This is a genomic window from Acinetobacter bohemicus ANC 3994 (assembly GCF_000367925.1).
Taxonomy (GTDB): Bacteria; Pseudomonadota; Gammaproteobacteria; order Pseudomonadales; family Moraxellaceae; genus Acinetobacter; species Acinetobacter bohemicus.
Map to the genome: position 1 here is coordinate 173,015 of NZ_KB849176.1, position 57,671 is coordinate 230,685.

At 40.4% G+C, this 57,671-nt stretch carries 50 protein-coding genes, 1 tRNA gene and 1 pseudogene (2 of these 52 running past the window's edge); 29 read left to right on the plus strand and 23 right to left on the minus strand.

The annotated features are described in order from the left end of the window. From F994_RS13610 to F994_RS13640, 7 genes are all read right to left on the minus strand, one after another. Window positions 1-30 carry the 5' end (the start) of a tannase/feruloyl esterase family alpha/beta hydrolase gene (locus F994_RS13610; RefSeq protein WP_004651123.1) on the minus strand. The gene continues 1,716 nt to the left of window position 1, outside the view, so only the first 30 of its 1,746 coding nucleotides appear in the window; it begins with the start codon at window positions 28-30; its stop codon lies beyond the left edge, outside the window. A gap of 250 nt (window positions 31-280) precedes the next feature. Next, complete coding sequence (locus F994_RS13615; protein ID WP_004651124.1) at window positions 281-661, minus strand: PaaI family thioesterase; 381 nt, start codon at window positions 659-661, stop codon at window positions 281-283. 58 nt (window positions 662-719) lie between these two features. After that, window positions 720-1,970, minus strand: coding sequence for an OprD family porin (locus tag F994_RS13620; RefSeq protein WP_004651125.1), 1,251 nt, complete (start codon window positions 1,968-1,970; stop codon window positions 720-722). A 79-nt stretch (window positions 1,971-2,049) separates the two neighbouring features. Next, the gene (locus tag F994_RS13625; RefSeq protein ID WP_004651126.1) at window positions 2,050-3,189 is read right to left on the minus strand and encodes an acyl-CoA dehydrogenase family protein; all 1,140 of its coding nucleotides are present in this window, start codon (window positions 3,187-3,189) and stop codon (window positions 2,050-2,052) included. An 83-nt stretch (window positions 3,190-3,272) separates the two neighbouring features. Continuing rightward, entirely contained in the window at window positions 3,273-5,156 is a 1,884-nt protein-coding gene (locus F994_RS13630) for a feruloyl-CoA synthase (protein WP_004651128.1), read from the minus strand. Window positions 5,157-5,245: 89 nt separating this feature from the next. Next, a complete protein-coding gene (locus F994_RS13635; RefSeq protein ID WP_004651129.1) occupies window positions 5,246-6,697 on the minus strand; it encodes an aldehyde dehydrogenase in 1,452 nt (483 codons plus the stop codon). Between the two features lie 39 nt (window positions 6,698-6,736). After that, window positions 6,737-7,570, minus strand: coding sequence for a p-hydroxycinnamoyl CoA hydratase/lyase (locus tag F994_RS13640; RefSeq protein WP_004651130.1), 834 nt, complete (start codon window positions 7,568-7,570; stop codon window positions 6,737-6,739). 266 nt (window positions 7,571-7,836) lie between these two features. Here F994_RS13640 and mhpT point away from each other — a divergent pair, with 266 nt between their 5' ends. The 3 genes from mhpT (at window position 7,837) to F994_RS13655 (ending at window position 10,447) form a co-directional block, all read left to right on the plus strand. Then, entirely contained in the window at window positions 7,837-9,057 is a 1,221-nt protein-coding gene (gene mhpT / locus F994_RS13645) for a 3-(3-hydroxy-phenyl)propionate transporter MhpT (RefSeq protein ID WP_004651131.1), read from the plus strand. 61 nt (window positions 9,058-9,118) lie between these two features. Beyond that, window positions 9,119-9,565 carry a MarR family winged helix-turn-helix transcriptional regulator gene (locus F994_RS13650; protein WP_004651132.1) on the plus strand — a complete coding sequence of 149 codons (447 nt, stop codon included), beginning with the start codon at window positions 9,119-9,121 and terminating at the stop codon, window positions 9,563-9,565. 204 nt (window positions 9,566-9,769) lie between these two features. Next, window positions 9,770-10,447 carry a GntR family transcriptional regulator gene (locus F994_RS13655; RefSeq protein ID WP_034697230.1) on the plus strand — a complete coding sequence of 226 codons (678 nt, stop codon included), beginning with the start codon at window positions 9,770-9,772 and terminating at the stop codon, window positions 10,445-10,447. Window positions 10,448-10,558: 111 nt separating this feature from the next. Here the strand turns inward: F994_RS13655 and F994_RS13660 are convergent, their stop codons facing one another. Next, complete coding sequence (locus tag F994_RS13660; RefSeq protein WP_004651135.1) at window positions 10,559-11,503, minus strand: PDR/VanB family oxidoreductase; 945 nt, start codon at window positions 11,501-11,503, stop codon at window positions 10,559-10,561. 11 nt (window positions 11,504-11,514) lie between these two features. Continuing rightward, window positions 11,515-12,573: an aromatic ring-hydroxylating oxygenase subunit alpha gene (locus F994_RS13665; RefSeq protein ID WP_004651136.1), complete on the minus strand. Its 1,059-nt coding sequence runs from the start codon at window positions 12,571-12,573 to the stop codon at window positions 11,515-11,517. A 204-nt stretch (window positions 12,574-12,777) separates the two neighbouring features. On the opposite strand from F994_RS13665, the pseudogene F994_RS18040 reads away from it, so the two are divergent. The 9 genes and pseudogenes from F994_RS18040 to F994_RS13705 form a co-directional block, all read left to right on the plus strand. Further along, a pseudogene (locus F994_RS18040) lies at window positions 12,778-12,891 on the plus strand (malic enzyme-like NAD(P)-binding protein); the annotation flags it as partial. A 116-nt stretch (window positions 12,892-13,007) separates the two neighbouring features. Continuing rightward, window positions 13,008-13,919, plus strand: coding sequence for a LysR family transcriptional regulator MumR (mumR, locus tag F994_RS13670; RefSeq protein ID WP_004651137.1), 912 nt, complete (start codon window positions 13,008-13,010; stop codon window positions 13,917-13,919). Between the two features lie 331 nt (window positions 13,920-14,250). Beyond that, the gene (locus tag F994_RS13675) at window positions 14,251-15,504 is read left to right on the plus strand and encodes an NRAMP family divalent metal transporter (protein WP_099049329.1); all 1,254 of its coding nucleotides are present in this window, start codon (window positions 14,251-14,253) and stop codon (window positions 15,502-15,504) included. Window positions 15,505-15,524: 20 nt separating this feature from the next. Beyond that, window positions 15,525-16,283, plus strand: coding sequence for a LamB/YcsF family protein (locus F994_RS13680; RefSeq protein WP_004651139.1), 759 nt, complete (start codon window positions 15,525-15,527; stop codon window positions 16,281-16,283). 18 nt (window positions 16,284-16,301) lie between these two features. Further along, on the plus strand, window positions 16,302-17,108 hold the full coding sequence (locus tag F994_RS13685) for a putative hydro-lyase (protein WP_004651140.1): 807 nt from the start codon (window positions 16,302-16,304) through the stop codon (window positions 17,106-17,108). Window positions 17,109-17,127: 19 nt separating this feature from the next. After that, entirely contained in the window at window positions 17,128-18,717 is a 1,590-nt protein-coding gene (locus tag F994_RS13690; protein WP_004651142.1) for a 5-oxoprolinase subunit B/C family protein, read from the plus strand. Continuing rightward, window positions 18,707-20,446 carry an acetyl/propionyl/methylcrotonyl-CoA carboxylase subunit alpha gene (locus F994_RS13695; RefSeq protein ID WP_004651143.1) on the plus strand — a complete coding sequence of 580 codons (1,740 nt, stop codon included), beginning with the start codon at window positions 18,707-18,709 and terminating at the stop codon, window positions 20,444-20,446. The genes F994_RS13690 and F994_RS13695 overlap by 11 nt, the downstream gene beginning before the upstream one ends. A gap of 664 nt (window positions 20,447-21,110) precedes the next feature. Continuing rightward, window positions 21,111-21,698, plus strand: a complete 588-nt coding sequence (locus tag F994_RS13700) for a hypothetical protein (protein ID WP_228128056.1) — start codon at window positions 21,111-21,113, stop codon at window positions 21,696-21,698. Between the two features lie 527 nt (window positions 21,699-22,225). Next, a complete protein-coding gene (locus tag F994_RS13705) occupies window positions 22,226-23,449 on the plus strand; it encodes a CaiB/BaiF CoA transferase family protein (protein ID WP_004651145.1) in 1,224 nt (407 codons plus the stop codon). A gap of 139 nt (window positions 23,450-23,588) precedes the next feature. On the opposite strand, the gene F994_RS13710 is transcribed toward F994_RS13705, so the two are convergent. The 3 genes from F994_RS13710 to F994_RS13725 all read right to left on the minus strand — a co-directional run bounded on the left by F994_RS13710 (window position 23,589) and on the right by F994_RS13725 (window position 26,020). After that, window positions 23,589-24,293, minus strand: coding sequence for a nitroreductase (locus tag F994_RS13710; protein WP_004651146.1), 705 nt, complete (start codon window positions 24,291-24,293; stop codon window positions 23,589-23,591). Between the two features lie 241 nt (window positions 24,294-24,534). Further along, a complete protein-coding gene (locus F994_RS13715) occupies window positions 24,535-25,023 on the minus strand; it encodes a MarR family winged helix-turn-helix transcriptional regulator (RefSeq protein WP_004651147.1) in 489 nt (162 codons plus the stop codon). 226 nt (window positions 25,024-25,249) lie between these two features. After that, window positions 25,250-26,020, minus strand: a complete 771-nt coding sequence (locus F994_RS13725) for an enoyl-CoA hydratase/isomerase family protein (protein WP_004651149.1) — start codon at window positions 26,018-26,020, stop codon at window positions 25,250-25,252. Between the two features lie 335 nt (window positions 26,021-26,355). On the opposite strand from F994_RS13725, the gene F994_RS13730 reads away from it, so the two are divergent. The 3 genes from F994_RS13730 to F994_RS13740 all read left to right on the plus strand — a co-directional run bounded on the left by F994_RS13730 (window position 26,356) and on the right by F994_RS13740 (window position 28,390). Next, complete coding sequence (locus F994_RS13730) at window positions 26,356-26,592, plus strand: hypothetical protein (RefSeq protein ID WP_004651150.1); 237 nt, start codon at window positions 26,356-26,358, stop codon at window positions 26,590-26,592. Window positions 26,593-26,690: 98 nt separating this feature from the next. Further along, window positions 26,691-27,440, plus strand: a complete 750-nt coding sequence (locus F994_RS13735) for an electron transfer flavoprotein subunit beta/FixA family protein (protein WP_004651151.1) — start codon at window positions 26,691-26,693, stop codon at window positions 27,438-27,440. Between the two features lie 17 nt (window positions 27,441-27,457). Continuing rightward, the gene (locus F994_RS13740; RefSeq protein ID WP_004651152.1) at window positions 27,458-28,390 is read left to right on the plus strand and encodes an FAD-binding protein; all 933 of its coding nucleotides are present in this window, start codon (window positions 27,458-27,460) and stop codon (window positions 28,388-28,390) included. A gap of 213 nt (window positions 28,391-28,603) precedes the next feature. On the opposite strand, the gene F994_RS13745 is transcribed toward F994_RS13740, so the two are convergent. The 4 genes from F994_RS13745 to F994_RS13760 all read right to left on the minus strand — a co-directional run bounded on the left by F994_RS13745 (window position 28,604) and on the right by F994_RS13760 (window position 33,204). After that, window positions 28,604-29,458: an IclR family transcriptional regulator gene (locus F994_RS13745; RefSeq protein WP_004651154.1), complete on the minus strand. Its 855-nt coding sequence runs from the start codon at window positions 29,456-29,458 to the stop codon at window positions 28,604-28,606. Window positions 29,459-29,597: 139 nt separating this feature from the next. Further along, window positions 29,598-30,806, minus strand: coding sequence for a 3-oxoadipyl-CoA thiolase (locus F994_RS13750; protein WP_004651155.1), 1,209 nt, complete (start codon window positions 30,804-30,806; stop codon window positions 29,598-29,600). 43 nt (window positions 30,807-30,849) lie between these two features. Then, window positions 30,850-32,370, minus strand: coding sequence for a 3-hydroxyacyl-CoA dehydrogenase (locus F994_RS13755; RefSeq protein WP_004651156.1), 1,521 nt, complete (start codon window positions 32,368-32,370; stop codon window positions 30,850-30,852). Window positions 32,371-32,424: 54 nt separating this feature from the next. Then, window positions 32,425-33,204: an enoyl-CoA hydratase gene (locus F994_RS13760; RefSeq protein ID WP_004651157.1), complete on the minus strand. Its 780-nt coding sequence runs from the start codon at window positions 33,202-33,204 to the stop codon at window positions 32,425-32,427. A gap of 257 nt (window positions 33,205-33,461) precedes the next feature. Between F994_RS13760 and F994_RS13765 the strand changes: the two genes are divergently transcribed. The 9 genes from F994_RS13765 (at window position 33,462) to F994_RS17020 (ending at window position 44,778) form a co-directional block, all read left to right on the plus strand. Continuing rightward, the gene (locus F994_RS13765; protein ID WP_004651158.1) at window positions 33,462-34,616 is read left to right on the plus strand and encodes an acyl-CoA dehydrogenase family protein; all 1,155 of its coding nucleotides are present in this window, start codon (window positions 33,462-33,464) and stop codon (window positions 34,614-34,616) included. Between the two features lie 36 nt (window positions 34,617-34,652). Continuing rightward, window positions 34,653-35,849, plus strand: a complete 1,197-nt coding sequence (locus F994_RS13770) for an acyl-CoA dehydrogenase (protein WP_004651159.1) — start codon at window positions 34,653-34,655, stop codon at window positions 35,847-35,849. 483 nt (window positions 35,850-36,332) lie between these two features. Next, the gene (gene badH / locus F994_RS13775) at window positions 36,333-37,100 is read left to right on the plus strand and encodes a 2-hydroxycyclohexanecarboxyl-CoA dehydrogenase (RefSeq protein WP_004651160.1); all 768 of its coding nucleotides are present in this window, start codon (window positions 36,333-36,335) and stop codon (window positions 37,098-37,100) included. A 76-nt stretch (window positions 37,101-37,176) separates the two neighbouring features. Continuing rightward, a complete protein-coding gene (gene badI / locus F994_RS13780; RefSeq protein ID WP_004651162.1) occupies window positions 37,177-37,959 on the plus strand; it encodes a 2-ketocyclohexanecarboxyl-CoA hydrolase in 783 nt (260 codons plus the stop codon). 11 nt (window positions 37,960-37,970) lie between these two features. Then, entirely contained in the window at window positions 37,971-39,128 is a 1,158-nt protein-coding gene (gene aliB / locus F994_RS13785) for a cyclohexanecarboxyl-CoA dehydrogenase (protein ID WP_004651163.1), read from the plus strand. 95 nt (window positions 39,129-39,223) lie between these two features. Next, a complete protein-coding gene (gene aliA, locus F994_RS13790) occupies window positions 39,224-40,873 on the plus strand; it encodes a cyclohexanecarboxylate-CoA ligase (RefSeq protein WP_004651164.1) in 1,650 nt (549 codons plus the stop codon). A gap of 137 nt (window positions 40,874-41,010) precedes the next feature. Continuing rightward, window positions 41,011-42,330, plus strand: coding sequence for a DcaP family trimeric outer membrane transporter (locus tag F994_RS13795; RefSeq protein WP_004651165.1), 1,320 nt, complete (start codon window positions 41,011-41,013; stop codon window positions 42,328-42,330). Between the two features lie 765 nt (window positions 42,331-43,095). Further along, entirely contained in the window at window positions 43,096-43,308 is a 213-nt protein-coding gene (locus tag F994_RS13805; RefSeq protein WP_034697237.1) for a hypothetical protein, read from the plus strand. Window positions 43,309-44,220: 912 nt separating this feature from the next. Further along, complete coding sequence (locus F994_RS17020) at window positions 44,221-44,778, plus strand: hypothetical protein (RefSeq protein WP_004651167.1); 558 nt, start codon at window positions 44,221-44,223, stop codon at window positions 44,776-44,778. 490 nt (window positions 44,779-45,268) lie between these two features. Here the strand turns inward: F994_RS17020 and F994_RS13815 are convergent. Both F994_RS13815 and F994_RS13820 read right to left on the minus strand, forming a co-directional pair. Continuing rightward, a tRNA-Arg gene (locus tag F994_RS13815) sits at window positions 45,269-45,344 on the minus strand. Window positions 45,345-45,435: 91 nt separating this feature from the next. Then, window positions 45,436-46,791, minus strand: coding sequence for an amino acid permease (locus tag F994_RS13820; protein WP_034697239.1), 1,356 nt, complete (start codon window positions 46,789-46,791; stop codon window positions 45,436-45,438). A 332-nt stretch (window positions 46,792-47,123) separates the two neighbouring features. Here F994_RS13820 and prpF point away from each other — a divergent pair, with 332 nt between their 5' ends. Together prpF and F994_RS13830 are read left to right on the plus strand one after the other, a co-directional pair. Further along, entirely contained in the window at window positions 47,124-48,314 is a 1,191-nt protein-coding gene (gene prpF / locus F994_RS13825; RefSeq protein ID WP_004651169.1) for a 2-methylaconitate cis-trans isomerase PrpF, read from the plus strand. Window positions 48,315-48,543: 229 nt separating this feature from the next. Continuing rightward, a complete protein-coding gene (locus F994_RS13830) occupies window positions 48,544-49,452 on the plus strand; it encodes a polyprenyl synthetase family protein (RefSeq protein WP_004651170.1) in 909 nt (302 codons plus the stop codon). 81 nt (window positions 49,453-49,533) lie between these two features. Here F994_RS13830 and putP read toward each other — a convergent pair whose 3' ends face one another. From putP to F994_RS13855, 5 genes are all read right to left on the minus strand, one after another. Beyond that, window positions 49,534-51,024, minus strand: a complete 1,491-nt coding sequence (putP, locus tag F994_RS13835; RefSeq protein ID WP_004651172.1) for a sodium/proline symporter PutP — start codon at window positions 51,022-51,024, stop codon at window positions 49,534-49,536. Between the two features lie 182 nt (window positions 51,025-51,206). Continuing rightward, on the minus strand, window positions 51,207-52,061 hold the full coding sequence (locus F994_RS13840) for an SPFH domain-containing protein (RefSeq protein ID WP_004651173.1): 855 nt from the start codon (window positions 52,059-52,061) through the stop codon (window positions 51,207-51,209). A 14-nt stretch (window positions 52,062-52,075) separates the two neighbouring features. Continuing rightward, the gene (locus tag F994_RS13845) at window positions 52,076-52,549 is read right to left on the minus strand and encodes an NfeD family protein (RefSeq protein WP_004651174.1); all 474 of its coding nucleotides are present in this window, start codon (window positions 52,547-52,549) and stop codon (window positions 52,076-52,078) included. A gap of 98 nt (window positions 52,550-52,647) precedes the next feature. Then, window positions 52,648-53,565: a patatin-like phospholipase family protein gene (locus F994_RS13850; RefSeq protein ID WP_004651175.1), complete on the minus strand. Its 918-nt coding sequence runs from the start codon at window positions 53,563-53,565 to the stop codon at window positions 52,648-52,650. A gap of 69 nt (window positions 53,566-53,634) precedes the next feature. Continuing rightward, a complete protein-coding gene (locus tag F994_RS13855; protein WP_004651176.1) occupies window positions 53,635-54,258 on the minus strand; it encodes a lysophospholipid acyltransferase family protein in 624 nt (207 codons plus the stop codon). Window positions 54,259-54,403: 145 nt separating this feature from the next. Here F994_RS13855 and F994_RS13860 point away from each other — a divergent pair, with 145 nt between their 5' ends. The 3 genes from F994_RS13860 to F994_RS13870 all read left to right on the plus strand — a co-directional run. After that, complete coding sequence (locus tag F994_RS13860) at window positions 54,404-55,651, plus strand: MFS transporter (RefSeq protein WP_004651177.1); 1,248 nt, start codon at window positions 54,404-54,406, stop codon at window positions 55,649-55,651. A gap of 270 nt (window positions 55,652-55,921) precedes the next feature. Continuing rightward, the gene (locus tag F994_RS13865) at window positions 55,922-57,028 is read left to right on the plus strand and encodes a porin (RefSeq protein ID WP_004651179.1); all 1,107 of its coding nucleotides are present in this window, start codon (window positions 55,922-55,924) and stop codon (window positions 57,026-57,028) included. Window positions 57,029-57,156: 128 nt separating this feature from the next. Next, window positions 57,157-57,671 carry the beginning of a phosphoethanolamine transferase gene (locus F994_RS13870; protein WP_004651180.1) on the plus strand. 1,156 nt of this gene lie beyond the right edge of the window, so only the first 515 of its 1,671 coding nucleotides appear in the window; the start codon lies at window positions 57,157-57,159; its stop codon lies beyond the right edge, outside the window.

Consider the following 57,671-nt stretch of genomic DNA (forward strand, 5'->3'; position numbering starts at 1 on the left):
GGTAAAAATGGAGCGCAATTTTTTTTGCATACATATTCCTTATGTTGGTTATTTCCGTTTACGCCATCGTTTGTGTCGAATAAAAATTGATGTGGCATAAATTAATGACTAAATCATGCAAGGTGTTTCAAAGGTCTAAATGACTGGCTTGGAATTTGCAGCTTTAAATATTTTGAATGAAGTACTGAATAAAATAAGGGTGCTATTTCCTATGGATTAGGCTGCTGCAATTATTTTGGTTTTTTAAAGTGCTTGAGCATTCGCCAAATGAATACTGTATTTATAGAACCATAAATGCAGCTGAGCTTTTCGCGACCAATTTTTTATTTTGCCAAGCTTCACTTTCAATATTTAAGATTTTATTGCCTTGTTTTATAAAGTATGCTTTTACTTCGATGACCCCAATGTCACATGGTCTAAAGAAATCCATGGTGAGATTAATTGTTGCCGCTGGCTTATGGGATGTATTCATTGTTGCTAAAAGTCCCATTGCATCATCTAACATTGCACAAATCATACCGCCCTCAACCTTACCTCTTGGATTGGTAAAGCTTTCTAAGGCTGTATATTTCACATGAATTTGAGCTAATTTTTCATCCCAACTCAAGTCATGGCCATTTAATAAATGATGAATAGGCGGTAAGTTTTTTGAATTTATCATTATGATTTTCCTTTAAAAATTAACCCTAGTCACAAAGAACTAGGGTTAATAAAAATAGTTATTTAAACTTCCATGTGTAATCAATATTAATTCTTGCTTCATTGACTGGTTTAATGTTGGCTGTAGGTAGCATGTTGTTGTCGTAGATGGCATAACGTGCGCGTAAGCCTAAATTTTTAAGCAAGCCACTTTGAACGGTATAGCCCAGATCGAAATCGAGTTCATCTTCCTTTAAGTTTGTGCCGCCTAAATTCGGTGCATAAACATTATGACCCGTTGTATAACGTGTCATAAAACGCAGACCGGGTATGATGTTTTTAAAGTCATATTCATAGCGAAAGCTATATACTTTTTCTTTTGGATTTAAGAATTCACCCGGCCATGTGTCAATCAGTAAACCCGTTTCACCACCTGACAAATAAGGAAATGCGGTTTCACCCTGATGTTGGAATGTGCCAAAAATAAATTTATGCTGATCATGCTTTAATTCAAAATGTGCATGCAATAAGTCATTATCGACCAATCCAGCTTTGGCTTGGCCTTCATCACGGCTTCGGTAGTAGCGTAATTGCGAGGTCAGCTGGGCGTGTTCATTGATTGCATATTTATGCTGTATTCCAGCCATGGTCTGATTATATAAATCCGCCACATCGAGATAAAATGAAGTCAGTTTAAAGGCTTTATTAAAATCATAATGCCCGCCTAGATAATATAGACCATCTGTTTCGGCAGCTTTAAAACGGCCATTGACCCCTGAAATTTTAATCTTTTCATAATTGGTCGAATCACGATGATTAACCTGATCAATATAAGCAGCCTGTAAGTCAAGATTTTGAATATCTTTAGATTGAAGCGAAACACCTCGATAGGTCTGAGGCAATAAGCGAGCAGGGGAAGCCACTAAAACTGGATTCATTGGCATGAGTGTACCGACTTTTACTTCGGTCTGACTGATCTTGGCTTTCGCTGTTACCCCAATTTCACCATAGCTGCTAGCGGGTTCATTGGTGCGGGTATCACGCGGTAAATTTCCAGTGCCAGCATGTTCGGCATCCGCATCGAGCTTAAATCCTGCCGTTGCTAAAATATCTAAACCAAAACCTACTTTTCCTTCGGTATAGCCAGAATTTGCTTTCAAAATTAATCCCTGCGACCAGTCTTTTGCAGCGGGATAAGCAGATTGTTCTTGATAATCTCGATCAAAATAAAAATTTCGAGTGGTTAATTCTACACTGCTGTTATCCATGAAATGACCGGCAAAGACTTGTGTAGATAAAAGCATTGATGAGGTAAGCCAAATTTTGTACATAGCATTTCTTCCTGAAACGACTTTCTTGTTTTAAAAGTAATACGACCCCCGTATTACCCGAATTTGATTATCTTTAAGCCTATTTCCCTAATAGCTCGCGAGCCACGATTTCTTTCATAATTTCATTGGTTCCGCCGTAAATTTTTTGCACACGTGCATCGACAAAAAAGCGTGAAATTGGGTATTCCTGCATATAGCCGTAGCCACCAAACAACTGGAGTAGTTGATCCATAATTTCGCACTGGGTATCGGTAATAAAACATTTCAGTGCCGCGACCTCAGAGACGGTAAGTTGCTCTTGGCTATATAAATCGGCACATTGCTGCACAAAAGCTTGCGCAGCCTTTGCTTTAATTTGAGCCTGTGCAAGGACAAATCGGGTATTTTGAAATTGACTTAGTGCTTGACCAAAGGCTTTACGTTCTTGTACATAGGTTTTGGTCAACTCAATTGCGCCTAACATGGAACCAAGTGCCATCATGGAAATACTGAGTCTCTCACGAGGTAATTCTTGCATCAGGTAGCTAAAACCTTTGCCCGCTTCCCCTAAAAGTTGGTTGTTAGGAACATGAACTTGATCAAAAAAAAGCTCGGCAGTATCTTGAGCATGTAACCCAATTTTTTTAAGACAGCGACCTTTTTTCACACCTTCAAGCTGTGCATCGACCAATAAAATTGAAATGCCTTTTGCTCGTGCTTGAGGATCCGTTTTTGCCACCAATACAATTAGATCTGCATGATGACCATTCGATATAAAGGTTTTAGAACCATCGACCAGATAATATTGATTGTGCAAAATCGCTTGGGTTCGAATCGCCTGTAAGTCTGAGCCAGCATTGGCTTCTGTCATGGCAATCGCGCTAACGACTTCCCCTGTTACCATTTTGGGTAGCCAAAAGTTCTTTTGTTGTTCTGACCCTATATTTTGAATATAAGGGGAAACCAGTTCGCTTTGTCCACCGATGGCTACAGCCAGTGAAGTAAAACCAGCCTGAGCCGTTTCTTGAACCAACATCAGTGAATAGTGGACTGGTGCGCCATATCCACCATACTGTTCTGGGACATCTACACAAAGAAAACCATTTTCACCAAGTCTGTTCCAAATCTCACGCGGAATTAATCCTTGTTCTTCCCATTGCTCATAATATGGGGCAACGTATTCATTTAAAAACCGTCGGAAATTATCTCTAAACAGTTCAAATTCGCTATCTATTTGCATAGTTTTACCTATTGGGTAAAAAGTTAAAGACAAAAAGGGATCAACAACTCTATAAAATAGAGTTGTTTTTCTTGTAGTTAAGGCTAATTATTCAGGGTGGGAATTCTAATGATCAGCGCATGATCAGCAACTTTGCTATATAGGGCATCTACGAGATTGCTACGTTTTTTTAAAATATTGCTTTGATTCAGATTACCTTTATCTGTCACTTCGCCCAGATCTAACTGTGGTGCTTCGGTCATCAAATACAACATGGCGACCCGATTAGAACTGCCCGTTGCATCTTTATTAAATGCAATCAGAAATTGTTTAAACCAATGTTGGATTTTGGGGTGTTGTAAAATTTCTTCAGCTGAATGTTCTGTTAATTTCAAACCTGCATAAGTCGCGCACGCTTGTAATTTCGGGAAGATTAAAAAACCAATGGCATTTAAATTAGAACCCGTGACACAGACATCATGAATGAGTTGGTTGCCTTGGATCAGAACTTTATTGCGTAATGTTCCGACATTAACAAAAGTACCTGTATTTAACTTGAAGTCTTCGGCAATTCTGCCATCGTACATGAGGCCTTGACTTGGGTCAGATTCATCGACCAAACGGACTGCATCGCCAGTACGGTAGAAACCTTCTTCATCAAAAACTTGATTCTGTTGATGCTCCGTTAAACGCCAGTAGCCCCGCATGACATTTTGACCACGCACACAAAACTCTAATTTGTCATGGCTGGGAACAAGTTTAATTTCACAGCCAGGTGCAGGGTAGCCAATAAAACCGGCTTTTACATGAGGGCCTGTAGAAAATGTGCAGGATGGTGCGGTCTCGGTCATCCCCAAACCACACATAATCCGGATGCGTTCACCGCAATGTTCTTGGGCAATTCGATCTAGACGATTCCATCCAGCTTCTGAGAGTGCTGCACCTGCAAAAAACAAAATTTTAACTTTAGCAAAAAAGGTATTTCTTAATGCTTTATCTTTTTCTAAAGCTTCAGTCAGTTCTTCCCAACCTTTTGGCACATTTAAATATACGGTTGGAGAAATCTCTTTTAAATTTTTGATGGTTTCATCAAATTTGCCTGCAACAGGTTTACCATCATCAATATAAATGGTTCCGCCGTTGTAGAGTGCAATGCCGACATTATGGCTTCCGCCAAAGGTATGATGCCAAGACAGCCAGTCCAATAATATAGGTGGTGTATCTTCAAATTCAGGAAATGTTTGTAAAAGCATTTGTTGATTCGCACACAACATTAGATGTGTCGTCGGAACCGCTTTGGGTAATTTTGTGGAGCCTGAAGTAAATAAGAATTTGGCAATTTGATGCTCATCTAGATGTGCATAATGATCTTGAACATTATGCACTGGCGTATCAAGTAACCTTTGAAATGCTGTGCATGCCGTATTGCCTAAAATTCCAGAGTTTGTAATAACTTCTACATCCGGCTTGGCACAGCATTGAATTGCATTTGCGAATGCTTGCCCATCATTTGCAAAAACCAATCCTGGCGTTAAAACATCAAAAACATGTTTAAGTTTGTCAAAATCTTGAGAAATTAAGGAATAAGCAGGAGAAATAGCAGAGAAGGGTACACCTGCTAGCATGGCACCCATCGACAGTAATAGATGCTCTAAATCATTCCCAGACAAAATCAGCAGCGGACGTTCGGCCGATAAATCACTGCGGTTATGTAAAGCTTGTGCAATATGCCATGCTTTTTGTACAGTATCTGAATAACTGAGTTTCGTCCATTCACCTTGAGCATTTCGTTTTGCAGCAAAGGTTCGATCTGGATGCGATTTAGCATATTGGAGTAAGCGATCCGTCAGTTTTTGCGGATAATCTTTCAATTGTTCTTTTGGAGATATATAGAGCGTTTCATTATCATAATGAAAATTAATTTCATGCCCACCAAGTTTGACTAAACGCTCTGGATAGTTTTGTGGGGCAGCATTCATTTGCGCCATTGTCTTACTCCATATCAATTTTTTTATAACTATTTTTAGTCCATTTGAATAAAGAGTTTGTTTTTCTTACTCTCGATCCCTGTCTGTATTTAAATTGGATAGTGTCTTGGGGTTGTTTGAATGGTAATCCAACGCAGTTCAGTAAATTCGGCAACAGATGCTTTACTACCAAAGCGACCATAACCACTTTGTTTTACACCACCAAATGGCATTTGCGCTTCATCATGAACCGTTGCACCATTGATATGACAAATCCCTGATTCGATTTGTTTTGCTACTGCCAAAGCTTGAACAATATCTTGACTAAATACTGCGGAAGACAAACCAAATTCACTGTCATTTGCAAGTTGAATGGCTTCTTCATCCGTTTTAAAGCGTTGAATCGTGCATACTGGTGCAAATGATTCTTCACGATAGAGCTTCATTTCTTGCGTAATATTCACAATAATAGTTGGCTGCATCATAGCACCCTGAATATTAATTCCGAGTGGCAAATCCGCCCCTTTTGTTTGAGCATCTTCTAATAAGTGATGTAATCGGTTAGCCGCTTTTTCGCTCTCTAATACCCCCAAAGGATAATTTCCTTGAAGTGGATTAGCAGCCTGAATAGTTTTGGTTTTTTCAATTAATTTTTCAATAAATTGGTCGGCAATTTGTTCATCAACTAAAACACGTTCCGTCGACATACAAATTTGCCCTTGGTTAAAAAAGGCACCAAATGCAACTGCATTCACCGCATCTTCAAGATTGGCTTTATCTAAGACTACAACAGGTGCCTTACCGCCAAGTTCAAGTAATACGGGTTTTAAATATTTTGCCGCAGTCTCTGCAATAATCTTTCCGACATGGGTTGAACCTGTAAAGTTAATCCGTTTTGTCAGAGGGTGTGAAATTAATCGCTCTACAATTTGCGGCGCATCTGTAGCAGAGTGAGTAATCACATTGACCACACCTTCGCCTAATCCAGCCTCAAGTAATACTTCAGCAATTAAGCGATGTGTTGCAGGGCAGGCTTCTGAAGCTTTTAATACCACAGTGTTGCCACAAGCCAAAGGCATTGCAAGTGCCCGTGTGGCCAAAATAACAGGGGCATTCCAAGGTGCCATACCGACAATGACGCCACAGGGTACACGAATACCCATTGCTAAGTTACCTGGCACATCAGATGGAATAATACTGCCATCAATCTGTGTGGTCATCGCTGCTGCTTCTCTAAGCATATTGGCTGCAAGGTGAACATTAAACCCATACCATGTGGCAGTTGAACCTGTTTCACGCATACCAATCTGGATAAATTGTTCAGTCTTTTGATCCATCAGATCAGCAGCTTTTAATAATCTTAAGCGACGTTCAGTCGGTGACAATTTAGACCAGATATTAAATGCCCGATGTGCCGATTCAATTGCTTGATCGACATCTTCAAGCGTTGCTGCTGAAGCAACGGATGCCACCGTGCCATCAATTGGGCTAATTCGCTCAAAGGTTTGTGCTGAACTTGAATTTACAGATTGTCCGTGAATTAATAACTGTACATTTTGCATGGGTAATGTTTCCTTACATGTCCATTAATAAGTGTGGAATTAGCCAGTACGTTTATAGCTTTGTAAGCCTGGTTTAATGGTTTTCTCATCCAAGAACTGTTTTAAACCTTCTTCGCGGCCACCTTCCGTATCACGGTGAATACACTGATCAAGTTTTGCGTATAAATAATCTTCATTTTGATCCCAAGTGAGTTCACGACAGCGCTTGAAGCCATTTTTAGCAGTACGCAGTACAACAGGGTTTTTTTCCAGCAGAATATTGGCCAGTTCTGTAACTTCTGCTTTTAACTGTTCGAGTGGAACACTTTTATTTACCAAGCCCATTTTTTCGGCTTCTTGTCCACTAAATGTTTTGCCGGTCATGATGTAATAAAGTGCAGTACGATGGCCTACAGTGTCTGCCATAGCTTTACTGACCAAATTCCCCGGTGGAATTCCCCAGTTAATTTCAGACAGACCAAATGTGGCTTCATCAGCTGCAATCGCTAAGTCACAGGCCACTAAAGGTGAAAAACCGCCGCCAAAACACCAGCCATTGACCATCGCAATGGTTGGTTTAGAGTACATACGCAGTAATTGCCACTGCCAGCGACATGAATCACGACGAATACGTTCGTTATAGATTTCAGGTTGTGAATCTACCTCACGGAAATATTCTTTTAAATCCATTCCTGCTGTCCAAGAATCGCCTGCACCTGTAAGTACAACGACACCGGCTTCTTGATCTAATTCTAATGTTTCTAAAACATCAATCATTTCTTTATTGAGGGTAGGACTCATTGCATTTTTCTTTTCTGGGCGGTTTAACGTCACCCAAGCAATACCAGCTTCTACTTTAACATCCACTGTTTTCCAACGATTTTCATAAGTCATTATTGTTTCTCCATGATGACTGAGGGTTGCTTTATGTTTTTTAATTTAATATCAGTTAAACTTACATTCAAGTGTTTTTTAACTTATTTTGCATTTATTTTATAATTCATTGTATTTATTAATATTAATAATTATTTATTAATATTAATAAAAATAATGATTGTTTTTTATATAAGTTTGGGTGATATTTTTAACGTTATTTTTTGCAAAGAAAAATAGCTATACAGGATGTGTATTAATTAAAATTGAAGACAAGGATAATGCGAATGGAAAAAAGTGTAAGCCATTCAGGGAAAGCCACATTAACGCTGGCTCTGTGTTTTGCTATCGCAATTTTTGAAGGTTTTGACCTGCAATCAATGGGCGTAGCAGCACCGCGTATGCGAGCAGAATTTGGTTTGGATAATGCTCAAATGGCATGGGCATTTAGTGCAGCAACTTTGGGAACATTGCCCGGAGCTTTATTAGGTGGTCGTTTTGCAGATAAAATTGGACGAAAAAAAGTATTAATGTTCAGTATCTTACTTTTTGGAATTATGTCGATTTTAACTGCTTTTGCAAGTCAATATAGCGTATTGATTCTAATTCGTTTCTTAACAGGATTAGGCATGGGCGGAGCCTTACCCATGATGATTACTTTGGCTTCGGAAGCAGTCTCAGATAAATACAAAGGAACCGCTGTTAGTATTATGTACAGTGGTATTCCTTTTGGCGGTATGCTGACATCATTTGTGGCAATGGCTTTAGCGGGTGACAGTGAATGGCGTCATATTTTTTACATTGGGGGATTGGCTCCAGTATTAATGATTCCATTATTACTGAAGTTTTTACCCGAATCGAATGCCTATTTGGTCAAAGGCCATCAAGCGACAGTACCATTTATGCAAGTACTTTTTGCCAAAGAACGCCGTTTCTCTACGGTACAAATTTGGATTAGTTTTTTCTGTACCTTGGTGGTTTTATATTTCTTATTAAATTGGTTACCGTTATTGATGGGTGCTCAAGGTCTATCAAAAAACGAGGCCAACTATGTGCAAATTGGTTACAACATCGGTGGAATATTTGGTTCAATACTCATGGGATTCTTGTTAGATAAGCTACGCATGAGTTTTGTGATTAAGCTGATTTACGCTGGGATTTTGGTTGCATTATGCTGTCTTGCTATTTCTCCAACAGTTGCATTGCTTTCATTATCAGCAATTGGTTGTGGATTATTTATTGTCGGTGGGCAATCGGCACTTTATGGTTTAGCTGCCAGATTTTATCCAACAGAAATGCGCGGGACTGGCGTAGGGGCTGCTGTTGCAGTGGGTCGCATCGGTTCATTTGCAGGGCCATTATTGGCAGGAATGCTATTGTCCTTTGGTTCAAGTGCTGGAATGGTGATCGGGGCGAGTATTCCAATGATTTTACTTGCTGCAATAGCGGCGTTAATGCTGGTGAGCAAACCTAAGCAACAAACGCAATTATTAAGCAGTTCCACTTAATTATTTGATTTGAAGTATGATCTAATAGGTCATACTTCATCATATTTAACCCAGAGTAGATATGCCCAACAACTTAATGAAATCAAATGAAAATCAGTCACCTAAACTCAGCTATATGATTGCTCGAGTGGATCGGATTATTAGTAAATTATTAACAGAACAACTTAAACAGCTCAATATAACCTTACCTCAGTACACTGCGTTATCTGTCCTTGCAGCCAGAGGAAGTCTGTCAAATGCTAAACTGGCAGAGCGTTCATTTATAAAACCTCAGTCAGCCAATAAAATTTTGCAAGATTTATTAAGTTTGGGCTGGATTGAAAAGCATTCTGATCCAACGCATGGTCGAAGAATCTTAATTCAGCTTACTACAAGTGGTCAGAATAAAATTGCTGAATGTAATCTGATTGTGGAAGCTTTAGAGCAAAAAATGCTGAAAGATGTCGATATTAATTTAGCATTACTGATTCGAAATAATTTAGAAATTATGGTCAATAACCTCAAGTAAGAGCGATTAAAAAGAGTCTGTGACTTTATTGGGGTAAATCTTTTTCAATAAAAAAATCACTAAAATCTGTGATTTTCACCTTCACGACTTTCATGAGATGTTCTTATCGTTGCCTATAAAAGGCATATTGTATTCAGATTGCTTAGATTCAATGAAACCTGTAGCATCACCTTAAGAAAGCTTGATGAATAAAGTGTGCATACTATGTCTTCAGGACAACAGGTGTTAATTGAACTCAGAAAAATGATTATTTCCGGTGAATTCGAAGGCGGTGCGCGCATTGCAGAAATTCCAACCGCAGAATTATTGGGCGTATCACGTCAACCTGTTCGTATGGCTTTTCGCTTATTGGAACAAGAAGGATTATTAATAAAAAATCCGACGCGTGGTTATACCGTCCGAGAAATTTCAGCAAAATTGATTCATGAAGCACTTGAAGTCCGTGGTGTATTGGAAGGTCTTGCCGCAAAAAATCTGGCTGAAAAAGGGCTTTCTGAAGAACAGAAAAAGACCTTACTCAAGTGTATTCAAGAAACAGAAAAACTATTTCAGCATGGAAGTTTCGATGATGATGGTCTTGAAATTTATCATCATTACAATGTTATTTTTCATGACACGATTATTCAGGGAGCACATCATGTTGCTCTGATGCAGGCGCTTGCAAAAAATAATCAGTTACCTATGGCTTCTGCTCAAGCAATTACCTACGATAAAGACAATGGCTTTAGTGAATACCGTCGTCTTCACTATGCACATTTGCAGCATTGTGCAATTTACGATGCTCTTGTTCATGGCAAATCAGGAACTGCTGAAAGCTTAATGCGTGAACATAGTAATGTTGTTATTTTAGGTGAAAAAATAAAGGCGATTTTAGCCGAATAAAAATGAGGGGCAGTTCAGAATTGTTATATGTTTTATCTATAACGCTTCCAAGCCCACTTTAATGTAATACAAAAGCCCGTAATAGCCAAAGTTATGGGCAGTTTTTTCTCATTATAAATCAAGCACCAATATTTTAGATTTAGAGCGGGAACAACAAGGTGTAAACTGATTATTCATTGCTTGCTCTTCTTCGGTCAGGAACATATCGCGATGGTCTGGTTCGCCCTCAATGACATGGGTTAAACATGTTCCACAAATACCTTGTTCACAAGATACAGGAATACAATATCCATTTTCTTGCAGTGCTTGGACAACAGTTTGATTTTGTACCACGGTGATGCGTTGACCGGTAGATTTAATTTCTAAGCTAAATTCGCCGTTATCAGAGATATCTTGAGCGACGGCCACAAAATGTTCTTTGTGTATTTGCTCTGCGTTCCATGCATTATTTTCCGCAGATTGAATAATAAAATCCATGAAGCCATTTGGACCGCAGACATATAAATGATGTGAATTCTGTGGTTCACCTAGAATGTTTTGGATATCTGCTTTTGATTCAGGTTCATCATCCACATGGAAGAATATTTCCCCGTGAAATTGTTCCTGCAATTGTGTAGCAAAAGCCAGTGCTGACTTGGAGCGTGCAAAATAATGCAGTTCAAATAGAATATTTCGAGCGCTTAATTCATGTGCCATTGCATAAATGGGGGTAATCCCGATACCTCCCGCAAAGAGTTTGGCTTTTTGGGTTGAAGCTTGAATGGGAAACAGGTTGCGCGGTTCGCTAATTTTTAGTGTGTCACCAATGTTGAGACTTTCATGAATATAGCGTGAGCCTCCACGTGAGTTTTCATCATTTAATACCGCAATCATATAGCGGTGGGTTTCACTGCTACAGTTTGCTAAGGAATATTGGCGAGTGATCCCATTCTGCAAAAATACATCGATATGTGAACCAGCCGAAAATGCTGGTAAGTCTGATCTGTCTTTCTGAACCAACTCAAAGCCCAAAATTTGCGAAGTTAAAGGCAGAATATTTTGAATGATAACGTCCATGTTGATGCTCCTTATGCAATATTCATATTTTGAATTTTATGCTGCTGATTTTCTTGTTCTAATAAACGGTCAATCACTTTACGGGATTGCACCCCGCCTGCATCAATATTGAGCATTAACAATTTACGTTCAGGATTATTCAAAATATTTTGCTGTTGTTGTTCTAGCATATCGAGGTCTTCAGCAAAAATTTTACCCTGACCTTCACGAATTTGCGCAGTGAGTTCATCATTGTCTGGTTGGAAATTACGAGCCATTCCCCAGAAATACCAATGTGATGTTTCTGTTTCAGGGGTAATAAAATCAACAACAATAGAAGAAACTTTTTTATCTTTAGCCGCATGGTATCCACCATGACCTGCATGTGCTACGCCTACTTCAATATGAACATTACTTGGGGCGTAATAGTGGCAAATCTGCCAGCGATCTACAGGAACGTCATCTGCCAGATTATTTCCTCGTAATGCCATTTTCCAGAAAGGAGGTGCTTCTACATTTTGCATATGACGTTCAGTCATCACCCGATCACCATCTACTTTGGTTGTTGGTAAAGCATCATCAATTTCTTTTTGTCCAATGCTGTTGGCATGAACATAGGTTTCATGAGTCAAGTCCATAAGGTTATCAATCATCAGTTTATAGTTGCAATTGATATGATATAAGCCACCCCCATACGCCCATTCATGACTTTCAGCCCATTGCAGTACAGGTAATGTTTCTGCTGTTGCTAGAGATTGTTCACCTGGCCAAACCCAAATAAAACCGTATTTTTCAAGAGTTGCAAAACTTTTATTACATGGAAAACCACGCACACGTTGAGAGGGCATGGAAACGACTTTTCCATCACAGTCCATTTCTAAACCATGATAGCCACAGACCAAATTGCCATCTTGAACATAGCCAAGAGAAAGGGGAGCACCACGGTGTGGGCAGAAGTCTTCTACAGCAGCAACTTTATTTTTATGAGCTCGGTAAAATACAATTTTTTCACCACAAATCGTCCGTCCTAAAGGCTTTTCCTGAAGTTCTTCTGGTCGACAAGCGACATACCATGCATTTTTAATAAACATTAGGATCTCCATATCTTCCTTGTTATTGGATCCAATTTATGCTTATTTAAATCAATATTCAACATAATTTGTCTTTATTTTATGTGATGTGGATCCATTTTGTGTTTTGATCTAAATTTTTAGATATATCATTACCATGAGGGGCAGGCGTGAATTGCGATGGAAAGTACTTTTGTTTCAGTCAATGATTAGGGCAAAATTTAGAATATTTCCCAATGTAATAACTCGTATATTTTCTGTGAAATGGGTTTGGGGGGAATGACATCAGGTGCCACACGCGTGACCGACAGTAGGTTAATGGCTGCAAGTAAAGGTATTTAAAGATAAAATATTCAATTTAACGATTGCTGATTAAAAAAATTAAGAATGTTTAATTTTTTCAGTGAATTGTGGTGCATAATTTATAATACAGCAGTCAAAATTAGACCAAGAGTGTGAACCTAAAAAACCTCGAAGCATTTTACTGGGTCGTGACCTTAAATAGCTTTAATAAAGCAGCAACAAAATTACATACGACTCAGCCAGCGATTTCTCAAAAAATTACCGCCATTGAAAATGATTTGGGTTTTAAAGTACTGGACCGTAGTTCCCGGCAAATCAAGGCAACCCATAAGGGCATGACTTTATTTAAATATGCTGAAAAATTCATGCGACTTGAAACAGATTTGGTTGCAGAATTGTCTGAAAGCCAGTATTTCACGGGGACGATTCGTTTGGGGGTATCTGAAACCATTGTGCATACATGGTTAGTGGAATATATGGAAAAAGTTCAGCAGGAATTTCCTAAAGTTTCAGTTGAAATTGTGGTGAGTTTAACACCAGATTTACAAGACGCGGTTCGTACGGGTGAACTGGATATGGCTTTTTTACTCGGGCCAACCCTGCCTTTTGAATGTATTGAACGTGCGCTTTGTGATTTTGAACTGAGTTTTTTAGCTGCGCCATCATTTAAAGGCAGCATAGGGCAAATGTCCTTTAAAACATTGATGTCTCACCCGATTTTGACTTACCCGAAAATCACCTATCCGTATAAAGAATTAAAAGCAAGAATGAAGGAACAAAATATTGATGAACCGCTGTCAATTACCAGTTATTCATTAACCACTTTATTGCGTTTAGCAGAACAGGGTTTGGGGATTGCCGTTGTACCGACACTGACGGCATTAAAAGAAATTTTAGAGGGACGTTTGGAAATTTTAAATACGCCCATTCAACTAAAATCATTTCATTTTACCGCGATTTATACGCAAGGTAATAATGCTGCTTTAAAGGAAAAACTTACCGATTTGGCGATTTTAACAGCTGAAAAAGCCATGAAAAAATTGAATGATAAAATCAAACATTAAGTGCTGGGACATCATGTTCTTGAGGTCTTGTATCCGTTAAAAAATCCAAAAATATTTTAAATATTGATAATAAGAACTTATAACAAGTCATAAAGATTCATTATTGAAATCCTTTTTAAATAATTAATACTATTAAATTCAATAATTTATATTTATCATGTTTTGAGTAAAGTCTTATTGTGGCTCATGCCTGTCCTATGCTTTTATTTTAAATACAAGATTTGGTTCATCATAACCAGAAAATCTTACCAATTTAAAGGATTAAAGAATTTCATATTTTAGAAAAATTGATGTTCTTTGCTCAACTTGAAATAGCGTTGATTAAGCTCAAATGGATGAGGAACGCATAAATATGTCTGTATTAAAATCTTCTTTTTTATCTGATCGTCAATGGGCCATTGTTGCATCTATCTTTATGATGGCAACCTCCGCAATGGGGCCAGGATTCTTAACCCAAACTGCTGTTTTCACAGTGAAGTTAGGTGCTGCATTTGGTTTTGCAATTTTAATTTCCATCATCATTGATTATGTGGTTCAACAAAACATTTGGCGTGTCGTGACACTGACGCAAATGCGTGCCTCGGATATTGCCAATAAAGCCTTGCCGGGCAGTGGTTATTTACTGGCATTTCTGGTGATTTTAGGCGGTTTTTTCTTTAGTATCGGTAACATTGCAGGTGCGGCTTTAGGTCTCAATGCATTATTTGGGTTAGACACCAAAGTGGGCGGTGTTTTAAGTGGTGCATTAGCGATTCTTATTTTTGCCTCTCGAAAAGCCACACTTGCCATGGATAAAAGCATGATTGTTTTGGGTTTACTCAAAATTATCCTGATTGTGATCGTGGCATTCATTGTGATGCCGCCTGTCGGTCAAGCCGTTCAACAGACTTTTGTGCCAGACCAGATTGATTTTGCCATCATTACCACGATTGTCGGTGGAACAGTGGGTGGTTATATCTGTTATGCAGGTGCACATCGATTATTGGATAAAGGGGCGGTTGGCCCAGAAAATATTGATGAAGTTGCCAAAGCGGCAACCAAAGGCATCATTGTTGTTGGGATCATGCGTTATGTACTGTTCTTGGCTTTCTTAGGCATTGTTGTCAGCGGTGCTTCGATTGATTTAGCCAGCCATGATGCCAATCCAGCAGCACAAGCGTTTCAATACGCGGCAGGTACATTTGGCTTTAAACTTTTTGGTTTGATCTTCTGGGCAGCCGGAATCAGTAGCACCATTGGCGCAGCTTATACCTCAGTTTCATTCTTTAGCGCATTTAAAAAGAACTTAACCCCTAAACAAACCAACTACACCACCATTACATTTATCTCTCTTGCGTTATTGCTTTACGTCGTACTGGGTGCAACACCTGCCGGTTTGCTTATTTTCGTTGGTGGCTTTAATGGTTTGGTATTGCCAATTGGTTTGACCATTTTTGTTTATGTTGCCGCTTGTCGTAAAGATATGCTGGGGGATTACAACTATCCAAAATGGTTGCTCGTTCTTGGTGTACTCACCTGTATGTTGACATGGTGGATGGGCTATATGTCCTTTACCACAGTCTTTAACTACTTAACCAAACTCTAAGTGAAAAGGGATTGCATACCATGTTTGTAGATTTAAATAGTGACTTAGGTGAAAGTTTTGGTTCATGGAAAATGGGCAATGATGAACAAATTTTACCTGTTGTAACCAGTGCCAATATTGCGTGTGGATTTCATGCTGGTGATCCACTGGGTATTTTAAAAACATTGAAACAAGCTGTAAAACTTGGTGTAACCATTGGCGCACATGTGGCATATCCCGACTTGGTTGGATTTGGTCGTCGCAATATGGATTTATCACCAGATGAACTAATTGCCGATGTGCTGTATCAAATTTCAGCACTGGATGGACTGGCTAAAGTTGCTGGTTCAAAAGTGAAATATGTGAAACCACACGGTGCGTTATACAACACCATTGCCAAAGATCAAGTTCAGGCTCAAGCCGTTATTGATGCCATTCAGATGTATAACCCTGAACTGGTTTTGGTTGCGCTTGCAGGCTCAAATTTGGTTGAACAAGCAAAAGCTTCAGGCTTAAAAGTGGTTTCAGAAGCATTTGCAGACCGTGCCTATAACAGCGATGGATCACTGGTATCTCGCCGTTTAGCAGGCGCTGTTTTGCATGACTCAGAATTTGTCGCAAAGCGTGTAGTCTCCATGCTGCAAAATGGCGGTGTCGAGTCGATTGATGGTGTATTTACCCCCATTCAAGCCGATACGATTTGTTTACATGGTGATACGGATGGCGCATTGGAAATGTCAGCCGCCATCAAAGCTGAATTGTTAAAAAACAACATTCAAATTCGCCCATTTTGTGAATAAGAAACAAGGAAGAATGTGATGCTCAAGGATATCAAAGTAGATCCAGTCCAACTAAAGGCAGCATTGGATGCACGCCATCAAATACGTGCAGGTTTTGATCAACCCACTGCGGGCATGGCCGCAGGCATGACTCAGGTGAATATGATTTCGGTGCCGAAAGCATGGGCGTATGATTTTCTTCTCTATGCACACCGTAACCCACAAAGCTGTCCTGTTTTAGATGTTTTAGAAGAAGGCATATATGCCACAAAACTTGCAGCGGATTCTGATATTCGTACCGATTTTCCACGCTACCGTATCTGGAAAGATGGGGAAATGGTCGATGAAGTGACTGATGCCAGTGATATTTATCATGCGCACCCAGATTTAGTGACCTTTTTAATTGGCTGTAGTTTCTCCTTTGAAACCGCTTTGCAGGACGCGGGTATTGAGGTACGTCATATTCATGACAATACCAATGTGCCGATGTACTTAAGCAATATTGAATGTCTTCCTGCGGGGCGAATTTCAGGCAATATGGTGGTGTCGATGCGCCCGATTCCTTCGCATCAAATTAGCGAAGCCGTCAAAATTACTGCGCGTATGCCAAGTGTGCATGGTGCACCAGTGCATATTGGTCACCCTGAAAGCCTCGGCATTTTAGATATTAACCAACCCGATTTTGGTGAAGCTTCCCGTATTGAAGCTGGTGAAATACCGGTGTTTTGGGCATGTGGTGTCACACCTCAAGCAGCGGTCATGAACTCAAAAATTCCATTTGCGATTAGTCATGCACCCGGTCATATGTTTATTACCGACATTCCTGATCGAGCTTGGATCGGTTAATCAAAAAAAGGAACAGTAAATGCAGTTTTTATCGGTGAATGCTGACTGTTTTTTGATTGAACTTTCAAGTTTAGAAGAAACATTGGCGCTATATAGCAAATTGCAAAATGCACAGCTCAAGGGGGTTAAAGATTTAATTCCTGCGGCAAAAACAATACTGGTTTTTTTTAATGAAATTGAAACTCAATTTCAAGCACTTGCAGCAGTCATCAGTAGGTTTGAAATCGGGTCAAGTCTTGAGCGCAATGCGCAAGAGGTCATTATTCCGATTCACTATACTGGCGAAGATTTAGCTCAAGTGGCAGAGTTACAGGGCTTATCTGTTGCTGATGTGATTTTGAAACATCAGCAAAGTGTTTGGAATGTGGCATTTATTGGTTTTGCACCCGGTTTTGCTTATCTGAGCAGCCCAGATCATCCTTTTAGCGATATTCCACGTTTAAAAGTGCCACGGAAAAAGATTCCCGCGGGTTCGCTTGGACTGGCAGGAAAATATTCAGGCATTTATCCAAAAGATAGTCCGGGTGGTTGGCAGCTGATTGGTACAACAAATGAGAAAATGTGGGATTTAGAACGTCAAAATCCAGCCCTTTTATTGCCGGGGATGACCGTACATTTTGAAGATGTGACGCATCATCCGGTATCGGTGAGTGTGCCAAAACAGATTATCCCAACAGAAAAGCCATCTGTCGAACCGGTATTTAAAATTACCGCACCGAGTCTACAAATGTTGATTCAGGATGAAGGTCGTTTTAATCAAACCAATATTGGTGTGGGTACAGCAGGAGCCATGGATTTAGCCGCAATGCATAGTGCCAATCGCATTGTCGGTAATCCAATCCAGTGCGCTGTAATTGAAGTGTTGAATGGTGGTCTAAAAGCCAAAATGCAAGGTTCCGCGGTCATCGCAGTGACAGGTGCAAGATCAAATATTCAGGTGAAATTTGCCGATGGCCAAAACGCTGATTTTGACAGTTATCAAGCCATCGCATTAGATGCAGGGGATGAGTTTCAAATCCAAACCCCAACTGCTGGGCTACGAAATTATTTATCTATTCGTGGTGGGTTTGATCTTCAACCTGTTTTAAACAGTTATTCATTTGATAGTTTGGCTGTACTCGGCCCTGAACCATTAAAAGTGGGTGATGTGCTTTATCAAGGTCAGGTTGCGACAAGCAATATCAGTCTTTATGAAACCGCTAAAGCGAATCTGCCCATGGTCGGAGATACGGTTGAATTGGATATTGTCATGGGACCGCGTACCGACTGGTTTGATGCAGACAGTATTGAAAAATTGTGTCAACAAACGTGGTTGGTCACCAATGAAAGTAATCGGGTTGGGCTACGGTTATCAGGATTAAGCCCTTTATCACGCAAAATTACTCATGAACTGGAAAGTGAAGGCACTTGTATTGGCGCTCTACAGATCCCGCCAAGTGGGCAACCTGTTTTATTCATGAATGATCATCCTTTGACGGGTGGATATCCTGTCATTGCATCTGTAGCCAAACATCATTGGGATTTGGTGGCACAAATACCTGCGGGTTGCCACATCAAATTTAACAAGATTGAAGAATTTAAAAAGATTGAGAATGGATATGAGCACTGAACAACAATTGACTGAAAAACTGCTGATTGCCAACCGCGGTGAAATCGCTGTTCGTATTATCAATGCTTGCCGTGATATGGGCATCGCATCGGTTGCTGTGTATGCCGATGATGATATCAGCAGTATGCATGTTGAACTGGCGGATGAAGCTTGGGGCTTGGCCGGTGCAACGGCAAAAGAAACCTATTTAAGTATTCCTGCCATTATTGATATTGCTAAAAAGTCCAAAGCGACGATGGTCCATCCGGGCTATGGCTTTTTATCTGAACGCGCTGAGTTTGCCCAAGCGGTGCTTGATGCAGGGCTGAAATGGGTTGGCCCATCGCCAAGTGCAATTGAAAAACTCGGTGATAAAATTGAAGCGCGTAAAATTGCAGCTTCGGTGGGCGCACCTTTGGTACATGGGACACAAGATCCACTGCAAAATGCTGATGAGGCATTAGATTTTGCCAAACAATTTGGTTTACCGATTGCCATTAAAGCAGCCTTTGGTGGCGGTGGCCGTGGTCTAAAAGTGGTTTGGAAACTGGAAGATGTCAAAGAACTGTATGACTCGGCTGTACGTGAAGCGCAAGCCGCTTTTGGTCGTGGTGAATGCTTTGTTGAACAATACTTAGATCAGCCACGCCATGTCGAAGCACAAGTGATTGCCGATCAACATGGCAATGTTGTGGTTTTAGGCACACGCGATTGTTCGCTACAACGTCGTAATCAAAAACTGATTGAAGAAGCACCAGCGCCTTTTGTTAGTGATGCGATTTATCAAGAAATTTTAACCTCCGCTAAAAATATTTGTCAGGCAGCCAATTATATTGGGGCTGGAACGGTTGAATATTTATTAAGCCGAGATGGAAAATTATCCTTCTTGGAGGTGAATACGCGCTTACAAGTTGAACATCCTGTGACGGAAGAAACCGCAAAAGTTGATTTGGTGGTTGAACAAATTCGTGTGGCACTTGGACATGAACTCTCGATTAAAGAAACGCCAAAAGCTGAAGGTCATGCCATTGAGTTTCGTATCAATGCAGAAGACCCAAGCCGTGGGTTTATTCCTGCCTTTGGTACCTTAAGTTTGTTTGAAGCACCATCGGGTAATGGTGTTCGTATCGATACAGGTGTACGTACAGGTTCGCTTGTTTCAAGCCATTTTGACTCTTTAATGGCAAAGTTGATTGTGACAGGGCCAACCCGTGAAATTGCGATTGCTCGCGCAAAACGTGCTTTAAAGCAATTTAAGATTGAAGGGATTGCCTCTGTTCTTGACTTTCATCGTGCGGTTTTAAATGAATCGGATTTTACCGATGAATTTAAAGTCCATACCCGTTGGATTGAAAATGACTTTAAACAAGATTTGAAACCGATAAAACGCAGTATTCCAAACCATCAACAGCCGATGCTTTTAAGCTATATTGAAATTGATGGAAAATTACATCGTTTAGGTTTACCAGCGGGTATGTTTGCGCAAGGAGCTGTTCCTGCTACACAAGCAGAGTTATCGCCAATACAAGAGGTTCAGCCTGAACATTTACTTGCACCGATTAATGGTGTGATTAGTACATGGAAAGTTCAGAATGATGAACAGGTGCAAGAAGGGCAAGTGGTTGCGATTATGGAAGCCATGAAAATGGAAGTACAAGTATTGGCACATCGTTCTGGGAAAATGGTCATTATTGCTGAGCAGGCAGCAACCTGTCAGGCAGATCAGCCAATTGCTCAAATCATTATATGAAAAATAATCATTAATGCAGTCCGTTCAAAGCTAAAACTAAATCTGAGTGTTTGGTTTTAGCTTTTTGGACTGCCACCAAAATTCTAGACAAAGATCATCTCAATTTTTAGCTATACAGCTTTACCCGCTTTGTAAGCTATTTTGTTCTAATGATCTTATTTGTTATGGAATCTGTGCATTGTGGTACATCATGTTGACGTAATAACTAAATATGATTAAAAATTGATCTACACAAGAATAGTTATGCTTCATTTTAGTTTTAATTATATGAAAAATATGTTGTGTAACTTTAATTAGGTTTTACAAGCATGATTTTTCGTTTGAAGAACATGTAGAAACGCTACAGCACGTGCGTCCTTATAGTATTTAGTTTAGCTATTCTTGTTGTTGGGTTTAGGCACTTTCTGCACCTATTTTTCCTGTTGAGTAACAACAGTTCTAGGTGGCCGTAGCGCAATTGCAGTACATCATTTGAAGTACGTCCGATCCGAATTTTATCGCGAAGGGTATGTATTTTAGATGAGTATGGCATGACAGTTATGCTGCACGGATCTCTAGTATATGCCAGCTTTTTTATCGATTTGTGCTGACAGTAATAGAGTAAAACAGTGTTACTCGCTCGATCGGTGAGTCTAATCCAGTCGTCTTCTAGGTGTTTTCACTCATGATGCAAGGAGAACGTGCTATGAATTTCCCTAAAGTGTTGATGATGGCTGGATGGATTGCGCTGTCTGCATCCACAGCTTTCGCTGCCGATCAAATGAAGATCAAGGGTGGGGCTGACAAGCAAGCCATCGCTAGTGCAATAAGTGCAGCGCCGAAAAAAGTGGGCGCGGCGGCCACCATTGTGGCCATGGGTGCCGATGGAAAGATGCGCACCTTGCGAAAAGGCAACAACGCCTTTACCTGTATGCCCGATAATCCGGCGACTCCCGGCCCCGATCCGATGTGTATGGACAAGGCCGCTTTGGAATGGGCAGAAGCTTGGATGGGCCACAAAACACCTACGGTTGGTAAGATTGGCTTTATGTACATGCTGGCAGGTGGCACCGATGCCAGCAACGTGGACCCGTATGCTAAGCAACCCACCGCTGGCAACCACTGGATCAAGACAGGTCCTCATGTCATGATAGTCGGTGCAGAATCCAGCTTCTACGACATGTACCCTAAGCATGCTCAGCCGGATACGACTGTTCCCTATATCATGTGGCCAGGAACGCCTTACCAGCACTTAATGATCCCGGTCAAGTAACACAGATATGGGTGATCTTCACCTGATTCAACGGTGAGCACATCCAAAGTTTACTTATGGTTTATCGAGCCGTGGTCATGATCTGGTGCGGTTAGATTTAGATATTGAGCCGTGCCTAAATGACATCATCCTTATCCTTTATTTCAGCGGATCGCTTTCGGTGACCGCTGAAATTCAAATCAGGCTAGGGAGTAAACACAGTTTCGTCTGTAAAAAAATCTAAATCATTGGGTTAAAGTCAGAAAATTAATTTTTTAATTATTATCCATAAATGTGTCATTTCAAGGGTTCAATTGACAACATCTTCATGCTCATAACAACAAAATAGATTTAATTTTTTATTAACAATATGCTCCGGTTTCAATAATGAATCATTTATTTTTTGAGCAGTGAATCGTTTCTCTTTTATTTATTCAGCCAGTCAATTTCTTAAAAAATCATTTTATAATTTTGTCTATGCTTCTGATACTTAAAGCATCGGATGAATAGGGACGTTAGCAATTTAATGAGAATAAATGAGGGAAATTATGGGTGCTTTAACAGGATTTAGGGTTCTGGATTTAAGTCGAATTCTTGCAGGGCCATGGTGTAGCCAAATACTGGCAGATTTAGGTGCAGAAGTGATTAAAGTTGAAAAACCATTTCAAGGAGATGATACCCGCATTTGGGGGCCTCCGTTCCTAAAAAATGATGCAGGTGATGATACCGGAGAGTCTGCTTATTATTTATCGACTAATCGTGGCAAGTATTCAGTCGCTATTGATATGGCGACTGAAGAAGGGCAAAGCCTGATCAAAAAAATGGTTTTAGACAGTGATGTCCTTATTGAAAATTATAAAGCCGGGTCATTGAAAAAATATGGTCTCGATTATGAAAGTCTAAGCCAAATTAATCCTAAATTAGTGTATTGCTCTATTACAGGCTTTGGGCAAAAAGGGCCGCGAGCCCCTGAACCGGGTTATGATTTTATTATACAGGGCATAGGCGGTATGATGAGTGTCACGGGCGAACGTGATGATTTACCGGGTGGCGGACCGCAGAAAGCTGGGCTGGCATTTGCAGATTTAACAACTGGCTTATATGCCGCCATTGCGATTCAGGCCGCACTATTGTCACGTGTTACGACGGGTGAAGGGCAACATATTGATATGGCTTTGCTGGATACGCAAGTTGCTTCACTTTCGGTACTGGCTATGAACTATTTAAATTCTGCTCAAGTACCTGAACGTTTAGGTAATGCTCATGCCAATATTGTTCCTTATCAGGTGTTTAAAGCTCAGAAAGAGGAATTTATTATTGCCTGTGGCAATGACCAGCAGTTTAAGGCTTTATGTGAAAGTATTGGGTTGCCTGAGCTTTGTGAAAATCCGAAATTTGCTCAAAATAGAGGACGAGTCACACATCGCGAAGAAATTACAGACATATTGCAACAACATTTTATGAGTCAACCTGCAAAAACTTGGGTTGATCGAATTCACGCAGTAAAGGTTCCTGTTGGGATGATTAATAACTTGCAGCAGACCTTGCAAGAGGAGCAAGTGGTTTTTCGTCAAATGCTGGTTAACATGCAACATCCACTGCGATCAGACTATGTGTCAATCGGTTCTCCAATCAAACTATCCAAGACACCAGTACAATATGTCAAAACACCACCTTATTTAGGCGAGGATACGGATGCTATTTTAAACCGATTTATTTCCACAACTGAATTACAGCATTTAAAAGAAAAAAAGGTGATTCAACAAGGTTAAATAAAAAGGGGAGCCGTTAAATGGCTCCTCTTTTTAACAGTCTTTTTCACACATAGTAGCTTATGATTGATGCGCTTAAAGTCTAAAAAGTATTTTCATTGAGTGAAATACCTTAATTTTATTACCTTGTTTTTATTTTTCATTCGTAAAAAAGGGCAAAGTCCTCGACAGGTACGCGTGAAGTATGAAAGCTGTTTACAATCTGTGTCAGGTCAGCATAACCCAGTGCAATGGCGCAGACCAGTTCTTCATCATCCGGTATATTTAAGATATCGAAGATAATCGGATAAAAAGGATTCCATGCAGCCTGTGGGCAGGTATCTAAACCTCGGGCTTTGGCTGCAATCATCACATTTTGAATCATCATTGAAATATCCATTTTTGAACCCGTTTCTAATGTTTTATTGAGCGTAAAAAACAGACCGACAGGGGCATCAAATAATTGGTAATTACGGAGATGTTGCATTTGCATCTTTTTTTGTTCACCTTTTTGAATATCCAGTAGGCCATATAGCCCCCAGCCATTTTCACGGCGGCGCTCAATAAAAGGAGAAGTCCATTGTTCAGGATAATATTTAAACGTTTCCTGATAGTTGTGCGCCAGTTCAGGATGATTAAATAACTCGATTTGTGCCTGACAGACTTGATGAATCAACTCTTCGCGTTTTTGTCCTGTGACGACATAGACTTTCCAAGGCTGAATATTGTTGCCTGAGGGTGCACGGCTGGCAACGGTTAAAATATCTTTAATCAGTTGCGTTTCCACTGGAGTACTGGAAAAAGCGCGAACGGAGTGCCTTGACGTAATAACCTGATCAACCAGATCTCGTTGTTCTTGATGCATTTGAATTCCTTTTTGGGGATGTTGAGTGTTCTTAAATCGGTAAAAAAATCCTGAAAAAATAAATGTTGCAATGGACGTCACTTGGCTTTCAGAGTTTTTGGCTGTCAGAGTTTAGGGATTACGCAGGGTTTTTCTTAAGCGATGGGTTTCCGGCTATTTTTTAATTTTACTCTAGATTGAAAAAACATCACTCACGACATTCGCTAATAAGGTATGCCTAGATTTGATTTGCATACGTTACTCAAACTGCGACATCTTCAATTTTAATTCGCTTAAGTCCATCATTTAATGTGTTGAGTAAATGAATGAGCGAAATCGTATCATCAAAGACAAAACCCTGCATTGCCTGACTGTAAAATTCAAAAATTTTGCCTTGTAAGTCTGCCCACGTTTGCTGTCCTAACTGCGTGAGAGCAACATTTTTGGCTCGTTTGTCATGGCTTGCAGCGACACGCTGTACTACAGCATCACGTTCCAAGCGCTTAAGTACGCCATCTAAGCTTTGCCGGCTTATTCCTAGATATTCAGTTAGATTTGATAATGACATGCCCATACATTTTATCTGGGGGCGAGAAAGTGCACCGAGCACTGACCAATGAACAGGCGAAATCCCCAATTCCTTTAAACATTGCCGATCCAGACCATTGCCGACCTGAAAGAGCCGAAAAAAAAGTCGATTATGAATGGTATATAAAGACTGATCGTAATATGAGGGATTCAAATCATGCATGTGCTTCAGTTGGCCTATCTTCGTATAGATCATTTATAAGTATGTCTATTGGCTGTGGGTATAAACCTAAGTACTCAGCCTTAGCTTTGATCTGAGCGTTCAAAAAGCAGAAGTCAGCACGATGAAAAAGAAATATCCGCATCATCAAGCCGTCTAGACGCTTCTTATTTAGGTTGAATGCAGTTTGATAAAAACCAAATTCGATTATTGCTTTAATCACTCAGCATTATTTTTGCGTAAAGTGCGCAGGACGCTTTTCTAAAAAGGCTTGAATGCCTTCCGCAGCATCAGCTGTCTGACTGACATCGACAAATAATTCTGCTTCTAAAGCCAAGCCATTCTGAATATCCCATTCAGATGCGGCTTGAACTGCCTTGATTGCATGTTGAATGGCAGCGGGAAATTGCAGCCCGAATTCATCTAAATATTGAAAGCTGGTTTGAATTGGGTCGTCCAAGTCTAGAATGCGGTTAATCAGTCCAATTTGAAGTGCTTCTTCTGCCGAAATAATTTTTCCACTGATAATTAATTCCAGTGCTTTTGTCTGACCGACTAGGCGAGGTAAGCGCTGCGTACCTCCGTATCCTGGAATTAACCCAAGCTTAATTTCAGGTAATCCTAAGCGCGCAGTTGGACTACAAATTCGAAAGGTGCATGCCATTGCTAGTTCTAAACCACCGCCTAAAACTGCACCGTTGATACAGGCAAGTGTAGGGAATTTTAATTGATTAATTTGCTCAAATAAGTTTTGCCCCGTCTGTATCGCATGTAAATGCATTGCAGGTGTTTTATTCTGCAATTCAGTAATATCAGCGCCAGCACAAAATGCTTTATGACCATCACCAATAAAAATTGCAGCGCGTAAGTTGAGAGGGGCAATTTCTGTGATGAATTCTTGCAGTTTGGCAATCATTTCGGCATTCAGTGCATTTCTTGCCTCTGGACGCTTTAAGGTAATGATCGCGATATTGTCTTGATATTTTAATTTTGCACTCATGTGCTAGTTCCTTGGTTTGATGTATTTAAAACATAAAATTTATTTAATTTATGTCAATATCTATACGTAATTTATTTTTAATATGCTTTAAATAATGGGTTTAATCAAGGGTAAATAAAAATTTATGTAAACATATTGACATATAATTATCTTAAAATTAATCTATGGATTGTTTGTGGAAAGCAAAAGAAGGTGTCAAAGTATTCTGAATTCAGTTCAGTGAAGCAGGGTTGGTAGCACGATTTAGAATAATGAAAAGTGATTTTAAACTTTGTTGAAGCAGAAGAATTAAAACGATCAAGGAGTTGATCTATGCAGCATGTTGAGATGCAAAAATGCTCAATGAAGCCAAATTTAATGGTTTTATTGCCGTGGTAGAAACATGTTTTACTGGCGTGAAAATAGTTGTTTATTTTTATTGCGGTCAATTTTATCCAAGCATTATTTGTTTAACAGGCATTGATATACTCTCTGACATTGGGCGCACGTGGAGCACCTTAATGAATGGGTTGAATTGGGTCGTTAAATTTCCCATTCAACAAAATTTGATGCTTATTGCTTTGGCTGGATGAATCGGAGCAGTGGCTTTGTCACTTAGTCAGCATAGATGTTCAAGCTCGGTTTAAGTTAAACATAGATATTTGGCTGTATAGCGAAATTGAGGAAATATATGAAAGCACTTGTTGCTGTAAAACGTGTGGTTGATGCCAACGTCAAAGTTCGCGTAAAACCGGACAATAGTGGGGTAGACCTTACTAACGTTAAAATGTCGATCAACCCATTCTGTGAAATCGCAGTGGAAGAAGCGGTTCGCTTAAAAGAAAAAGGAACAGTTTCAGAAATCATTGTGGTTTCTATCGGTCCTAAAGAAGCGCAGGAACAAATCCGTTCTTCTATGGCACTGGGTGCTGACCGCGGTATCTTGGTTGAAACGACTGATGAGATTGGCGCACTTGAAGTGGCTAAAATCTTAAAAGGCATTGTAGAACAAGAAAAACCAGAACTGATCCTTCTTGGTAAGCAAGCGATTGATGATGACTCGAATCAAGTCGGTCAGATGTTGGGTGCTTTACTGGGTGCTGGTCAAGGTACATTTGCTTCTGTCGTAAATGTTACGGGTGACAAAGTTCAAGTGACGCGTGAAGTCGACGGTGGTTTACAAACTGTTGAGCTTGCACTTCCTGCAATTATTACCACTGACTTACGTTTGAATGAGCCACGTTATGCGGCGCTTCCAAACATCATGAAAGCGCGTAAAAAACCGCTTGATGTGAAGTCTCCTGCGGATTATGGCGTTTCAGCGACAACTAAACTTAAAACAGTTAAAGTTGAGCCACCAGCAGAGCGTAAAGCTGGCGTACAAGTGAAATCTGTTGACGAGCTTGTTGAAAAACTTAAAAACGAAGCGAAAGTGATCTAATACAGAAGGATAAAATCATGAGTATTTTAGTTATCGCTGAGCACGACAATAAGACACTTAACGGTGCAACTTTAAACGTTGTTGCGGCAGCTCAAAAAATCGGTGGTGATATCACTGTATTGGTTGCGGGTTCAGGCGCTCAGGCAGTTGCTGACCAAGCAGCTCAAGTTGCAGGTGTAAGCAAAGTATTACTTGCTGACAATGCGGCTTATGCCAACCAATTGGCTGAAAACGTGGCTGCTTTAGTTGCACAAGTTGGCAAAGGTTATTCACATATCCTTGCGACATCTACAACGACGGGTAAAAACGTTCTTCCACGTGCGGCTGCACTGTTAGACGTGAGCATGATTTCTGACATCATTGCTGTTGAAAGCGCTAAAACGTTCAAACGTCCAATCTATGCAGGAAATGCGATTGCAACTGTAGAATCTTCTGAATCTATCGTTGTTGCAACTGTACGTGGTACGGCATTTGATCCTGTTGCGAATACAGGCGGTTCTGCTGCGGTTGAAGCGGTTGCTGATGTTCAAGACGCTGGCATCTCTCAGTTTATTTCTGAAGAGATTGTTAAATCTGAACGTCCAGAATTAACAGCGGCACGTATTGTTGTTTCTGGTGGTCGTGGTGTGGGTTCAGGTGAGAACTATCACACTGTACTTGATCCATTGGCAGACAAACTGGGTGCGGCTCAAGGTGCATCACGTGCTGCGGTTGACGCTGGTTTTGTACCAAACGACATGCAAGTGGGTCAAACAGGTAAAATCGTTGCGCCTGACCTGTACATCGCTGTGGGTATTTCTGGTGCGATTCAGCATTTAGCCGGTATGAAAGATTCTAAAGTGATCGTTGCGATCAACAAAGATGAAGAAGCACCAATTAACGCAGTAGCAGATTACTGGTTAGTGGGTGATTTGAATACGGTTGTTCCATCGCTCGTAGCTCAGCTATAAATTAGACAGAGCCTTTGTTTGATATAAGCAGGGTGATGATATGAGAACCAGTCAGAGCATTCCTGACTGGTTTTTTATTGCTAATTTTATGTGTGAATTATATTTGCGCTATATAGAGCAAATTTGCACGGAAAAGCTATTTGGAAGAACTGCTGCTATTCAAATGAGCCAATGATGAGTGAGATGTAAACATTGGCTTTCGTCCGCTTCAGCTTATATGGCATTTAAGGCTTCTTGAATATTTTGCACCATATAAATTAAACGAGGGCCGATTTCATTTTCCAATTTTTCCTGATTGACTAAATAGCTAGGTGCGCCACAGTTAAAGACCAACAAACCATGCATAGGATGAACCATGGGCACTGCAACAGAGTTTACTTCTTTATGCCATTCACTTAGCGAGAGGCAATAACCATAATTTTGATAGTCATGAAAAGAGCGTTCTAAAGCGCGCTTCACCGCTGGCCATTCCTCTTTATGGCGTTTCGCTAACGCTTCCATAATAAAACTGCGCTCATTTTCAGGCATCGCGGCCAAACAAGCGCGTCCCATTGCGGTATTGTGTAAAGGAATGGTAGAGCCAATTGGGCGGCGCATGGTTAAATTTGACTCGGCTTGCACCACATCTAAATACAGCATGTTTAAACGGTCACGAGTTGCCATTGCAACAGGTGCTTGCGCATATTTTGCCATTTCTTCCATATAAGGACGTGCATGAATACGTGCCGAAATATTGGACAGCGATGCATAACCCAATGCCAGTACGCCAGTATCTAGCGTATATTTCGTTGAATTGGGTAATTGTTTTAAATAGCCTAAAGATACTAAGGTATTGGTAATGCGTGCAATGGTTGGTTTAGGCAAACCGGTCAGCTGTGATAATTCTTGATTGCCTAGAATTTGTGTCGATGCGGTAAAGCAGCGCAGGATTTCTAATCCGCGTGCCAATGAAGCAATAAATTGCGGATTATTTTCACGATGAATGTGTGAAATAGGATCAAGTCGAATCTCATCTAAGTTTATTTTTTTTTCTACTTGCTCTGGAGCATTGTCATCTTGATGATACATAGTGTTCCAATGGGTAATAAGTCAATTTGTGCTTATCATAGCAATAAATTTCGCTATACAAAACTTTTGAGCATTTTATTCATCGGTATTTGTATAGCGTTCAATTTTTTAACTCGGGTCTGATGGGATCATCATGAATTTAGCTGAGCTGAGCATTTTCAATCACCATCGCCAAGCCTTGTCCAACACCAATGCAAAGACTGATGACAGCATACTTTTTCTTTCTGCGTTGTAATTCACGTGCAACGGTCAGTGCAAGGCGCGCACCGGAACAACCCAATGGATGACCAATGGCAATTGCACCGCCATTAGGATTGACCCGAGGGTCATCAAACGCAATATTTAAACCTTTTAGGCAGGACAGGACTTGAGGTGCAAAGGCTTCATTAATTTCAATAATATCCATTTCATCTAAAGTGAGATCAGCACGTTTGAGGGCTTTATTAATGGCTTCAATTGGCCCTGCGCCCATAATACGCGGTTCGATTCCCGAAGATGCTGAGGCTAATATTTTAGCGAGAGGGCGAATGCCATATTTTTCCTGAATGCTTTCATTGCCAATCAGCAAAGCCGCAGCACCATCATTCACCCCTGATGCATTGCCCGCAGTCACGACACCCCCTTCAAACAGCGGCTTCAATTTTTGTAATGCTTCAAAGTTTGAAGCTGGGCGAGGGTGCTCATCTTCATCGACGATTTTCGGCGGCGCTTTACGTCCTTGTGGGACTTCGACAGCTAAAATTTCATCTTTAAAAAAGCCTGCTTGTTTGGCTTGTTCATATTTGGCTTGTGACGATGCCGCAAATTGATCGGATTCTGCTCGGCTAATGCCAAAAGTTTCAGCCACATTGTCACCTGTTTCAGGCATCGAATCGTTACCGTACAGTTTAATTAAAGCTGGGTTTGGAAAGCGCGTGCCGATGGTGGTATCAAAAATCTTGGCATCTCGGCTATAAGCAGATTCAGCTTTGGCTAAAACAAAAGGGGCACGTGACATGCTTTCCACACCACCTGCAATATACAGATTGCCTTCACCACAGTGAATGGCACGTGCGGCATCAATTACCGCTGCTAAGCCACTGGCACATAAACGGTTGACTGTCTGTCCAGCAACCGTGACTGGAAGTCCCGCAACTAAAAGTGCGTTGCGTGCAACATTACGGCAATCTTCACCGGCCTGATTGGTGCTGCCTAGAATCACTTCCTCAATGTCTGCTGCATCAATTCCAGTTTTATGCAGCAAGGACTTAAGCACATGCGCTGCTAAATTATCAGGGCGAATACTGGCTAAAGCTCCTGCATGACGGCCAATCGGTGTGCGTAAACCATCATAAATATAAGCGTTCATTGGGTTCTTTCCTTAAAGTTTTTTTGAAATATGGATTGTGTTTTTAGGCATGATGCATGAGTGATAAATTCAGCTTGCAGCGCCGCTGTAGCCAAGGGCTAGGGCGATAACGCGGGTCATGGCTAATGGTTGATATTCTTTCCAGTATGCGTAATATTTTTTCTCGACCCACTAGATCACCCCATTCGATTGGGCCATGCGGATAGCCCAGTCCGAGCTTGACTGCTTCATTGATATCTTCCACGCTGGCTATTTGCTGCTGCGCCATATCGCAAGCCAAATTCACAACCATCGCAAGAACGCGCTGTGTGATAAATCCGAGGCTCTCTTCAATCACAAATGTTTTGCATTCTGCTTGAGTAAATATATGCAGCGCAGCTTCAATCAGTTTTTGCCGTGTGACTAGGCTTGGCATTAAGGTTCGGCTTTGCTCAAAATTTCCAAGCATATCAATACAGACCACTTGTTCAGGATTTACCCCTAAACGCAGGGCGCTGTGAGTCGCATCTTCCCCATAGCTGGCGATAATAATCAAATCATTGGCTGTCGGTTTTGCTTCATGATTAATCAGAATGTACTGTTGGCTTAGATACTGTGATAGTCGTTCAAAATCGTCTTTGAATTCTGTGTGCAGCCACACTTTTTTGATTCCATTTCGATTGGCGACATAGCGCGGTGTGATTGCAATCTCTTGTTTTTTTTGATTTAGGTAACGATAAAATCCTTGCCCAGTTTTACGGCCTAATTTTTTGCCGGTCAGCATTTGCTGCGTCAGTACATTGGGACGGTAACGTGGTTCTTGATAATACTGGTTATAAATCGACTCCATTACCGGGTGGGATACATCTAGACCCGTTAAATCCAGTAATTCAAAAGGCCCCATTTTGAAGCCCAGTGATGTTTTAAGAATTTCATCAATTTCAGAAATAGAGGCGGTATTTTCACTTAAAATTTTCAGTGCTTCTGTGCCATAGGCACGGCCAGCATGATTAATAATAAATCCCGGGGTATCTTTGGTGTGGACAGGTCGATGCCCCATCTTTTGAGCGAGGTCTGCTAATTTTTCTAAAATTTCAGGATGGGTATGCAGTCCTTGAATGACCTCGACCACTTTCATTAAGGGCACCGGATTGAAAAAATGATACCCAGCAACCCGTTCCGGGTACTGACATTCAGAGGCAATCGCGGTAATGGAAAGGGAAGATGTATTTGAAGCCAGAATGGTCTGTGGGTCGACAATTGCTTCAAGCTGTTTCATTAAAGCCTGTTTAACCGCTAATTTTTCAACGATTGCTTCTATAATTAAATCACATTGCTGAAGTCCTTCAATATTTTCAACAATATGTAAATACGCTAAAGCCTCATCAAGCTGAGCTTGAGAGATTTTATTCTTTTGTAGCAACTTGTTTAAGGTGTCTTGAAGCTTTAATTGCGCTTTTTGCGCTGCATCTTGCTGTGCATCATAGAGATAGACATGGTGTTGGGACTGTATCGCAATTTGCACAATTCCAGTTCCCATGATTCCGGCACCAATAATGCCGATATTTTTGATGTCCCTATTCATGTTGTGATCCTAATGTTTGTCAATCCAATATGAGTCTGCTTTATAAAAGCTTAATTACTTGCCTTGATAAATGGGTTTGCGTTTTTCTAAAAAGGCTGACATGCCTTCTTTTTGATCCTGTGTATCAAAAAGAAGCTGGAAAGCCTTACGTTCAAGGGCTAGCCCCGCATTCAAAGGCATATCTTCACTAAGCAGTACCACTTCTTTAATTTGTTCTAGCGCAATGGGTGGCAGTCTGGCAATTTGCTGCGCCATTTTATAAGCGGTATTTAAGGTTTCAGTATCTTCAGTGACTTGTGAAACAAGACCGATTTGATACGCTTCTTCTGCTGAAATCAGACAGCCAGTCATAATCATACGCATGGCATGAAATTTTCCGACAGCACGAACGAGGCGCTGTGTACCGCCCGCACCGGGCATGACGCCAACTTTAATTTCAGGCTGGCCAAATTGAGCACTTTTACCTGCAATGATGATGTCGGCATGCATAGCCAGTTCACAGCCACCGCCTAAGGCAAAACCGTTTACTGCGGCAATAATTGGTTTTGGACAATTGGCAATGGTCTGCCAATAGCGTTCAGCTCGGCGTAAATACACGTCCATAGCGCTGGCTTCAGCCAGTTCTTTTAAGTCTGCACCAGCGGCAAAAACGTCATCACCACCTGTAATGACAATGACATGAATATCATCATTATCCGCTTGTAACGCAACCGCTTCGGAAAGCAGTTTCCGCACTTGAGTATTGAGTGCATTTTTGGCTTCAGGACGATTAATTTTAATAATGGCGACTGCTGGAATCGCATAATCGACATGGACCATTGAATTTTTATTCATTTTGATAAAATTCCGTATAGCAAAATTAAATTCTAAAATTAATTTAAAGTAATTTTGCTGGATATTCAATCTAAAAGCGCAGAATAAATCTAATTTATAGCTCTGTGCAGGGTTTTTAAGGATTATTTTGCGTAAATTACGATGTTTCTATTGTCAGAGTAGAATTAAATTGATAATGTATTTCGTATAGTGAAACTAATTTTAATATTAAAGAAAATTTAAGGAAATCTAACCCTCAAATGGAGTAGGAGAAAAAAATGATTCGTGACGAACAGATGTTAGAACAATTGTTATCAACTCTGCGTGATTTTGTTCAAAATGAATTAAGACCTTTAGAGCATGAAGTAGATGAAACTGATGCCATTCCAGAGCATATTGTGCAACAAATGCGGGAAATGGGGCTGTTTGGCTTAACCATTCCTGAGGAGTTTGGTGGCCTAGGCATTACCATGGAAGAAGAGGTTCGGGTGGCCTTTGAACTGGGACATACATCGGCTGCATTTCGCTCTTTAATTGGCACCAATAATGGTATTGGTTCAAGTGGCATTATTATTGATGGCACGGATGAGCAAAAGCAGAAGTATCTTCCGCGTTATGCTAGCGGTGAAATTATTGGTTCATTTTGCTTAACTGAACCGGATTCAGGTTCTGATGCCGCAGCCTTAAAAACCTCAGCGGTTAAAGAAGGTGATTATTATATTTTAAATGGTACCAAACGCTTTATTACCAATGCTCCGCGAGCGCAGACTTTTACTGTTATGGCGAGAACCAATCCTGAAATTAAAGGTGCTTCTGGAATTTCTGCTTTCCTTGTTGAAGCGGGAACAGAAGGTTTGTCCCTTGGAAAAATTGATAAAAAAATGGGTCAAAAAGGTTCATATACCTGTGATGTCATCTTTGATAATTGCCGAGTGCATAAAGATCAGTTAATTGGCGGTGTTGAAGGTGTTGGGTTTAAAACCGCGATGAAAGTTTTGGATAAGGGGCGTTTACATATTGCCGCTTATAGTACAGGCATGGCGGAACGTATGCTGGATGATGCTTTGAATTATGCGATTGAACGTAAGCAATTTGGTCAGCCGATTGCAAACTTTCAATTGATTCAAGGCATGCTGGCCGATTCTAAGACTGAAATTTATGCAGCGAAATGTATGGTGTTGGATGCAGCGCGACGCCGTGATTTAGGTGAAAATATCAGTACCGAAGCTTCGTGTGCAAAAATGTTTGCCACGGAAATGTGCGGCCGTGTTGCAGACCGCTGTTTGCAAATTCATGGCGGTGCAGGCTATATCAGTGAATATTCGATAGAGCGCTTTTACCGTGATGTACGTCTTTTCCGTTTGTATGAAGGAACGACACAGATTCAGCAAATTATTATTGCGCGTGACATGATTAAAACGGCAATTGCGTAAAAATTGAAGATTAAAAATTAGATTTAAGGACGACTAATGAAAACAGCAAAGTTTAACTGGCAAGATCCATTTTTATTGGAACTACAATTGACTGAAGAAGAGCGCATGATCCGTGATACGGCATTTGCTTATTCGCAAGATAAGCTGATGCCGCGTGTATTGGAGCAATTCCGCCATGAAAAAACCGATGCTTCAATTTTCCGTGAAATGGGTGAACTTGGCTTATTGGGTCCAACCATTCCTGAGCAGTATGGTGGTTCAGGTTTGAACTATGTCAGTTATGGTTTAATTGCCCGTGAAATTGAACGTGTCGATTCAGGTTATCGTTCAATGGCCAGTGTACAAAGTTCACTGGTGATGGTGCCAATCAACGAATTTGGTTCGGAACAACAAAAGCAAAAATATCTGCCGAAATTGGCTTCTGGTGAATACATTGGCTGTTTCGGCCTGACAGAGCCTGATCATGGTTCTGATCCCGGTAGCATGATTACCCGTGCCAAAAAAGTCGATGGCGGCTACCGCCTGACTGGCGCAAAAATGTGGATTACCAACAGTCCAATTGCCGATGTTTTTGTGGTGTGGGCCAAAGAAGTATCGCAACAAGGTAATGTTGGCGAGATCCGCGGCTTTATTTTGGAAAAAGGCTGGGAAGGTCTATCTGCGCCAACCATTCATGGCAAAGTTGGTTTGCGTGCTTCAATCACGGGTGAAATTGTCATGGACAATGTTTTTGTGCCTGAAGAAAATGCCTTCCCTGAAATCCGTGGCTTACGCGGGCCATTTACTTGCTTGAACAGTGCGCGTTACGGTATCGCATGGGGTGCAATGGGGGCTGCTGAATTCTGCTGGCAAACAGCACATCAATACACCATGGACCGCAAGCAGTTTGGCCGTCCATTGGCTGCCAATCAGCTGATTCAAAAGAAACTCGCGGATATGCAGACCGAGATTGCTTTGGGTCTGCAAGTCGCACTACGTTTTGGCCGCATGAAAGATGAAGGTACTGCCTCCGTAGAAGGCACATCGTTAATTAAGCGCAATAACTGTGGTAAAGCACTGGATATTGCCCGTGTTGCACGCGACATGATGGGCGGGAATGGCATTAGTGATGAGTTTGGTGTAGCGCGTCATCTGGTCAATCTTGAAGTGGTCAATACCTATGAAGGTACGCATGATGTGCATGCTTTGATCTTAGGCCGTGCGCAGACAGGGATCGCTGCATTTTGTAATTAATGCAGCATAGAAAAATATAAAGACATTTTTATAGTTGTCTCATCAAGGCAATACGCTGCTTTGACTCAACTTTTATCATTCAAGGCATTACATGTTTATGTAATGCCTTTTTTATTTTTTCTTTCATCATTGGGTCATATTTTTGTTATTAATATAATTTCGTATTGCAAAATATATTTAAATATATAACGAAAATAAGCCCTATTTTTTGATGTCTATTTAAGAATTAAAGCCAATTTGAAATAAAGCATTCGCTTGTAATTGTGAATCCATAAATATGTGTAACTAAATATTTCTATTTCAGTGGTTTAATTTTATATAAATTGATAATTAACAATTGTTTATGTTTTTATTTTACTTTTTATTAATATTTCGCATTGCGAAATAATATATTTGATAATTGAAATTATTTTTCTTTTTGTCTATGTTGGAATTATGAATTAAGAATCATTATTTTGAATAACACTAACAAAGGATGGCAGCATGAAAGGGCTCAAGGATCAGGTAATTATTGTCACTGGCGGCGCGGGTGGTATCGGTGGCGCGACTTGTAAACGCTTAGCCCAAGAGGGTGCGAAAGTTGCAGTATTTGATATGAATTTAGCAGCTGCGCAACGCGTTGTGGATGAGATTAAAAATGCTGGCGGCACAGCACTTGCAGTGCAATGTGATATCACAAATAAACAAGTTGTAGATCAATCGATTGTTATTACTGAAACTGAACTTGGCGCAATTGATGGTTTGGTGAATAACGCAGGTTGGGACATTTTCAAACCATTCCTTAAATCGACTCCAGATGAATGGGAAAAACTGATTCAAATTAATTTGGTCGGCATGCTGAATATGCATCACGCTGTACTCAAAGGCATGGTAGAGCGCAATAAGGGGCGCATTGTCAATATTGCCTCTGACGCTGCGCGTGTAGGTTCATCCGGTGAAGCTGTATATGCAGCATGTAAAGGTGGTTTGCTCGCTTTCTCTAAAACTTTAGCCCGTGAACATTCTCGCAATAACATTACCGTGAATGTTATTTGCCCAGGCCCAACAGACACGGCTTTATTGGCTGGTGTGACTGAAGGTGCTTCAAATCCAGAAAAACTTCGTGAGGCTTTCACTCGCGCTATTCCGTTAGGCCGTTTAGGTCAGCCTGATGATCTTGCATCATCTATCGCCTTTTTCTTAAGTGATGATGCAAGCTTTATTACCGGTCAGGTATTGAGTGTCTCTGGCGGTTTAACCATGAATGGCTAAGGTATTTAAGCCTTTAACGTGAATGAAAAAATAGCATAGAACCGTAAATCACAGTTTTCAAGGAAAGGAAAAGACGATGAATTTTGAAGATATTTTATACGAAGTAAAAAATGGCGTTGCTTGGATCACCATTAACCGTCCAGAAAAAATGAATGCATTTCGTGGTCAAACTTGCGATGAAATTATCCGTGCCCTGAATAAAGCAGGTTATGACCGTGAAGTGGGTGCCATTGTCCTCACAGGTGCAGGTGAAAAAGCATTCTGTACTGGTGGTGATCAATCTGCGCATGATGGTAATTATGATGGGCGCGGCACCATTGGCTTACCGATGGAAGAAATGCATACCGCAATTCGTGATGTGCCAAAACCAGTGATTGCACGCGTACAAGGCTATGCCATTGGTGGTGGTAATGTATTGGCAACCATTTGCGATTTAACCATTTGTTCTGATAAAGCGATTTTTGGTCAAGTTGGTCCGAAAATGGGTTCAGTCGATCCGGGTTATGGCACAGCGTTTCTTGCACGTGTGGTCGGTGAGAAAAAGGCGCGTGAAATTTGGTATATGTGCCGCCGTTATTCGGGTCAAGAAGCGGTTGATATTGGTTTAGCCAATAAGTGCGTTCCGGCAGATCAATTGGATGCAGAAGTACAAGCTTGGGGTGAGGAACTGTGCGAACGCAGCCCAACAGCGCTAGCCATTGCAAAACGCAGTTTCAATATGGATACCGCACATCAAGCAGGCATTGCAGGCATGGGCATGTATGCTTTGAAGCTGTATTACGACACTGAAGAATCACGTGAAGGCGTGAATGCACTGAAAGAAAAACGCAAACCAGAATTCCGTAAATTCTTTAAGTAAGGAGTGGCCGCATGAGTAAAAATCCTTACATTACCGAAGATTTAGAATTTTTAGCAGAAACAGCAGAGAAGTTTGCGCAAAAATATATTGCTCCGGGATTTTTAGCGCGTGATCAAAGTCGTAATTTTGACCGTGATTTGGTCAAAAAAATGGGTGAAATGGGTTTTATTGCCCCTGAGTTACCTGAGCAATATGGCGGTCAAGGCATGGGACGTTTAGCTGCTGGCGTGATTCATGAAGCGATTGCCAAAGCAGATTTAAGCTTTTCATACGTTAACTTGCTGGCTTCCCTCAATGGTCAAATTTTGGCTGAACATGGTGATCCTGAAGTGGTCGAGCCTTGGCTACGAAAGCTCACGGCAGGTGAAGCCATCTTTTCGATTGGCCTAACTGAGCCACGCGGCGGTTCGGATGCAGGCAGCTTGCGTTTGAAAATTGAACGTGATGGTGATGAATACATTTTAAATGGTGAGAAGACCTCGATTTCAGCCGCCGATCAAGCGGATGCTTCGGTGATTTTTGGACGCACAGGAACCGTGGAATCAGGTGCACATGGCGTCACAGCGGTACTGGTTCCCATGAATTTGCCAGGGATCACCACGACACGGTTTGACTGTCATGGGCAGCGTGCAATTGGTCGTGGTTCAATCTTCTTTGATAATGTCCGTGTACCCGTGAATCATCGTTTAGGTGAAGAAAACAAAGGTTTTGTGCAGGTGATGCAAGGTTTTGATTTTTCACGTGCATTGATTGGTTTACAGGTTTTGGCGGTGGCGCGTGTATCGTTGGATGAAGCTTGGGAATATGCAGCTCAGCGTGAGGCATTTGGCAAGCCATTAACTGCATTCCAAGGCGTTTCACATCCGTTGGCAGATTATGAGACGCAAGTGGAAGCAGCACGCTTACTCTGTTTGCAAACTTTGTGGTTAAAAGACAATCACTTGCCGCATACGGCAGAAGCGGGCATGTGTAAGTGGTGGGGGCCAAAACTGGCTTATGATGTTGTGCACCAATGTTTGCTGACTTTCGGCCATGCTGGTTATGACCGTGGCGTGATGGAACAGCGCATGCGTGATGTGCTTGGTTTTCAAATTGGCGATGGAACTGCTCAAATTATGAAAACGATTATTGCGCGCCATAAAGCAGGCCGTAAAGCTGTGCCAGCCTAGGATCGGATGAAGGGCATTGTTGATGAGAAGAATCACAATGCCCCCTAGAAATCGATTAAAAAAATTCGCATACAATTAAAATTAGGAGTTTGGGAATGGACTTTGACGCGGTACTTATATCTGCAAGAAAGGAGCGAATGCTGAAACAAGGATATTGGCAGAATAAAACCATGATGCAGTCTTTGCATGAAGCTGCGGAAAAATATCCTGAAAAAGAAGCATTGGTGAGTTTTAGAACGGAAAATAAACAGCAAATTTCCTTAAATTTTAAAGAGATTCTACAGTTAACCAATAAAATTGCATTGGGCTTAAAACAGCTCGGTGTTGAAAAAAATGATGTGGTGTCTTGCCAGTTGCCCAATTGGTGGGAATTCAGCTTACTGTATTTTGCCTGTTCACGTATTGGTGCAGTGCTGAACCCATTGATGCCAATTTTTCGGGAGCGTGAACTGGAATTTATGCTCAAGCATGCAGAATCCAAAGTCTTCATTGTTCCCAAACAATATCGCAATTTTGATCATGAACAGCTGGCCAATAAATTACAAGCCAAACTGGAAACCTTGCAGCATGTGGTGGTGGTGAATGGCTTAGGTGATAATAATTATGACCAGCTTTTGGTCAATCATGGTTTAGAGAAAAATCTTGAGGCACTCACTCAGTTGGATGATTTCCATGCTGATCCAGATGATGTGACGCAGCTTATTTTTACTTCAGGAACAACTGGTGAGCCTAAAGGCGTCATGCATACTTCTAATACACTGTATGCCAACATTGTGCCTTATGCAGAACGCCTACATTTGAATGAAAATGATGTGATTCTTATGGCATCACCCATGGCACATCAGACTGGATTTATGTATGGGCTGATTATGCCCGTGATTTTGCAGGCCAAAGTGGTGTTGCAAGATGTATGGGAAGTATCTCAGGCAGTGGCGTTGATTCATCAACATCAAGTCAGCTTTACCATGGCTTCAACCCCCTTTTTAAATGATTTGGCCAATACAGTTGCTGAACATCATGATCAAGTGAAATCCTTAAAAACCTTCTTATGTGCAGGTGCACCAATTCCGGGACCACTGGTACAGAAAGCGCGTCAGATTTTAGGGGTAAAAGTGATTTCAGCATGGGGCATGTCAGAGTGTGGAGCTGTAACCACCACGCGTCCTGAAGATGATGATGAGCGTTCATATCATACAGATGGCATACCTTTGCCGGGTGTCGAAATCAAAATTATTGATAAAGCAGGCAATGTTAAAGCTGTGAATGAAGCAGGACGTTTATTGATACGTACCTGTTCAAATTTTGGCGGTTATTTAAAGCGTCCACATTTAAATGATACCGATGCCGATGATTGGTTTGATACGGGTGATATTGCCTATCAGGATGAGCAGGGCTATATCCGCATTGCGGGACGTAAAAAAGATGTGATTATTCGCGGTGGTGAAAATATTCCAGTTGCGGAGATCGAGTCGCTTTTATATAAGCACCCCAATATTGCAATGGTGGCTTTAGTTGCCTATCCAGATGAGCGAATGGGCGAAAAAGCCTGTGCCATAGTCAAACTAAAAGAACCGTCAATACAGTTGTCTTTAAAGGATGTAGTGGATTTTCTAAAAACCCATCAATTGGCGAATCAATATCTGCCAGAGCGTTTAGAAGTGTGGGATGACATTCCAATAACACCGTCAGGCAAGATTCAAAAATTTAAACTGCGTGACTTGTTGCAGCAAAGCGAAAAAGTATAAAGCGCGCTAGGTGCAAAAATGAATTAAAAACATTCTGTGATCAATATTGTTGCTGATATTTATCAATAGAGAGGCTGATTAAAAAAACTTTTTAAACAGGAATATTGAAAAGTTTTTATTCAAAATGGAATTTTAGAATGAAAAAAAATGTAAAGTTTTTAGCGAAGACCACACTGAGTCTATCCATTTTAATGCTAGCAACTTCAGGCTATGCAGCAATGACTTTAGAGGAACAAGTCGTACATTTGCAGCAGCAAGTTCAGGAGTTGCAGAGTTTAATGCAACAGCAAAAACAGACCAGTGAAAAAATTTCTGCAGAGCTGCCAATATTGAAAGAAAAATCAGCTTTAAAAACTGATCTCAAGCAGCTAGTGACAAAAGGTGGTGCCGAATTTGAGCTATATGGAAATGTGCGTGCAGATGCCAGCTACCAATTCAAAGGGCCAAGCACCATGTATAACTATATTAGTGCTGTTCCCTTGGAAGGCACTGTAAATGAAGCAAATAATTCTGATAAATTTCAAAGTACCTTGAATGCAACGCGATTCGGCTTCAATTTTAAAACCCCAAAAATTGGTGAGCACAGTATTGGCGGTAAAGTTGAAATGGACTTTTTTGGGGGTGCTGGTCGTGACACATTCCGTATTCGTCATGCATATTTAACCTATGACCAATGGTTAGTTGGTCAAACGTGGTCAAACTTTAATGCAGTTGAATATTTCCCTGAAACGGTAGATGCATCACTTTCTGTCGGTGGTTCTTTAACACGTGTTCCACAAGTCAAATATAGTTATCCTGTGGATAAAAATATGAGTTTGGCTTTTAGCTTAGAAGACTCTAAAGCTGAAACCGTAACGACTTCAGGGACTCAAAACTTTACCACCGATGCGAATGCAAAGCTAAAATTCCCATCTGCTGTTGGGCGTTTAAACTATAAATTTGAAAATGGTTCTGCACTTTCAGGACGTCTGTTTTTAACGCAAAAAGCGACAAATCATGTAGGCAATGATGATTTCTTGGCATGGGGCGCGGCATTGGGTGGCAAATATCAAGTGGCAGAAAATACGCTACTTCGATTTGATTATAATCACATTAAAGGCGATACCAAGAATGTGCTTTGGTCTAATTATGCCTATGTCTTTGATGTCAATGGTGAGATGAAACCCAATGAATTTGATGTAGTCACTTTGGGTTTAACACAGAAAATTACCCCTAAAATCCGTTCTACTTTAGGTTTGGGTTATATGCGAGCAAATACGGATAATCATTTTGCCGATTTAGTGCGTAATGATTTAACCCAAAATAAAGAGTTAAAAGAAGGTTGGATTAATATGTTCTATAACCCAGTTAAACCTATTAATTTGGGTATTGAATATATGTATGGTGAGCGTAAAACCTTTACAGATAAAAAAGGGATTGATAACCGTGTGAACTTTACAGCAATTTATGATTTTTAAGCGTTGTTGACTTTTAGGGGGGGAAATTTTTTGATTTTGAGTTATTAACTTAAAAGAAGTTATTCAATTTACAACTTTTAAGTCGTGCAACAATTTATAACATTATAGGTGAATGCCATAAGCAGGATGATCCCACTTTTCCAAAAACAAGCTAATTTGACAGTAGGGCGTGTGAGTGGGTGGCTTAGGAAATGAATCAATGCATAGAGGCTAAGTTAGTGAGTCATTGATATTGGGAGCTTTAGCTCCCTTATTTTTTGTGCAAAATAATCTTTAACTTATTTAAATGTTGCCTATCTATAGGCTAAACAAAAATTTAACAATAGCTGTGACCTAAAACAAAGCACTTTAAAGTAGTTTTTCAATATTAGGTGTGGAACAGTAAAAGTCAGATAAGAACCATGACAATACAATCATTACTGTCACGGCTTAAGCTAAAGTGATGATGCTAAAAGGAAAATTTAAGCATTTCGTACAAGCTGGATTATGTTGATTTTAGAGAATCTTAAAAATTAATTTCTGATATAATTGATAATAATAATTATTTATACTTTGCATGATGAAAATATTAGATAAGTTACTTGAACTCGAATTGGCAATAGTTTCTAAATTTAGTAAGACAACCCATTTGATCCTTTCTTTCTTATTTGCTGTGGCTTTTACATTGCTAGCCCTCTCGATTGAAAATAAAACCTACATATGTATTTTTGCTGGAGCTTTACTTTTTTGGCAGAGATATCTTGTTTTAAAGCTGAGAAACCTAAAATGAATGAAAAACTTAAATGGATTCTAGTTAAAGGTGGACTCTGTTTTGGGCTAAGTTTTGCCCTAATTTCTTATGTATGGCAAGTCCAGATTAAAGAAGAAACGATTCCTTTTGGATCAGTAGGGGGATTGGTCTTTATTAGTATTATTATGGGGTTGGCTTGGGGGGCTGCTATGTATAACTGGGTCGGAAAAAACAAATCTGATTTATAAGTTTTTACATAAAAATCGACCTTTATTTTAAGTATTAATTTGACCCATTTAATATCATGGTGCTTATACGAAATCCGATCTAAATAGCTTTGTTTTTCAGTTTGTTAAGAATTTAGATCGACCTCAAAAACAGAAAAAATCTGGCTTGGAAACAAGTCTGTTTTTTCCCAAAATTTGATATCTTTTACCAATAAATAATCAATATGACACTCTATTGTGCATTATCAACTCATCGATTGTCCAAATTATCCCCGCAATTTCTGTGGATAACCCTTGGGGTGAAATTTAAGCAGCTGTGTACGCTTTTGCTCACAACAATTCCCGCTCTTTGCGGCTATACGACCTCGCGCTTATTTTATATTATGGGGACATAGAGAGCAGGATGCTCCAGATAAAAATAACAACAGAAAGAACAAGGAATGTGAGGTACGACAGGAGTTATACCCAAGCATCAAATACGAAAAACCCCGACAGGATGTCGGGGTTTTTTTATTGCTTATTTTGGTAAAATTCGATTTTGATGCATATTAAGTAAAAAATATATGTCGCTCTCATTTATTTAATTTCATATTTTTTTATTATAAATTTTGGTCTTTAAACAATTAAAAATAATAAATACCAATACTTTAGGTTGTTTGGTTGGAATTATATGACCTGTATTTGGGGGAAACTCATGCTGGTCAATAGAGACTTCTATTGAATTATATTAGCGACTTGTTAATAGCGAAAACATCTTTAATTATATTTTTAATAATGCACAATAAAAAATCTATTGTTGGAGAGGCTCGGTTTTTTGTATCCAATAAAGTCATGAATCATGTATTTTTAGTTTAGTAAATAAAATCATTGTATAAGGTCTGAATAATTAAAAGTTTGTTATAGTGTGCTTAACTTGGCTTTTTATATAAACTAATGTTAAATAATACTTATATTTTTTTTGGGGCGATTTTAGGTTTAACGATTGCAAATGTAGCGGGGGCTGCAACTATAAACATGAAGAATGATCGGTTGAGTTATTTAATACAGCGGGTAGATTATCAGCGTACAAATGACTCTGTTGAAAAATCTGAAAATCAATTATTAGGACGTGCAAGCTGGAATATTCAATGCTGGGTAAAAAGCAGTGAAGGCACTAAAATTTGCACAATGCGTAAAAATCATATTACGGTAATGCGTATGAATGATAATTACAGCTTAAGTGTTGGCATAAAGCATGAAAAAAACTCTATTACACTGCTTAAAGTTGATAATAATAGTATTTGGCAGGCGCGCGAGGGCCTATACCGCGATGCTCAAACAATTATAGATCAGTTCAAGCGTGGCTTTGAAGTGAAAACAGAGTTTAATGCCTTTAATACGACTAAACCTGTTGTAAATGAAGTTTCATTAATTGGTTTTTCTGACGCATTTAATGATATGCAACAGCAGTATAGTAAGTTGGATCATTTGGATGCGCAGCGCAGATTTTAACAAAATCGCTATAGCCCGTGCCTTTGAATAAAAGGTGCGGGCTAAGAGTGCGATGATTTTTTCAATATGTAGCTTGTATTTTTCAATGTAAATATAATCTTGCTCGCATAAAATTTATATGTCTTTTCCACTTTTACATATCTAATCGATGAACATTAAAAATTTGACTTCTTACAGAATGAGCATGACCTAATAAATAATATTCAACGACTTCCAATTTAAATTTTTGCAAATATTTAGCTATTTTTGTGAATGAATAAATAAAGGCCCAAGCCATCTGAAATTCGTTGTTGTTTGTTTGGATCAGCTTTGAGGCTTTTGACTATTTTTACAGTACAAGAGTTCGTGTATAAATGTTTGTACTGTACAAGGATTAGCCTAAAAGAGACTTAGCTAGAGGGAGTAAAGATTAATATTTTATTTATAGTTTTGATTATTATAAAAATAATATATTTCAATAGAAAATTAAAGGCAAAAACAAACCATAAAATGGTGCGCCCTGCGGGAGTCGAACCCGCGTCGGTCACTTAGGAGGCAACTGCTCTATCCAGTTAAGCTAAGGGCACAATTCGCAGCTAATTTAGCGCAAATAGACATAAAAAAAAAGTTATTGTCGAAACAATAACTTTTTAAAAGACAGATCTTTATCGTTTTTGCTTAAGATTTATTCAGCTTCATTACTTTAAATAAGCCTAACATCACCACAATCCAGATCGGAATCATCAGTACGGATTCTTTAAAGCCTTGCATCCACATAATATAAAGTACGGTTGCAATAAAAATCAGCACTACATAATTACTAATTGGTGCCCAAAGTGCAGGGAACTTGGTTTGAATCGATGCTTGTTTAATCGCTTGTCTAAATTTCAAGTGAGTCAACGTAATCATGGCCCAGTTCAGGACTAATGCACCCACCACGACATACATTAAGTGACTTAAGGCATCTTCTGGAACAAAGTAGTTTAACAATACGCAGCCAAAAATTAACAAAGCCGAGAATAAAACAGCAGGAATAGGCACACCTTGTTTATTCACACGATTAAATATTTTAGGTGCATTGCCTTGTTGTGCTAAGCCATAAAGCATACGACTATTGGCATACATGCCACTGTTATAAACAGAAAGTGCTGCGGTTAAAATAATAAAGTTCAATAAATGCGCAGCCCAGCCAATACCGAGTTGACTGAAAATCATCACAAATGGACTTTTATCCAGACCACCTAAGTCAAGCTGATTCCATGGCACCAATGCCAAGAGAATCGTCAGTGAACCAATGTAGAACAGTAGGATACGGAAAACCACTTGGTTAATGGCTTTTGGAATGGTTTTTTCCGGGTCTTTGGCTTCTGCTGCTGCCATACCAATCAGCTCAATGCCCCCAAAGGCGAACATGAGGAAGGCCAGCATATAGAATAAACCTTCAAAACCATTCGGGAAAAATCCACCATGTGTCCAAAGATTAGAAAATGATGAGGTTGAACCAGCATCAGCGGTAATGAGTAAATACAAACCGAAAACGATCATCGATACGATCGCCGTTACCTTGATGATGGACAGCCAAAACTCTGATTCACCATAAAATTTTACATTGCCGAGATTGACTAAAGTAATGACGATGAAAAAGAACAGTACGGAAGCCCATGCAGGGATATGAGGCCACCAGTAATTAATATATTTTGCGACCGCAGTCAGCTCGGTCATTGCGACTAAAATATATAAAATCCAGTAATTCCAGCCCGCTAGAAAGCCGGGGAATTTTCCCCAATATTTAAAGGCAAAATGGCTAAATGATCCTGCTACAGGCTCATGTACGATCATTTCACCCAGTTGACGCATGATTAAAAATGCAATCAAACCACCAATGGCATAACCCAAAATGATGGAAGGACCTGCAGATTGAATCACCTGTGCGGAACCTAAGAATAAGCCTGTACCAATAGCTCCGCCCATGGCGATGAGTTGGATATGCCGGTTCTTTAAGCCACGCTGAAGTTGAGACGACTCTTTATTCAAATTATTTCAGCCCGACAATGGATAAGTGTTTCCGATTGTAATAGATCGTGAAGAAATCGCATAGTAGCTCAAAATTCATGAAAAAAAGTTATTATTCATATGAAAAATAATGTTTGAAAAATAACAAATAAAAAACATATGAATCAATATATTAATTTTATTTAAATTATTAAATTGCAGACTTTATTTGAAAACTGGACATTCACAAATGATGTTTTTTTAGACTTAAGTCCTGTATTTCACGTATAGATATAGAAAAAAGGTATGATGAGCCTTAGTTAAATCAGACCGTTTGACTTAACACAATGATAAATATGAAGGATTCAATAAAAATGAGTTTTGCACCTCAAATAAAAATTCCAGCAACTTATATGCGTGGTGGTACCAGTAAAGGTGTTTTCTTTAAAGTTGATGACTTACCCGAAGCTGCACAACAGGCTGGACCAATTCGTGATCAGTTGTTGTTACGTGTGATTGGTAGTCCAGATCCATATGGCAAACAAATTGATGGTATGGGTGGCGCAAGTTCAAGTACCAGTAAAACGGTCATCTTGGCGAAAAGTTCACAGCCCGATCATGATGTGGATTATTTGTTTGGTCAGGTGGCCATTGATCAGCCTTTTGTGGACTGGAGTGGCAATTGTGGCAATTTAACGGCTGCGGTCGGTTCATTTGCCATTTCCAATGGCTTGGTCAGTGCAGCGCGTATTCCTGAAAATGGCATCTGTACGGTTCGCATTTGGCAAGCCAATATTGCAAAAACCATTATTGCGCATGTGCCGATTACTCATGGTCAAGTCCAAGAAACCGGTGATTTTGAACTTGATGGTGTGACTTTCCCCGCAGCCGAAGTGCAGATTGAATTTTTAGATCCTGCGGATGATGGTGAAGATGGCAGCGCCATGTTTCCAACAGGAAATGTGGTCGATACTTTTAAAGTACCCAATATCGGTACTTTCCAAGCCACTTTTATTAATGCCGGTATTCCGACCATTTTCCTGAATGCTGAAGACATCGGCTATGCAGGCACAGAATTACAAGACGCCATTAATGCTGACGCACAAGCACTGGCGCGTTTTGAGACTATTCGTGCCTATGGTGCAAAGCAGATGGGTTTAATCCAAGACATTTCCGAAGCTGAAAAACGTCAACATACGCCTAAAATTGCGTTTGTCTCTCAAGCCAAAGCTTATACATCATCGAGTGGTAAAGACATTCAAAAGGGTGATGTCGATTTACTGGTACGTGCTTTGTCGATGGGTAAACTACACCATGCCATGATGGGGACCGCTGCGGTTGCCATTGGAACTGCCGCTGCCATTCCGGGTACTTTGGTGAATTTGGCTGCGGGTGGTGGGGCGCGTGAAGCGGTACGTTTTGGACATCCTTCGGGCACATTGCGTGTTGGTGCACAAGCAGTGCAGGAAAATGGACAGTGGGTGGTGAAAAAGGCGGTGATGAGCCGTAGTGCACGAGTGTTGATGGAAGGTTGGGTTCGTATTCCAGAAGATAGTTTGAAGTAGTAAACGAGATAGAGAATCTTGCGATAAAGCAGTATGATGACGCTTTGTGATTGTGAATTGAGCTGCCAAACGAGGTGCTTAATACAATCACAAGTCAGCTCTCTTGTGTATGCTCAATCGCAAGTTCTCTGTTAGAGATGACAAGAGCGCTGTATATTAGATTAAGCTAGATCCAGCAGATTTCCGTGGGTTTAGATTTACTCACCAAAGCAAAGTATTCGAGGCGAATGTGTCATCTTTAACTGACGTACATGCAAATGTACTAACCCAAGCACAGCAACGTATTCAACAAGATTTATTGACGGCATTAGACGCTTTTTCTATTCCAGAACCGCTCAAAGGCGCGGTGCATCATACTGTGATGCTCGGTGGTAAACGTATACGTCCAGCGCTTTGTTATGCAACGGCTGCTATTAAGCCAAATGCTCATTTTGCTGCGGTGCGTCGTGCGGCAGTTGCCATTGAAATGATCCATTGCTATTCACTGGCACATGATGATTTACCCTGTATGGATAATGATTTGCTGCGCCGTGGTCAACCAACCTGTCATGTGGCTTTTGGTGAAGATACGGCCTTACTTGCAGGTGATATTTTGCAGTCGATGGCATTTGAAATATTGGGCAGTCGCTTGTTTGATCAAGGGCCGGCAGTTGACTCTGCAATTGTGTTAAAACAGATGCAAATTTTGGCAACCGCCAGTTCGAAAATGGTCTGTGGTCAGGTACTTGATTTACAAGCTGAAGGGCAGCATGTCAATCAACAGGCTTTGGAAAATATTCATCGTAATAAAACTGGCGCACTCATTTCTGCTGCGGTGATGATGGCTGCGGTCACTGTGTTTGAGGGAACAGATCAAGCCATTCCGAAATTGCGTGAATATGCTCAAGCGATTGGATTGGCCTTCCAAGTACAAGATGATATTTTGGATATTATTTCCGATACAGAAGTTCTTGGAAAAACTGCAGGCAAAGATCAACAAGTTGAAAAATCGACTTATCCTGCCTTAATGGGGTTAGAAAATGCGCAAGCTTATGCCAAAGAGTTGCATGATCAAGCATTGAATGCTTTGGCTATTTTTGGTGACAATGCAGTAGAACTAAATCAAATTTCACAATTTCTATTGTCACGTAAAAGCTAAAAAAGCATGTGAGTAGCAAACTAAAGAATGAAAAAAGAGGACATTAAGTCCTCTTTTTTATGGGCTTATTTTGAGGTCAAGCTATTGAGCATCTTTGTATAAGCGATCACCTTCGTCGAAACGTGTCGTGATCTCCTCAGATGGTGCTTTACCCAATAGGCTCACTACGACAATGGCAATCAGCGAACAAATAAAGCCCGGAATAATTTCATAAAGACCTGTGTCACTGAACATGTTTTTCCATAGAATGACCACAACAGCACCCACTAACATACCTGTCAACGCGCCATTTAAAGTCATACGACGCCAGAACAAGGAAAGAATAATCAATGGGCCAAATGCAGCGCCAAAACCAGCCCAAGCATAAGAAACCAAGCCTAAAACTTTAGATTCAGGGTTTCCTGCCATCCAAATCGCCAGTAGTGCAATCAGTAACACCATTAAACGACCAATCCAGACCAGTTCTTTTTGAGTTGCATTTTTACGTAAAAATGATTTGTAAAAATCTTCGGTCAATGTGCTTGAACAGACCAATAACTGGCAACTGAGGGTACTCATCACTGCGGCTAAAATCGCAGCCAATACAATGCCTGCAATCCATGGATTAAACAGAATTTTGGTCAGTTCCATAAATACGGTTTCTGGATTTGCTGTTACTGCCCCTGCAAGTTCAGGGTGTTGTTGGAAGTAAGCGATCCCAAAGAAGCCCGCAGCAACCGCGCCACCTAGACAAAGGATCATCCATGTCATACCAATACGGCGTGCATTCGGAATCGATTTGACCGAATCTGCCGCCATAAAACGCACCAGAATATGTGGTTGACCAAAGTAGCCTAAACCCCAAGCCAATAATGAAATAATCGCCACAAAGCTTAAATCACCCATGACATTCATGGCTTGTGGGCGAGCTGCTTCAAGTGCCAAAGTCATTTGATTGATATCGGCAAAGCTTAACACCACAACGACAGGGGTGAGCAACAAAGCAAAAATCATTAAGCCCGCTTGAATGGTGTCGGTCCAACTGACTGCCAAGAAACCACCAATAAACACATAGCTGATAGTAGCAATGGCACTAATCCACAGCGCAGTGCTATAAGAAAGATCAAACATGCTTTCAAATAAACGTGCGCCTGCAACCATGCCTGAAGCACAGTAAATTGCAAAGAAAATCAAAATAATGAAAGCAGAAGCAATACGTAAAATTTTCTTTTGATCGTTAAAACGGTTCGAGAAATAGTCTGGCAAGGTTAAGGCATTGTGTTGCACTTCAGTATGAACACGTAAACGGCCAGCAACCAGTAGCCAGTTCAGCCATGCACCAATAATCAAGCCAATAGCAATCCACATTTCAGATAAACCTGAAAGATAAATTGCACCCGGCAGTCCCATGAGCAACCAACCGCTCATATCTGAAGCACCCGCAGAGAGCGCTGTGACGAAACTACCTAAACGTCGACCCCCCAAAATGTAATCAGAGAAGTTGGATGTCGCGCGATAAGCCATGAGGCCAATCACGATCATGGCGACAATATAAAAAAGAAAGGTAATTAAGGTCGGATTGAGGGAGCTCATACGGTATCCATTTACACGGTGGACAGCAGATCGAAACACAGGCTTTTAAATAAAAAGCACACATAATTTCAAAAAAATAACGCGAAATTTAAGCATAAATTCACAATGATTGCAGAGTTTTTCGCAATTGAAATAAAAATAGACAGCAGATGCTGTCTATTTCATAGAAAAAATGGCTTTGTTTAAGAGTTACGACCCATTACGCCGCGAATGGTATTCATGATGTCGGCAGGTAAGACCACCGTTTTAGCATTGTTGGATTTGGCCATGTCTTGCATGGCTTTTACATACTGTTCACCCAGCAAATAGGCAACAGGAATTTCTTTATCGCCGACTGCGGAAGTGATCATTTCAATGGCGCGTTGCGATGATTCCGCCAAGACCACTTGTGCTTCAGCATCACGACGTGAAGCCTCTAAACGACCATCTGCTTCTAAAATAGCGGCTTGTTTTTCACCATCTGCTTTGGTCACGGTTGCACGGCGTTGACGTTCAGCCGCAGCTTGCGCTTCCATCGCCGATTGCATGGTGCTTGATGGTTGAATATCTTGAATTTCTACGGTTTTGAGTGTAATCCCCCAATCTGAAATATCATCAGAAATGGCGGCTTTTAATTTTGCTTTAATGTGATCACGAGATGACAATGCATCATCTAAATCCATTTCACCAACAATTGAACGCAGTGAGGTCTGTACCAAATTTTGAATCGCCCAGGTATAGTTTTCAATACCGTAAACCGCTTTTTCTGGTGTGGTAATATTGATATATGCCATGGCATTCATCAGTAAAACGGCGTTATCACGGGTAATCACTTCTTGAGAGGGAATATCCATCACGATGTCTTTGGTGGTGACTTTATAAGCCACTTCATCCACATAAGGAATGACAAAATTGAGACCCGGTGTCAGGGTGGTATGGTATTTACCTAGACGTTGTACAATCCATTTATAACCTTGCGGAACAATACGCACACCTTTAAAAATGGTGACGCCTGCAAAAACCAAGATGGCTAAAACAATAATAGATCCACCAGACATGTTATTTCCTCACTTTATATATTTTCATTGTGTGAATTGTGGGGTTTAACCACGAGATCATTGCCGAGAATATCGACCACGCGTACACGATCACCCACCTGAACGGGTGCTAAAGTACGACAGTTCCATTCGTCAGAGCCTAAAACCGGCATGGGGAAACGTACCGTAATTAAATCGTGTTCCATATTAATTTGAATGACCATGCCGACTTGACCAAGGGTCGCTTCACGCGATAAACCTGCTTTGGTTTTATCGGTTGAAAGAGGCTTGATAAATTTAAACCACAGTAAAGTGCAAAGGATGGATAAGATAATCCAAGTGATGAGTTGGGTGGTGAAGCCCATCATCGGGAACATCCAGAATAAAACACCCACCATGATGGCTGCGATGCCAAACCATAGTGCAGCAAAAGCGGGCAGTACTAATTCAGAGAGCATCAGTACAACACCCAATACAAACCAATGCCAAGGTTCGAAAGCAAATTCCATACATCTACTCGTGTATTGTAAAATTGATATAGATAACTTAAGTGTCTATATCAATTTAGCAGATGAATAAGTCTTTGAATATTAAAAAAGGATCTTTTTTATATTTTAGCTTTTGGCGCAGGTTTGAACGCAGCGGGAGATTTTTTAAAATCGGTAATCATTTTTTCAATGGCACGAATTTTCAGTTGCGCTGCTTTTTCACCTTCAAGGATAGACTGATTGCTGGCTGTTAAATCCAAGGTGCCTAAATGTCCCACTTTCGGTTGAATGACAATATTGGCCTGACTTAGCTCTTCGTTAATGCTTTGTTGTCCCATAATGTTAATGGTTTGGTCCAGTAAGCCCCACATATTCAGTGGCTTGTCGCCAACAGGACGTGCAGAAATATCAACGGCAATGACAAGATCTGCGCCCATTGCTTTCGCGGTTTTTACAGGAATTGGACTAACTAAACCGCCATCCACATATTTGGTTCCTCCAATTGTGGCAGGGACAAAGACATTGGGAATACTGCATGATGCACGAACGGCTTGACCAGCATTACCTTTAATAAATTCAGCTTTACGCCCATTGTCTAAACGGGTCGCCACCGCTGCAAAGCGAATGGGGAATTGTTCAATGGGTTTGTTGGCAATGTGCTTGTTGACATAGTTTTGCAGTTTTTGACCTTGCACAATGCCTTGACTATTTAAGGTTAAATCACGAATGTCAGCTTCTTTTAAGCTCAGGGCAATTTGTTGTAGTTGGAAGGGTGTTTTACCGCTGGCATAGATACTGCCGACAAAGCTACCCGCACTGGTGCCTGTGACAATTTTCGGTTTAATACCATGTGATTCCAAAACTTTAAGTACCCCAATATGGGCAAAACCTTTGGCACCACCGCCACCCAGCGCAATTGCAATCACGGGTTCACGTGCTTTTAGGGTGGTCGTTTGCGGTTGGGTTTTTACAGCTTTATCACAGCCCATTAGGCTGAGTCCAAGTAGACCAATTAAAGCATAGGGTACAAATTTCATAGTTGGGATTGGGTATTAAATAGACAAAAAGTTGCGCGTATGAGATCAGATAATGATCATCTTAACCAGCTATTTTTTTATACGATTTTGTAACGGTCTGGCTAACCAATTCGGGTTTTTCGGAGAAAACTTACCAATGTATAGATTTAAGATCTGCTCTAAATCTGGTTCATAATCGCCAGTGGGTTGAAACACACCTATGCAATGAATGGTTTTGTGCGCATAATCAAAAGAAAACATCACAATGGGAATATGCGCGCCCACAGCAATACGATAAAAACCACTTTTAATGGTCTCCGCCCGTTTGCGTGTCCCTTCAGGTGCCATGCCGACCCAAATTTGGGCTTGAGTATTAATGAAATCGATAATTTGCTGGGTTAATCCTTGTTGTGCATTGCGTTGCACTGGAATGACGCCAATCCAGTTGAGTAATGGCTTCAAAGGTGTTTTAAATAAAGTATGTTTGCCAAAAATGGTAATTTTAATACCCAGTCCGAGCAATGCCGTAAACCCATACCACGCATCAATATTTGAGGTATGCGGAGAAATAATGGCGACTGCTTTAGGCAAGTTTGGAAATTCACCTTTAAAATGCCAGCCTTGGGCAAGAAATAGGTTTTTAAAAATATTTCGGCTTAAGCAGTTACCGCGAGCAGGAACCCGATCGGGTAAGGTTGGAAAATATTTGTCCATAGTCTTTTTCTTCTTCTTGACAAAACTGTATCGCATTTTAAATATGTTAAGCTTTTGTAAAATAAGATTCATTGTCAAAATGTAAACCATACTTCTGCTGGCTTGATAACAATCATCAATCTCGGTTTGATCATAAGGCCAGACTATGCCAACTACACGTCACATTTATTTGTTGTTGTTCTCTTTATATTGGGCACAAGGCTTACCTGTCGGTTTTATGACCCATGCTTTACCTGTGATTTTGCGTGCGCAAGGCGTGTCATTGGCACATATTGGTGGTTTTGGCTTATTGATGTTGCCGTGGTCAATTAAAATTTTTTGGGCACCCTTGGTTGACCATTTTGGTTATTCAGCCTTTGGACATTATCGGAGCTGGATTATTCCGACTCAGCTTTTGAGTGTGATCGTGCTCATTGGTTTATCCTTTTTACCCATACAGGCTTTAAATCAACCCGAATATTTGTTGGCTTTTTTTGTGGCTTTGCTCAGTATGAATGTGGTGGGGGCAACACAAGATATTGCCACCGATGGCTTAGCGGTGAATCTGCTTAAAAATGAACAGCAACATTGGGGCAATACCTTTCAGGTGGTGGGTTCACGCTTAGGTTTCATTGTCGGTGGTGGTGCTATTTTATGGGCACTGGATGGGTTAGATTGGCAAAATACTTTTTTAGTTTTGGCAGGACTGGTGCTGTTAAATACCTTGCCCATTTTATGTTTTAAAGAACCGACACACTTTAAAACTTCTCAGCACGTGACTGACCAAAGCGTATTTAGCTGGAGCAAAGTCAAAGATTATGTATCTTATTTTCATCAAAGCCGTCATCTGTTTTTATGGTTGATGGTATTGATGACTTTTAAAATCGCCGATGGTTTGTCTGGCCCTTTACTGAAACCATTAATGATTGATCTGGGGCTGACATTTTCGCAAATTGGCATTTATGTGACCATGCTTGGCGCGTTGGCTGCATTAATGGGGGCAGGTATTGCAGGAATCAGCCTGAAATATATGTCTCGTGCAAATGCGCTATTGAGTTTTTCTGTTTTGAAAATTTTGAGTTTGGCTGCCTACACATGGTTAGCCTTTCAGTATGAAGCAAAACGGCAAATCGAGACGTGGATCATTTATTTGATTAATGCCTTGGAAGATATGATTTCAGCCATGCTCTTGGTCATCATGCTGACTTTAGTGATGCAATATAGCCGTAAGCATTTGGCAGGCACAGATTTTACTTTTCAGGTGGCACTACTGGCAACGGTCAGTGGGGGACTGTATAGCCTGAGTGGCATATTCGGTGATCTATGGGGCTATGCTCACTATTTAACAGGTATCACCTTGTTGGCGCTGATGTGTTTATTGCCTATTCTTCAATGGAAAAAGAGCATTTCATAATTTGACGGGTTAAATTTTAGCGATGTTATGTCGCTGATTATCTGATTTTTGAAAGATTGAAAATTAGTTGAAATCTTCGCTTTTTCAATGCTTTTTCAATTATTTAAAAGTAGTTCATCCAAATGCTCAATGCTGTAAAAGTTTTTTAATTCAAATTAATATGCATTAAAAATCTAAGGATTAAATAAGATAAGTTAATAAAATTTAAATCATTTTTTAAAATATTTCTAAACAGTAACATCTGTTACAAAATAGTTTAGGGGTATTGATATGAAAACCAAAATTGCAGCAGCAATCGCTTTAACGTTATTGGCCGGATCTACATTTGCAGCACCTACTTTGTATGGCGAAATCGACGCAAGTTTAGATTACTTACCTGAAGATAATGCGACCAAGTCCGACAGTGATGTTTGGGAACTGAGTTCAAATAGTTCTTTTATCGGGATTAAAGGGGAAGAAAAGCTCACTGAACGCTTAAATGCAGTTTATGCAATTGAATGGGCGTTTAATGCCGATGGTGAAGGGGCTGACTGGGCTAAACGTAACCGTTTTGTCGGCTTAAAAGACAGTAAATTGGGGACTTTAAAAGTTGGTGCACATGACACGCCATTAAAACAATTTTCAAGCGTGGTCGATACCTTCAATAACTATGTGGCAAATAAAGCAGATGTCAGTGGTATTTTTACCGGTGAAAACCGTGTCGCAAATGCTGTGGTGTATGAATCGCCTGCAATTGCATTGCCTACAGGTGCAATTAAAGTCAATGCATTATTGGCGACAGGGGAAGCCAGTGCAATTAAGTCGGACAATGGTGTGGTGAAAACCGCAGGTCGTGGTTTAGGTGATGCATGGTCGGCTTCGGTGGCTTATGAAAGCCCTGCTGTCATTGCAGGTATTGCTTATGATAAAGCAATTCCAAGTAACTTCCTTGGACGTGGTTTTGTCAATGCTTCAGAGCCACAAGTCACAGGTGGTTCATTATTTGCTGCCGCGAATACCATTCGTGCCATTGGTCGAGTGAATGTACAGGGTGGTTTAGCACTTAAAGCCTTATATCAAACCTCTGAAGTGGAACAAGCCGAAGGCAATGCAGTGGGGACTGAATTTATTGATGAGGCGCAAGGTTGGTTAGTGGGTGCAGAATATAATCTTCCAACGGCTAAAGCGTGGACAGTCAAAGCCCAATATAGTCAAAATAGCACCAGTTTTAAAAATGCGAGCGCTGATTTAGATGCCGAGCAAATTTTTGCAGGTGTAGATTATGCATTTAATAAACAAGTGAAAGCTTATGGTTATGCAGGTTATTTAACCCTTGAACGGGGTAATGCTGAAACCAAGCAGCCTGTGGTTGGTACGGGATTAGAATTTAAGTTTTAATCGGTATTGAATTTATATTGCTGATTTTAAGTGAAAAAAAGGTGATGTTTAGATCACCTTTTTTTATTTAAGTCATTTTTAAGTTTGGCGTTTTAAATTAAAGTATCAGTAAAAAGATTAGCCATAAAATGATACTCAATACGCTTGTCCAGATACGGCATAAAATTAAGCCAATTTCTTTAAGCCATTTTAATTTATTGCTCGCGATTTGGTTGGGCATGGTACTCAATGTGGCTTTTTTTCAAAAAATTTATAATTTGACCCCTTATCAAGGTCCGAAAGCCTATTTGTTTTTAGGGGCGACGGTACTGGTGATTGTGGCCCTGTATAACTTTATTTTTCAGCTCTTGAATTGGAAATGGACAGCAAAGCCGATTACGATTGCGCTGTTGTTTATCGGCGGTTTTGCTTCTTATGCCGTGACGTCTTTGGGCGTGCTTATTACCCCAGATCAAATTCAAAATTTGATGCAAACAGATGCTTCGGAAGCACGTGATACGTGGTCATGGCATTTAGTGCTATGGACGTTCGGGATGATCGTATTGCCGATAATTGTGGCTTTGATGGTCAAAATTAAACCTGAACCTATCGTTCGTCAACTCTGGACAAAAACACTGGCTTCGGTGCTTTCCTTGGCGATGAT

Excerpts from the sequence above, each read along its gene's own strand:
- F994_RS13615 (WP_004651124.1), bottom strand. The coding sequence starts at position 661 with ATGATAAATTCAAAAAACTTACCGCCTATTCATCATTTATTAAATGGC.
- F994_RS13620 (WP_004651125.1), bottom strand. The coding sequence starts at position 1,970 with ATGTACAAAATTTGGCTTACCTCATCAATGCTTTTATCTACACAAGTC.
- F994_RS13625 (WP_004651126.1), bottom strand. The coding sequence starts at position 3,189 with ATGCAAATAGATAGCGAATTTGAACTGTTTAGAGATAATTTCCGACGG.
- F994_RS13630 (WP_004651128.1), bottom strand. The coding sequence starts at position 5,156 with ATGGCGCAAATGAATGCTGCCCCACAAAACTATCCAGAGCGTTTAGTC.
- F994_RS13635 (WP_004651129.1), bottom strand. The coding sequence starts at position 6,697 with ATGCAAAATGTACAGTTATTAATTCACGGACAATCTGTAAATTCAAGT.
- F994_RS13640 (WP_004651130.1), bottom strand. The coding sequence starts at position 7,570 with ATGACTTATGAAAATCGTTGGAAAACAGTGGATGTTAAAGTAGAAGCT.
- mhpT (WP_004651131.1), top strand. The coding sequence starts at position 7,837 with ATGGAAAAAAGTGTAAGCCATTCAGGGAAAGCCACATTAACGCTGGCT.
- F994_RS13650 (WP_004651132.1), top strand. The coding sequence starts at position 9,119 with ATGCCCAACAACTTAATGAAATCAAATGAAAATCAGTCACCTAAACTC.
- F994_RS13655 (WP_034697230.1), top strand. The coding sequence starts at position 9,770 with ATGTCTTCAGGACAACAGGTGTTAATTGAACTCAGAAAAATGATTATT.
- F994_RS13660 (WP_004651135.1), bottom strand. The coding sequence starts at position 11,503 with ATGGACGTTATCATTCAAAATATTCTGCCTTTAACTTCGCAAATTTTG.
- F994_RS13665 (WP_004651136.1), bottom strand. The coding sequence starts at position 12,573 with ATGTTTATTAAAAATGCATGGTATGTCGCTTGTCGACCAGAAGAACTT.
- F994_RS13675 (WP_099049329.1), top strand. The coding sequence starts at position 14,251 with ATGGATGAGGAACGCATAAATATGTCTGTATTAAAATCTTCTTTTTTA.
- F994_RS13680 (WP_004651139.1), top strand. The coding sequence starts at position 15,525 with ATGTTTGTAGATTTAAATAGTGACTTAGGTGAAAGTTTTGGTTCATGG.
- F994_RS13685 (WP_004651140.1), top strand. The coding sequence starts at position 16,302 with ATGCTCAAGGATATCAAAGTAGATCCAGTCCAACTAAAGGCAGCATTG.
- F994_RS13690 (WP_004651142.1), top strand. The coding sequence starts at position 17,128 with ATGCAGTTTTTATCGGTGAATGCTGACTGTTTTTTGATTGAACTTTCA.
- F994_RS13695 (WP_004651143.1), top strand. The coding sequence starts at position 18,707 with ATGAGCACTGAACAACAATTGACTGAAAAACTGCTGATTGCCAACCGC.
- F994_RS13700 (WP_228128056.1), top strand. The coding sequence starts at position 21,111 with ATGATGCAAGGAGAACGTGCTATGAATTTCCCTAAAGTGTTGATGATG.
- F994_RS13705 (WP_004651145.1), top strand. The coding sequence starts at position 22,226 with ATGGGTGCTTTAACAGGATTTAGGGTTCTGGATTTAAGTCGAATTCTT.
- F994_RS13710 (WP_004651146.1), bottom strand. The coding sequence starts at position 24,293 with ATGCATCAAGAACAACGAGATCTGGTTGATCAGGTTATTACGTCAAGG.
- F994_RS13715 (WP_004651147.1), bottom strand. The coding sequence starts at position 25,023 with ATGCATGATTTGAATCCCTCATATTACGATCAGTCTTTATATACCATT.
- F994_RS13725 (WP_004651149.1), bottom strand. The coding sequence starts at position 26,020 with ATGAGTGCAAAATTAAAATATCAAGACAATATCGCGATCATTACCTTA.
- F994_RS13730 (WP_004651150.1), top strand. The coding sequence starts at position 26,356 with ATGCTCAATGAAGCCAAATTTAATGGTTTTATTGCCGTGGTAGAAACA.
- F994_RS13735 (WP_004651151.1), top strand. The coding sequence starts at position 26,691 with ATGAAAGCACTTGTTGCTGTAAAACGTGTGGTTGATGCCAACGTCAAA.
- F994_RS13740 (WP_004651152.1), top strand. The coding sequence starts at position 27,458 with ATGAGTATTTTAGTTATCGCTGAGCACGACAATAAGACACTTAACGGT.
- F994_RS13745 (WP_004651154.1), bottom strand. The coding sequence starts at position 29,458 with ATGTATCATCAAGATGACAATGCTCCAGAGCAAGTAGAAAAAAAAATA.
- F994_RS13750 (WP_004651155.1), bottom strand. The coding sequence starts at position 30,806 with ATGAACGCTTATATTTATGATGGTTTACGCACACCGATTGGCCGTCAT.
- F994_RS13755 (WP_004651156.1), bottom strand. The coding sequence starts at position 32,370 with ATGAATAGGGACATCAAAAATATCGGCATTATTGGTGCCGGAATCATG.
- F994_RS13760 (WP_004651157.1), bottom strand. The coding sequence starts at position 33,204 with ATGAATAAAAATTCAATGGTCCATGTCGATTATGCGATTCCAGCAGTC.
- F994_RS13765 (WP_004651158.1), top strand. The coding sequence starts at position 33,462 with ATGATTCGTGACGAACAGATGTTAGAACAATTGTTATCAACTCTGCGT.
- F994_RS13770 (WP_004651159.1), top strand. The coding sequence starts at position 34,653 with ATGAAAACAGCAAAGTTTAACTGGCAAGATCCATTTTTATTGGAACTA.
- badH (WP_004651160.1), top strand. The coding sequence starts at position 36,333 with ATGAAAGGGCTCAAGGATCAGGTAATTATTGTCACTGGCGGCGCGGGT.
- badI (WP_004651162.1), top strand. The coding sequence starts at position 37,177 with ATGAATTTTGAAGATATTTTATACGAAGTAAAAAATGGCGTTGCTTGG.
- aliB (WP_004651163.1), top strand. The coding sequence starts at position 37,971 with ATGAGTAAAAATCCTTACATTACCGAAGATTTAGAATTTTTAGCAGAA.
- aliA (WP_004651164.1), top strand. The coding sequence starts at position 39,224 with ATGGACTTTGACGCGGTACTTATATCTGCAAGAAAGGAGCGAATGCTG.
- F994_RS13795 (WP_004651165.1), top strand. The coding sequence starts at position 41,011 with ATGAAAAAAAATGTAAAGTTTTTAGCGAAGACCACACTGAGTCTATCC.
- F994_RS13805 (WP_034697237.1), top strand. The coding sequence starts at position 43,096 with ATGAATGAAAAACTTAAATGGATTCTAGTTAAAGGTGGACTCTGTTTT.
- F994_RS17020 (WP_004651167.1), top strand. The coding sequence starts at position 44,221 with ATGTTAAATAATACTTATATTTTTTTTGGGGCGATTTTAGGTTTAACG.
- prpF (WP_004651169.1), top strand. The coding sequence starts at position 47,124 with ATGAGTTTTGCACCTCAAATAAAAATTCCAGCAACTTATATGCGTGGT.
- putP (WP_004651172.1), bottom strand. The coding sequence starts at position 51,024 with ATGAGCTCCCTCAATCCGACCTTAATTACCTTTCTTTTTTATATTGTC.
- F994_RS13840 (WP_004651173.1), bottom strand. The coding sequence starts at position 52,061 with ATGTCTGGTGGATCTATTATTGTTTTAGCCATCTTGGTTTTTGCAGGC.
- F994_RS13845 (WP_004651174.1), bottom strand. The coding sequence starts at position 52,549 with ATGGAATTTGCTTTCGAACCTTGGCATTGGTTTGTATTGGGTGTTGTA.
- F994_RS13850 (WP_004651175.1), bottom strand. The coding sequence starts at position 53,565 with ATGAAATTTGTACCCTATGCTTTAATTGGTCTACTTGGACTCAGCCTA.
- F994_RS13855 (WP_004651176.1), bottom strand. The coding sequence starts at position 54,258 with ATGGACAAATATTTTCCAACCTTACCCGATCGGGTTCCTGCTCGCGGT.
- F994_RS13860 (WP_004651177.1), top strand. The coding sequence starts at position 54,404 with ATGCCAACTACACGTCACATTTATTTGTTGTTGTTCTCTTTATATTGG.
- F994_RS13865 (WP_004651179.1), top strand. The coding sequence starts at position 55,922 with ATGAAAACCAAAATTGCAGCAGCAATCGCTTTAACGTTATTGGCCGGA.